Below are 57,671 nucleotides of genomic sequence, written 5' to 3'. Positions count from 1 at the left end.
TGCTATGGTCAATGCGCGCTAAATATTTGATGGGCTGTGTCAGTATTCATCTGCAAGATAATTTGGCTAGAGCGTACTACACGCATCGCCAGATTCAGCAATTATCTGAAAGCAAAACAATTGATATTCGTTCGAAAAAAATCTATGAACCTGAATATCCTGAGTTTAGTTTTCCACAAGATGAGCGTATGCCAAAATTGTTCCAAATGTATTTGAGCATGCAGTCAAAACTATCGAAACAGGCATTTTTTGATGAAGAATTTAACTGTCTAGATTATTTTGTGTTTCTGGAAGTGAATAAAGTGGCGACTTCATTTGTCATGAATAAAATGGGGCAGCGTTAATATATGTCCTATTTTCTAATAGCCAGCACATATTGAGATTTGCAAGCAATTTTACTCTCATGCACAATAGAGCAGATGGGGTAATTAGAAGTAGTTTAAAAGCGATATGTGCCAGCTATTAGGAATGAATTGTGCAACACCAACGGATATTACGTTTTCTTTCCGTGGTTTTTCACAACGTGCGGGAATTACCTCAGATCATAGTGATGGATTTGGCATAGCATTTTTCGAAGATAAAGCCTGCCGACTATTTGTAGATAATCAATCGGCAGTTGAATCTCCAATTGCCGACCTTATTCGTAATTATCCTATTAAATCGCGTAACGTGATCGCGCATATCCGCAAAGCAACTCAAGGTAAAATCACTTTAGAGAACTCTCACCCCTTTATTAGAGAGTTGTGGGGCCGTCATTGGATTTTTGCCCATAATGGTGATTTACATGATTTTAATCCACCGCTAAGTGGGCGTTTTACACCTGTAGGTAATACAGACAGTGAACGTGCATTTTGTTATTTGCTTGATCAACTGGTTGAAGCTTTCGGTTATGAAGAGCCGAGTCTTGATGAGATATTTGAAGTATTAGAAAAAATTTCTCCACAAATTGCTGAATACGGCACATTTAATTATTGTTTGTCGAATGGGAAGGCATTATTTAGTTATGCGATAACTAAATTACATTGGTTGGTTCGAGAATATCCATTTAATCAGGCTCATTTAATTGATTTAGATGTTGAGGTCGATTTTAGTCAAGTCACTACACCTGAAGATCGTGTGGCAGTTATAACGACAGAACCTTTAACACATAATGAAAACTGGACTGCTTATCAACCAGGTGAAATGATTTTATTTCAACATGGTAAGCCGATTAAAAAAGCAATTACTCATGTAGAAAGATTAAAACGTGAGCAGGAAAATCCAGAGCTTAAACGTATTACTCGTGCAGATCAGTATTAATATAAAGTATATTTAAAATGTATGAATAGAAATATTTGTATATATTAAACATTTAATAGTAAAGTATTTTGTTTGAAAAATACTTTATTGTTTTGGTTGGTTAATTTTTATAAAAATAAATAAAAACAGTCACTTGAATTAAATATATTTTTAATATCTTAAAGCCGACAAAATAGCTTTGTTTTTATTTATATCCTTTAAATATATCATGAGGTTTATGCAACAGTCATTGAACATCATTGGGGAGATGTATGAAAATGAAATGGGCTTCAGAATATAATACGGGTATCGAGGTTATTGATGAGCAACATAAACGAATACTTGATTATATTAATGAGATTGATGAAGTAAGAGATGATGAAGATAGACGTCGTATTAAAGATGTTTTAGACAATATTATTGACTATACACAGTCTCATTTTACTTTTGAAGAAAGTTTACAAGAAGAGGCAGATTATAAATATCGAGTTCCACATAAACGTGTTCATGACTTATTTATTAAAAAAATAGAATTATATCGTGAACGTTTTGAAATGGGACATACCATTGAAAAAGAGCTGCAAGAAATTTTAGCAAAATGGTTAATTAACCATATTCAACATGATGATGCTGATTATGTTGGAGCAGTAAAAGAAAATATGATGGGAATTATTAGAGAAAAAGAAAAGAAGAAAGGGAAAAACTGGTTTGCTCGGTTTTTCGCATAATTTAAATAACAAAACTTATAGTTTTAGTTAGCGCAGCAAACTATCGTTTCGGTAGTTTGCTTTTTTTATTGAGCAAACTTTGATTTTCAGGCATGAGACGGGCAAAATATCCATAGTCTTTTTCAAGGAATGCATAATGCAGGACATACCTATGTCACGATGGTTATCGCCCCTGATGGCGTTTTGCTTATCTTTCATCATTATGGCGACATTGGCACCCGCTATGGGAATCCAGATTGATCGTCAAATCGATTTCTGGTTATTGTGGTTAGGCACAATGCTGTTATTGGCTCTGCCAGTTTGTTATTTGGAAATTGCCTTAGCAAAGCGGTCGAAGACTACTGCTTTAAATGCTTTATCAAGTTTAACTCGTGAAGCAGATAGTTCACCAAAATGGCGTTTGGCTGGTTGGCTTGCAGTTATTTTTATTCCATTTTTAGCAGGGAGTGTACTGAGTACAGCTGGCAACTTACTGACAGCACAGCTCAATAATAGTGTTTCTGGGCAAATTGTTTTTGCTGGCCTTGCAGTTGTGGCTTTAATTTTATCTTTTATTCCGCGTCAGATTTTAATCGTGCTAATGACAGTCGGCGTAATCGCTTCTCTTGTTTTAGCTAATACAATGGGAACGACTTTACAGCCTTGGCATTGGACAAATGTTGAGTTTAAAGAATGGGGTAATGCGACCGTACTTGCACTTGTTGCAAGTGGTTTAGGCTTAGGACTTTACTGGCAAAATAGTTTGTCTGTCATTCACTCTCAAGAAGGTGCCACAAAAACTGCACTTCCAATCTGGTTGGCTCAGTTAATTGCTGTCGTCGCGTTTGGTTTCTTTTCTCTTCAAGCACAGCTTCCTGTTTTTACCTGGATTTTTACTGCGGTAATGACAACAGCTTTGTTTATTCAACTTGCCAAAGAACAGCTTGCTCAACGTCAACTGATGTACGTTTTACAATGGGTTGTCATTATTTTGGCAATTGCGGTTTGGGCTGTGCCTGAACTTCATAGCATCTTTACGCTGATTTTGATGCTTTGGGGATTACTCATTTGTTTAATCTATGCCATTTTTGCTGGTTGGATTATGAAAATTAGCCACTTGCGTAAATCGATGAATTTTAGCAATGAATTGTTTTATAACTTGTGGCGTATTGCAGTGCGTATTGTTTTACCGCTTTCAATTGTCATTGCCATGATTGCGGTAGTTGGACAAATCATCTGATGGAAAAAGCTCAGCAAGTTTGGGTTGCTTTTGCAGCCCCAGAGCAACAGTTTTTAGTTGCTATTCCATTTGAAGCTGGTATGACTGCATTACAAGCGGTTGAGGCAAGTGGGTTGCAGACACAGGTAAGTTTGCCTGAGCCATTACAACTTGGCATCTTTGGTGCAAAAGTTGAGGCACATGCGATTTTGCAAGCAGGTGATCGGGTAGAGGTCTATCGACCTTTAACTATTAACCCTAAAGATATACGCCGTAACCGCGCCGAGAAAAATCCTGTGGGGCGATATATTAAAAGTAATCGTTTAAAGTAATAAGTCCCATAAATAAAACCCCTCGAAGTATTTCACTTGAGGGGTTTATTTTTATTAGAAAAAACGATTATAGTGGTGGGGCAGTTAAAATCGCTTCTTTAGAAGCAGGTAAACCTGGTTGCGATTCTGGAATAGTTTCTAAACCTTCAATTTTAGTTACTGTGCCAGTGCCATCAAAGTAAATTTTTAAATGCTGACCATGTGCTGCAGGGATTTTTGCCTTTTTAGCATAAGTTCCCGGGATATAGTTGTAAATGTAGTCCCAACGTTGAGGATTGAGGGGATCAGTCACAGTTGGACTACCAAGCAAAAAACGCACTTGCTGGAAATTCATGCCGACTTGTACTTGAGAGGCCTGAGCTTTGGTCAAAGGAGTCCCTTGAGGAATATCAACCTTATATACACCAAAGATTGAACAACCAGCAAGGAGTGAAGTGACTAATAACGTCAGCACGAGTTTTTGCATTTTGCTACACTATCCCAATAAATTATGATGCATTTGATCAAAGGATAGATCATACTTCATCTAAATTCTATTGCCTATTCCAACTTGAGATTTGTTGAGAGACCTTTTTTCATGCCTATTTCCAATCAAGATTTGCGCAAAGCTGGACTTAAAGTTACCCTTCCACGAATTAAGATTTTGGAATTATTAGAAAATTCAAAGCAACATCATCTTAGTGCTGAAGATATTTACAAGACTTTGTTAGAACAAGGGGAAGATGTCGGTCTTGCGACAGTTTACCGTGTGTTAACACAATTTGAAGCTGCGGGTATCATTCAGCGCCATCATTTCGAAAATAATCATTCTGTTTTCGAAATTATGCAAGAAGATCATCATGATCATTTGGTTTGCTATAATTGCAACAAAGTTATTGAATTTACTAATGATGTTATCGAGAAGGAACAGCATGCTGTAGCAGAACAACATGGGTTTACCTTAACAGGTCACTCATTAAACCTCTACGGTTACTGTAACGAACCTGAGTGTCAGGAAGTGTTGCGCAAGAAATAATCGTTTTCACATAAAGAAAACAAATAAAAAAGGAAGGTTACGTTTAACCTTCCTTTTTTTATGAAGAAATTACTGTCGGTCGAAGGTTAAATGCTGATTTGTGCCTGCAATTTGATCAGGTCCTTCTTCGGCAAGCTTAATGGTCAAACGCAAATCGTTCGGTGAGTCGGCATGTTTTAATGCATCTTTATAGGTAATTTGGCCTGCTTTATAGAGATCAAACAACGCTTGGTCAAAGGTTTGCATACCCAGTTCACGCGAACGTTTCATTAAATCTTTAATTTCATGAATTTCGCCTTTGCGAATGTAGTCTGAAATTAATGGCGAGTTAATCAAAATCTCAATGGCTGCACGACGTGAATTGCCATCTGGTGTTGGAATAAGTTGCTGCGCAATCATGGCCTTTAAGTTAAGTGATAAGTCCATGTAAAGCTGACTGTGGCGGTCACTTTCAAAGAAGTGAATAATACGATCGAGCGCTTGGTTGGCGTTGTTGGCGTGCATCGTGGCCAATACAAGATGGCCTGTTTCAGCAAAGCCAATCGCGTAGTCCATAACTTCACGAGATCGAATCTCACCAATTAAAATGACATCCGGTGCTTGTCGCAAAGTATTCTTTAAGGCAATTTCAAATGAGTCTGTATCAATGCCGACTTCACGTTGGGTAATGATGCAGCCCGCATGTTCATGAATAAACTCGATTGGGTCTTCAATCGTAATAATATGACCTTTAGTATTGTGATTACGATAGCTAATCATTGAAGCCAAAGACGTCGATTTACCTGTACCTGTCGCACCAACAAAAATAATGATGCCGCGTTTGGTCATTGATAAATCTTTAAGAACAGGTGGTAACTGCAAGTCATCAATGGAGGGAATTTTAGTTTCAATTCGACGTAAGACCATGCCTGGCATGTCGCGCTGCTGAAAAGCGCTCACACGAAAGCGGGCCGTTTTATCACGGTTCATAATGGCAAAGTTACATTCACGAGTGTCTGCAAATTCTTTGCGCTGCTTTTCGCTCATGATGGAATGTAAAAGTTGACCAATCACGTCTCCAGAAAGACTATTTTTTGAAATTGGAACAATTTGCCCGTTAATTTTCATAGATGGTGCAACACCATCTGTAATAAAAAGATCGGATGATTTTTTTTCAACCATGAGGTTGAGTAGGTCATTAAAATCCATATTTATTCTCTAATTATTTTTATAGGAATGATTCAGGCTGTTTTGCAGCAGTACGTGCAGTTTGTGGGCTAATCACACCACGAGATACCAAACCTTTTAAGCTTTGGTCGAGTGTTGTCATGCCATGATTTGCACCAGTCTGAATTGATGAATACATTTGTGCGACTTTATTTTCACGAATTAAGTTACGAATGGCAGGAATACCAATCATGATTTCATGTGCTGCGACACGTCCGCCACCATTCTTTTTAAGAAGGGTTTGGGAAATAACAGCCTGTAAAGATTCTGACAACATGGCACGAACCATGTCTTTTTCTTCGGCAGGGAATACGTCAATCACACGGTCAATGGTTTTTGCAGCAGAAGTCGTATGGAGCGTACCAAACACCAAGTGACCAGTTTCAGCAGCGGTAAGTGCTAAACGAATGGTTTCAAGGTCACGCATCTCACCGACCAAAATAATATCGGGGTCTTCACGCAGTGCTGAGCGTAGTGCTTCATTAAAGCCATGCGTATCACGATGCACTTCACGTTGGTTAATCAAACATTTCTTCGACTGGTGTACAAATTCGATTGGGTCTTCAACCGTTAAAATATGGTCATAACGATTTTCATTGATATAGTCCATCATCGCTGCAAGTGTGGTTGATTTACCTGAACCTGTTGGACCTGTAACTAACACAATGCCACGTGGGTAATCACAAATATCTTTAAAGATTTGCCCTAAGCCTAAATCTTCCATGGTGAGTACTTTTGATGGAATGGTACGAAACACTGCGCCCGCACCGCGGTTTTGGTTAAATGCATTGACACGAAAACGCGCAACATTGGGAACTTCAAAAGAAAAGTCTGTTTCGAGCTTTTCTTCATAGTCACGGCGTTGTTTATCATTCATGATGTCATAGACCAGACGGTGAACATCTTTATGATCTAGAGCTGGTAAGTTAATGCGACGGACTTCACCATCAACGCGAATCATTGGTGGCATGCCAGCAGATAAGTGTAAATCGGACGCGCCATTTTTCACAGAGAAAGCGAGTAGCTCTGTAATATCCATAATTTCCCCAAGTAAATCAAAATATGTCATTATTTTGTAGAATAATATACGGCTTTCACTGAGGCTTACCAACACCTCGCTTTAGGTGAAAAGCAAAAAAGTTTTTTGAAAATGAGAACCTTGTCAATGAATTACCTGCAAGATGCGCGACAGCACGTATTACAGCAAATCCAGCGTGCTTGTGAACATGCTCAGCGTGCGCCTGAAACTGTGCAACTTTTAGCCGTATCAAAAACACATCCAAGTGAAAGTTTGCGTGAAATGTATGCAGCAGGGCAAAGAGCATTTGGCGAAAACTATTTACAGGAAGCTTTGGAAAAAATTGAAGCTTTACAAGATTTAGAAATTGAATGGCACTTTATTGGTCATGTTCAGCGAAACAAGACTAAAAATTTGGCTGAAAAGTTTGATTGGGTACACGGTGTAGATCGTTTAATTATTGCCGAACGATTATCTAATCAAAGGCTTCAAGATCAATCTGACTTAAATATTTGTTTGCAAGTGAATATTGACGGGCAAGATAGTAAAGATGGTTGTGCACCAGGTGAGGTTGCCGAGTTAGTTGCTCAAATGAGTCAATTACCAAAAATCAGACTACGCGGTTTGATGGTGATTCCAGCGCCAGACAATACTGCCGCTTTTGCAGATGCTAAGGCCTTGTTTGATTTGGTGAGAGAAAAACATGCTCACCCTCAAGACTGGGATACTTTAAGCATGGGAATGTCAGGTGATTTAGAGGCTGCAATAGCCGCAGGTTCAACCATGGTACGCGTAGGGACAGCTTTATTCGGTGCTAGAGACTATTCGCAAAAGGGTTGATGTACGCTATTTCGTACGTTCATTGCGTCCTTTTGCGGCTATGGCGGGAAGTGGTTTTCACTTATTATGAATTCATCAGGAGACAGGATGTTTCTAAGAATAACAATAAACAGTGATGAATGGATGCATACAGGTACGACAGGAGTTATACCAACGCAGATTCTAAAAAAGCCCCGACAGGATGTCGGGGCTTTTTAGTTTTAACCAATGACCTCGATGGTACTTGCGCCAGCACCAAGTGGTTTCACTTGAATTTGTACAGGAATACGTTCATGCATTTCTTGAATGTGTGAGATGAGAACAACCTGACGACCCTGATTTTGTAATTGATCTAAAGCATTCATCACCATATGCAAAGAAGATGCATCTAAGGTTCCAAAACCTTCATCAATAAACAGAGATTCAATTTTCATTGAACCTGAAGCCATATTGGCAATAGCTAAAGATAAGGCGAGGGCTGTTAAGAAGGATTCACCGCCAGATAAAGACGAAACCGAACGCATTTCTCCGTCCATATCGTGGTCGATAATGGCAAGACTTAAAGATTGGTCAAGGCGTTTTAACGTATAGCGTTGAGAAAGCATCGCCAGTTGCTGGTTGGCATGTTCCACTAAAATATCCAGATGATATTGCTGGGCATAGTCACGGAACTCTTTGCCTTTTGCATCGCCAATCAGACCTGAAATTTTGCTCCAGCGATGTTCTTCTTGCTGAATGTTTTGAATTTGCTGGGCGTATTGTTGCTGTTTCGCAAGGTTTTGCTGGTGTAGCTCTAACTTAAGTTTGAGCTGATCACGAACTTCCAGTTGAGCTTTAAGCTCTGCAATATTGTCTTGAATCAGGTTCAGGAGCTTTTCAAACTCAATATCTGGTTGAGTTTGTAAGTGATCGGACAATTGCTCTTGCATAGTCTTAAGGGCAGATGAAGCTTCACTGAGTAGACGTTCTGCCTGATTAAGGCGGTTACGGATATCTTGTTCTTGTGCTGAATTAATCTGTATGAGTGCCGTAAAGTCCTGCGCCTGAAAATCAGAATGCTCGCTTAACCAGTTTTGAATTTGCGCATTAATCTGTTGTTGATGTTGCTCGGTGTGTTGGTGTTGATGCTTGAGCTGATCTAGCGCCTGTTTTTGTTGCTCGAAGTGCTGTCTGGTCTGTTCAAAACGTTGTTTAGACGCATGATAAGCCGTTTGTTGATGCTGACGTTTGGCATCATGCTCAATTAACCAATCATGAGGCTTAAGGTCAGAAAGGCCTGTCATTTGCTGAATGAGCGATACCGCTCTTTCATTATTTTGTTGCCCCTTGAGCGTAATCTCTTTGAGATTTTGATCGATCTCATTAATTTGTTTGGTCATTTGCTCAAGGTTGGCAGCTAACATTTTTAGTTCTTGTTGTTGCTGTTCAAAACGCTGAGCAAGCTGTTCTTGTTGTTCAAGTTGTTTAGCACGTGCGTCGAGAATTGACCAAGTTTGTTTAGCCGTTTGGCTACTTGACTGCTGCCATGCGTGCTGCTCGGACTCAGATAAGCACTGAACAATATGCTGAACTTGCTGTTGCCATTGCTGTGCCGTATTGAACAAGCTTTCACTACGCTGAACATGTTGAAGCAACTGGTTCTGCTGCTTAATCGCTTGGGTTAAACGCAAGTTTTCTGAGTCAAATGAACTTATTGCAGTTTGAGCGGCTTGTCTAAGCTCGCTAAGAGTTTGTAAGGTTTGTTCTGGAGATTGAGCAAGATCAATTTGTAATTGGTTGAGACTTAATTGCTGAACAAGATCTTGCTGTAAATTTGCTTGTTTTGCTTTAAGTTGAGATAAATATTTTTGAACTTGTTCGAGCTCGGCACGACACTGGGTGAGAGCATGCTGTTGGCTTTGCCACGCGTTAAATTTAGTTTGCTCTAGGGTTAATGCTTGCTGTTCTTGTTGCTGCTGCAAGTCGAATAAGGCCTTGGAAACTGTGCTGTCATCAACACGATAGGGGTGATGCGTGCTGCCACAGACTAAACAAGTTTCGCCTTCTTTAAGATTGGCACGTAACTGCTCAATATTCTCTGTATGTAATAAGCGTTGCTGTTGCAAGATGTGCTGTATTTTTTCACGCTCTGTTTTTGCTGTTTGGTAGTCTTGCTCAGCTAACTGGCAAACGGTTTTAAGCTGCTGTTCTTGAGCGGAGGTTTGAGTATGTTTTTTTGTGAATTGCTGAAGCTCAGCATATAGCTCATGATAAATTTTAATTTTTTGTTGAATGAGGTCTAGCTGAGTAATTTGAGCAAGCTTTTGTTCTTTATCTTTACGCTGTTGCTCAAGTTTTACCTCAATCTGTTCAACTGTCCCCACTGAAGCCGTCAGCTGTTCAAGTTCATTTTTAGCTTCCGATAGCTTTTGACGAGCAAGAGTAGGGTTTCCAAGCTGTTGTTCAATTGCTTCGTAGTTTTGAATAAATTGCCCGAGTTGATGCAAATGCGCTGAAAGGCCTTTATCTAATACAGCATATTGCCCAGTCTGAGTAAGCTGTTGTTGCAGATGGATTTGATTTTGTTGAAGCTGCTCAATCTGTTGTTGAACTGTGTTTTGTTGTTGTTGCAACGGGCTGAGTTTCTGCTCTAGAACATTTCTTTTTTCTTTGCACTTTTTATATTCATCTGCAATAAATGTTCGCTCTTGAATGGACTGCCGAACCTGATTTAAAGCAGATTGATGTTGTTGCTCAAAATCGAGCGTTTGTTTGAGCTCTTGCTCTGCTGATTGATATTGTTTTTGTCCCGCTTCAAAAATTTGAACCAAATCATTAAACTTAATTTGAGCTTGCTGAATTTGCGGCTCAAGTTGTTGTAGGGTTTGTAAATTTTGAGTCTGCTGAAAGACCTGTGGGCGTATTTCAGAGAAAACTTCGAGTCGTTTTAATTGCTCACGTTCACCCGCAAGTTGCTGATGATGGTTTTGCTGGGTTTGAAACTGTTGCTGTTTAGCTTGAACTTCAAGCTCAAGTTTGGCTTTACGTTCAAACCATTGTTGTTGTTTATCCAACACATTTTTTTGTTGTTCTAATTTTTGATAGTTCTCTTGAGCTTGTTGATATTGTGCGGTAAATGCTGCGATTTCTTCATCCGACAAAATCTCAATATGACCTAAAAACTCTTCAAGCTGTTTACGCTGTTTGGCAATATCTGCTGTTTTACGAAAAGCCAGTTCACCGATTTTGGCAAAAATGCTGGAGTTTGTCAGGTACTCAAGTAGTTCACCGCGTTCGCTGTCTCGTGCTTTTAAAAACGCCGTGACTTCTGATTGGGCAAGTAAAACAGCACGGGTAAATTGTTCAAATGAAAGCTGGGTAATTTGTTTAACTTTTTCATCCACTGCTTTGGCTTTGTCGGCAAGCACCACACCATTGGTCAGGCATTTCAAGTGGCGTTGCACACTTTGTAATTTACCATTCGGATTTTCACGCGCACGTTTAATTTCCCAGCGTGCTAAATAGCGTTTTTGATCTTGTGCAATAAAACAAAGTTCAGCAAACCCATGTCCCGTACCGCGGCGTAATACAGTTAAAGGTGAATTGGTGAGTAACTCGGAACCATCAACATCTTTTAATTTGCCATCGCTGTCTTTAAGGCGAGGGACCCGATTAAAAAGGGCGAGGCACATGGCATCTAAAATGGTCGACTTACCTGCACCAGTTTTCCCGACAACGGCAATTAAGCCTGCGTGAGCTAGAGGCGCGCTTTCAAAATCAATAAAGTGCTCGTCAGAAAGAGATGCCAGATTTTTTATACGAATAGATAAAATTTTCATGACATATCCTTAAGGAGTTGCATCGTTTTCAAGATTTTTTTGTGCTTCTTGTACCAGACTCAGAAAATCTTTTAAGACTGCATCATCTGCGCTGTAACCTTGTTTTTCCCAGATATTTTGAAAGAGTTTTTCTGGTGTGGGGGGTTCAAGTGCAATTTGCTGAGTTGTATCGGTGTCCGAAGCATCTTGGCTCACATATTGACGTGAAATACGCACTAAACGATAGCGGTCAGGTGGCAATGCGGCTTCAAACTGTTGGCGTAAATTAGGCTGTGGTGGCGTTAAACTATAATATTCAATATCGACATATTCACGATGGTCAATATTTTCAACAATGCCGTGAGGCAAGGCTTTGAGTTGTTGCAGCACTTCGTTTAACTCACCACGAATGCGATGTAATTGGATACAACGCGGAATTTCAACAGCCTCAAATTGCAAACGGTGATCTGTCTCTTGAGCAGGGTCAATTTTGACTTCAACCACTTGGTGTTTATAGTTAATTTCGCTAAAAGAAAGCGGAATGGGTGAGCCGCTATAACGAATATGCGGTTGACCTACTTTTTGTGGTTTATGTAAGTGCCCTAAAGCGACATAGTCGACAGCATCTTCAAATAAACTCGTTGAAAGTGCCTCTTCATTACCAATAATAATTGGGCGTTCAGAGTCGGATGTTTCCCCACCTTGCATATGCGCATGCGACATCAAAATAAGCGCTTGGTCTGGTGTTTTACGGCGTTTAGCTTCTGCAATAAGTTGCTCATGCAAATAGGCAATCGCGTTTTTGCTATTGGTGGTGTGTTCATTAAAGCCTGTAATTTCTGCTGAGCGCAAAAAAGGCAGGGCAAGGCACCACGCCACAATTTCTTGATTTTGATTATAAATAGGCAAAAGCAGACGATCGAGATCTAGAGTTTTATCTTCGTTCCAACGAACCACGCCCACGGTTTTTGCATTGTATTTTTCTAAAAGTGGTTCGACCTGTTCAATACGGTAGCCTGAGTCATGGTTACCTGCAATCATGAGCGTTTGCATGTGCGGTGCAATGCGATGTGCATCTGCTAAAAATTGGTAGAGTTGTTTTTGTGCTTGTGAACCCGGATTAATTACATCAAAAATATCGCCGGCAATGAGCAGAGCATGAGGTTGTTTTTCTTGAATTTGAGTAAGCAACCAACTTAAAAATTGTTGGTGTTCGTAGTGGCGTGAATGATTATAAAAAAACTGCCCCAAATGCCAGTCAGAAGTATGTAGAAAATGTACGGACATAGAAACAGACATCAAGCCAAAATAAACACAGATACGTTAGCATAAATTGGCAGGAGATTTTATAAAGACATTTTAAAGTGCTCGATATTTAAGCCTACTATAAAATCTGAATTAGTTTTGTCACTTTAAACTTTGCTTTGTTACTATCAATTCAAACAATGAACTTTGAGAACAAAATGACCATTCATAAATACGAAGTGAAAATACAGTGGGAAGGTAATACAGGTACAGGCACTTCATCTTATCGTTCATATAAGCGCGATTTTAGTATTCAACATCCTCAAAAAACCACGATTCAAGGTTCATCAGACCCTGCCTATTTAGGTGATGTCACCAGATGGAATCCAGAAGATTTATTAGTTGCATCAGCTTCAGCTTGTCATAAGCTTTGGTATTTACACCTGTGTGCAGTCAATCATATTCATGTGCTGAGCTATGTCGATCATGCACTTGGATTTATGGAAGATGCAGATCCAGTTAAACGTGGTCACTTTACCCAAATTATTTTAAAACCAGAGATTGTTTTAGAAAAAGGTGCCGACCAAGAGCTTGCGGCAAAATTACATGAAGAAGCGCATCACGAATGTATGATTGCCAACTCAGTTAATTTCCCAATTACATGTGAAGCCACTTTTAGTTTTGCCGAAGAATAAATATGAAATAGCCACCGATAAAAAGGCGGTGGCTATAAATTAGAAAATAAATAAATTTGTTAAATCTGTTCTTTAGGCCGCATTTTCATCGACTTGGAAAATACCAAAAACGTTATGGTCTAAATCGACAAAGTAACCATGCCAAGCACGACCAGGAATTGCGAATTTATCCATAGCCACAATGCCACCTTGCGCTAAAATTTTTGCGGCAATTTCATCAAAGTTTTCGACCTGAACCGAACAGGTAAATGCATTGGTGCCATATTCCATTGGAGGTGTTTGAGCGGGGCGTTTTAAAAGGCCCCCCATGATTGAGGGTGTTTCTATACGGTAATATTCAATTGGTAAGCTTTCATCTAATTTAAATTGCCAGCCGAACACAGCTTGATAAAACTGCGCATCGCGAGCAGGGTTTGAAGACTGGATTTCAAAATAGGCAATATTGTTCATATTATTTAAAACATATTTTTATGGTGTAAAAAGTATACGCATAGCCTTCATGACCACGAAAGAACTATTGTGTATGGTGAGCGTAAAATAAATGAAAGTGCCAGAAAATAAAAACCGACGATTCGAGTGATGAGAGAATCGTCGGTCAAAAACTTCATCAAGGGTTTCGGCTGCTAACAAAACCTAATCTGAAGGAAGAAAAGAGTCGTAATGAAAGGTCACCGATACAATTCTGCGGATGCCGTGCAAAGGAAGTATTCGGTTGCTGCGACCTTATTACCCTATATAACGTCAAGAGATTCAGATTGGTTGACAGAAAAATGAAAAAAAATCGAAAAAAATTTATAATTATTTTTTGAACCCATAAATTAGGCAAAAAGATGACCAAATTACGCTCTTACTTTCTCTGGTTTTTTGCTTTATGCATAGGACTCACCTTAATTGTAGGTGTGGTTGCAGCACTATTACCAGCGAGTGTAGGTGGTATTTTAACAGCCGTTCCATATTTAGGCGCAATGATTTTTGTCCTGTTTAAATTTTTAAAGAAAGAACGCCGTGCACCGACTGTACAAGAAAAAAAGAAATTTACTTTAGGTTTTACCCTGATTTTTTGGGGCTATAACTTGTGTGGTGTTTTATTCGGCCTATTTTTATTTGCAAGAAAAGACCCAGAGATTTTGCAAAACTTTATGCTTTATCTGAAACAGCCTCAGTTTTTAAGCATTATGCTCATTATGCTTTTAATGTTAGCGATCCCGCTTTATTTAATTACCTATTGGTTTTATGGGAAACAGGCACAGCGAATGGCAAGCAAAATGTTTAATGTGCAATAGATCACTACAAAAACGAATACGATTAGACATGAATTATTCTTATAGAATCTAATAAAGCTTGTGTCCTCGGTTTTGGAGGAAATATGAATAAGAATGTATTAATTACGGGTGCCAGTGGGTTTATCGGAACTCATTTAATTAAGTTTCTACTACAAAAAAATTATAACGTAATCGCTGTGACACGGCAGGCTGGGAAGAAATCTGACCATCCTGCCTTGCAGTGGGTACAAAAGTTTGAAGATATTTCGACACGTCAAATTGACTATGTCGTGAATTTGGCAGGCGCAAATATTGGCGAAAAACGCTGGACCGAGTCACGTAAAAAACAACTCATCGAAAGCCGAGTAAACACGACACGAAAGTTATATGCATGGCTAAAGCAATCTGAAATTTTTCCAGAAGTGATTGTGTCCGGTTCGGCCATTGGTTATTACGGGATTGATGCTGAAGAAAAATGGGCAGAAGTGTGCACCGAAGAAAGTTCACCACAGTCTATTTTTATGTCTGAGCTTTGCCAAGAGTGGGAACGAGCAGCTTTATTAGATACTCAGCAAAATACTAAAATTATTCGCTTAGGTGTGGTGTTTGGGCAGGGCGGTGGCATCTTGCCTAAAATGTTACTTCCTATTCGACTCAATTTAGTTGGTCAAATTGGTCATGGTCGTCAGCCTGTAGTTTGGGTACACATTGAAGATGTGTTAAGCGCAATCGAGTTTATATTTAAGCATCCTCAATCTGCTCAGATCCATAATGTAGTGGCGCCAGAAAATGTGACTCAACAAACTTTTGTTGAACAAGCTGCTGTGGTACTCAATAAGAAACCGCTGTTGTCGGCACCAAGTACGGTTTTCCGCTGTTTGTTAGGAGAACAATCGCAATTGATTTTAAATGGTCAGTACGTTAAACCTGCTGCCTTACAAGCTGAAGGATTTGAGTTTACTTATCCTCAGTTAAAAATGGCTTTAGAGAATGTACTCGCGTCAGGCTAAGATTTTATTTTGTAAGCGCTCTGGGGAATATGCTTTTGCATCAACTAAGGTCGGTTGACCCAGCATAAGCTGACGGAGCAATTGTGCTGAGCCTGCACCCATGCATAAACCATTTCTAAAGTGACCAAAGTTTGCCCAGAGGTTATCCATCTCAGGCATTTTGCCAATGTACGGAACACCATTTGGTGAACTTGGTCTGAGTCCTGCCCAGCGCTGTACGATCGGAAAATCTGCCAGTTCAGGCACCATTTCTAAGCAAGCTTCTAAAATATTGTGTTGGGTTGTTTCGTCAGTGGAAGTGTCGAAACCGCGATGCGCCATGCTCGAACCACACACAATATGACCGTCCATACGTGGAATCAAATACATCACGCGATTCATACACATGGTCGGTAGCCAGTGAGCAGGGGTTTTAAATAACAACATTTGACCTTGAACAGGTTCGACTGGAATTTCGAGTTGTAATTGTGAGTTCCAGTAATGACTCCAAGCCCCCGAAGTTATTACAAAATGATCTGCTGTATGTTTGCGACCATCTTCGGTTTGTAAGGCTTGTATAACATCTTCCTGTTGAATCAGTTTTTTAACAGCAGCGTGTTCAAAAAACTCAACATTTGGATGCTGTTTTAAATAACTGATCAGTGACTGTAATACGCGTGGATTGCGAATATTAGACAGTTCAGGGAAATAAATGGCTTGTTGAAACTGATCGGAAATATGCGGATTGACTTGCTCTAGGGCATCTCGCTGTAAATATTCACAGCGTTGCATGGGTTCTTGATGTTGCTCGGCGTAGGAAAGCCCAATGTCAAAATCTTCTTCATCAAAAATTAGCATACCTGTGTCATGAATTTCAAAATCAATCCCTGTAACAGGGGATAGTTTTTGGTTCCATGCTTGATAAGAGGCTTTGCCAAATTGAGCGAGTTGGTTCACTGCATGCACATAACGCCACGGATACATCGGAGAAAGAATCCCTCCGCCAGCCCAAGAGGCTGCTTGTCCCGCTTGTTGTTGATCAAAAATGCTGACGGTACAGCCTTGTTCAACCAACTCTAGCGCAGACATTAATCCACTAATGCCCGCACCAATGATTGCAATATGCATGCAGTGTTATCCTTTCTCTGCGAACTTAGTTCATTTCCTTGAGTTTTTCGGCAGCAGTTTCTGCAAAGTAAGTCCAGATTCCATCTGCACCAGCACGGCGGCAGCACATGAGCGATTCTAAAATCACTGAGTCTGATAACCAGCCATTTTGAATTGCACCTGCTAACATTGCGTATTCGCCACTGACTTGATAAATGAATGTTGGAACACCAAAGGTATCTTTCACTTCACGTACCACATCCAGATATGGCATGCCCGGTTTTACAATCACCATGTCAGCGCCTTCTTGAATATCAAGCGCGATTTCATGTAAAGCTTCGGCACGGTTGGCAAAGTCCATCTGGTAGTTATATTTATTACCACCTTTAAGGTTGGATGCAGAGCCAACAGCATCACGGAACGGGCCATAGAAGCTCGACGCATATTTCGCAGAGTAAGCCATAATGTTGGTATAGATGTGACCATTGGCTTCTAAAGCTTGACGAATTGCGCCAATACGGCCATCCATCATGTCACTTGGTGCAATCACTTCAGCACCTGCTTCAGTGTGACTTAATGCTTGTTTAATCAAGCATTCTACAGTCTCGTCATTCAGCACATAACCAGTGTCATCAATAATGCCGTCTTGACCATGTGTAGTGTATGGGTCGAGTGCACCATCGGTGATTAACACCATTTCTGGTAATTCTTTTTTAAGCAAACGGCAGGTGGTTTGAACTAAACCATCTTCATGCCATGCAGCTTCTGCGGTCAGGCTTTTATCTTCTTGCGGGGTAACTGGAAAAAGAGCCAGTTTTGATACGCCCAATTCCAGAAGTCTTTCAGCTTTTTTCAGTAATAAATCTGCCGACAAACGCTGAATGTTTGGCATACTTGGAATATCTTGGGTCTGATTTTGTCCCGGTAATACAAATACTGGATAAATCAAGTGATTGGTAGTGAGCTGTGTTTCGCTGACCATCGCACGCAACTGGTCATTTTTACGAATACGGCGCATGCGAGTGGCTGGAAATGCAGGACGATTGAACGTATAAGTCATAACAATCTCGATGTTCGGTATTACACTAGGATAGGTTGGCGGATATTCCATTACTGTCAACCGACTGCTGTATTGTAGCCCCATAATGCTGGATTTGTACAAAATTATGGGTGTTTATCATGCTTTTAAATTTAGGCAACGTATGAGTGATGAAAAGAAAAATTGGACTGGGAGCATTCATTTAGGTGCAAAAACTGACCTGAATGTAGTTCTTAAGCAATTATGTAAGGCGTTTAATAGCTCTCCTTTTTTTAAGCATAGTGGAATGATTATGCGTGTGGTGGACGGGCAGATTGAAGGCTATATCGAGATGCAACCCGACCTGATTGGCAATCTGGCATTTCAGATTTTGCATGGTGGCGTTGCTGCAACCTTGCTCGATAGCATTGGCGGTATTGTGGCAATGGAACACCTATATCGCCGTTCAACGCCGGAAACTTTAACCGAGACCATTAAGCAAGTGTCGCGTTTGGCAACTGTCGACATGCGTGTAGATTATTTGGCGCCGGGGCGTGGTAAATACTTTATTGCACGTGCCGAAGTTCTGCGTTTAGGTCGTAAGGGTTGCACCATGCGCATGACCATGGTCAATGATGAAGGTAAAGCAATTGCTGCGGGTATTGCTTCATACGCCTATTAAGTTACCGATTTAAGTCGTTAAAAAGCGCCAAGTGCGCTTTTTTTAGTATTTGAAAAGCAGAAATTTTCACAAAAACTTTGAGATAAACATTAATTTAATTAGAACGAACGCATTAGTTATCATTTTTTATTCTCATATCATGAGGTTTTAGCGTTAAAATTAGCTCCTTTGACAATGCGGTATGTCTTGTTTATAGAAAAATAAAAACTCTATAACAAGGTGTAGTGCGAGATTGATGGCAAAGCCAACCCATCTTTAGGAACATACCATGACTGATGCACAAAGCAATGTACAAGAAACAGTGCCAACAACATCTGCCTCGGATGATAACAATCAAAACAAGCGCAAAAAAATTCTTGGTTTTTTTGCGCTGATTTTATTGATCGCCGCTATTTTATATGCAATCTGGGCATTATTTTTAAATCATTCCGTGAGTACGGATAATGCTTATGTCGGTGCAGAAACCGCGCAAATCACCTCAATGGTAAGCGGGCAGGTCGCTCAGGTTGTGGTAAAAGATACCCAAACAGTACATCGTGGTGACGTGCTGGTTCGTATTGATGATCGTGATGCCAAAATTGCATTAGCACAAGCTGAGGCAGAGCTTGCCAAAGCAAAACGTCAATACAAACAAACTGCAGCAAACAGTAGTTCTTTAAACTCTCAAGTTGTGGTTCGTGCCGACGAAATTACCAGTGCCAAAGCACAAGTTGCTCAAGCACAGGCTGACTACGACAGAGCTGCTTTAGAGCTGAATCGCCGTGCGCAACTTGCCGCTTCTGGTGCAGTGTCTAAAGAAGAACTCACTAAAGCACAAAGTGCTGTAGAAACCGCTAAAGCAGGGCTAGAGCTTGCTAAAGCAGGTTTAGCGCAAGCATCTTCAAGCCGTAAAGCTGCTGAAAGTACTTTAGCTGCGAACGAGGCTTTAATTCAGGGTGTAAATGAAGTTTCAACACCTGATGTACAAGTTGCACAGGCACATGTTGAACAAGCTCAGCTTGATTTAGAACGTACAGTGATTCGTGCGCCAGTTGATGGTGTGGTCACACGTCGTAATATTCAAGTGGGCCAACGCGTTGCACCTGGTACAAGCATGATGATGATTGTGCCGCTCAACGATTTATATGTAGATGCGAACTTTAAAGAAAGTCAGTTGAAAAAAGTCCGTCCGGGTCAAATCGTCACACTTACTTCAGATTTATATGGTGATGATGTTGAATATCACGGCAAAGTGATGGGCTTCTCTGGTGGTACAGGCTCTGCCTTTGCCTTAATTCCGGCTCAAAATGCAACAGGTAACTGGATTAAAGTGGTTCAACGCTTACCAGTTCGTATTGCACTTGACCCGAAAGAACTTGCTGAACACCCACTGCGTGTTGGCTTGTCGATGGAAGCAAAAGTCGACTTATCTGCGAAGTAAACGCTTATGAAAACGCAAACACCTTTTGCCGAGCTGAGCGGTGGCCGTTTATTACTGGCAGCGTTTGTTATTGCCTTGTCGAACTTTATGGTCGTACTCGATACGACCATTGCCAACGTATCTGTACCACACATTACCGGTAACCTTGCTGTTTCAAGTACACAAGGGACGTGGGTCGTTACATCGTATGCAGTTGCAGAAGCGATTTGTGTACCCTTAACGGGTTGGCTTGCGGGCCGCTTTGGAACTGTTCGGGTTTTTATTTTTGGCCTGATTGGTTTTACCATTTTTTCTTTCTTGTGCGGCCTAGCAAATTCCTTAGGCATGCTGGTGTTTTTCCGTATTGGACAAGGTCTATGCGGTGGCCCACTTATGCCACTCAGCCAAACCTTGCTTATGCGTATTTTCCCTAAAGAAAAGCATGCACAGGCGATGGGCCTCTGGGCGATGACTACCGTCGTTGGGCCAATTTTAGGACCAATTTTAGGTGGTCTGATTAGTGACAACCTGTCTTGGCACTGGATTTTCTTTATTAACATTCCAGTTGGCATTATTTGTGTTTTAGCGGCAATCCGTTTGCTCAAACCAGCCGAAACAGAAACGATTTCTTTAAGAATCGACACAGTAGGTTTAGGTCTGTTAATACTCTGGATTGGTGCGCTACAGCTCATGCTCGACTTAGGGCATGAACGCGACTGGTTTAACAGTACGAGCATTGTGGTACTCGCTTTAACTGCCGCGATTGGCTTTGTGGTGTTCCTCATATGGGAGTTGACCGACAAGCACCCCGTCGTGGATGTCAAAGTCTTTAGGCATAGGGGCTTTGCAATTTCGGTACTGGCCTTATCGCTTGGCTTTGGAGCATTCTTTGGCAGTATTGTACTGATACCACAGTGGCTGCAAATGAACCTTTCCTACACCGCCACGTGGGCCGGCTATTTAACCGCAACCATGGGCTTTGGTAGTTTGACCATGTCACCAATTGTGGCAAAGCTTTCGACCAAACATGACCCACGTGCGCTTGCGAGTTTTGGCCTGATTTTGCTGGGTGCGGTGACCTTAATGCGGGCGTTCTGGACTACAGATGCCGACTTTATGGCACTGGCTTGGCCACAAATCCTGCAAGGTTTTGCCGTACCGTTCTTCTTTATTCCACTGTCGAACATTGCACTCGGTTCAGTGTTGCAGCAAGAAATTGCATCTGCTGCGGGCCTAATGAACTTTTTAAGAACCATGGCAGGGGCGATTGGTGCTTCAATTGCAGTCACCGTTTGGGATGACCATGCCAAAGTTGCACGTAGTGAAATGGTGTCAAACCTAAATACTGCCGAAGTTCAAAATAACCTTTTGCAAAATGGTTTTTCGGCTGACTCGACCTTAGGAATCATTTCAAACCTCGTCGATAAAGAAGCCATTACCATGTCAGCAAACCATGTGTTTTTACTATTTGCGATGGTATTTGTCTTTGCGGGGCTGGTCATTTGGCTGTGTCCAAAACCCAAAGGGGACGTTGGCGGAATGCCTTCTCACTAAACATCAAAAGCATCTCTTCGGAGGTGCTTTTTTTAGATCTATTAAAAAATAGAGCGAGTCTATAAATGGCAGATTTTGCCTGTATTTAGCGAAATAAAGCATGCCAGAATCGGGCAAATCAGTTATAAAAGAGTGTGATATCAAGCAAGGAGGCATAAGACAGGGCACAGGATAAAACGCCCTTAAACATTCAATATTATAAAACCTTATTTTTATCAAAGATTAAAAAACTTAATACCTGAAAACAAAGAAGCTTGCATGGCAATTGCATGGATAGGCAGGCGTATATATTGGAGTTATCACGTGAATAAAAGATATACATTTTTGTTCAGTAGTTTATTAGCAGTCGGTTTATTACAAGGATGTGGAGATGACTCCTCGTCAGATCAGCCCAAGGATGATTCAAATACAACCCCGCCCAATTTAATAGTTGATAATGACCCGACCAGTTGTAGCAAACTGGCACAAGACGGTTCAAGCGTGGTGGTTGGTTCAAACCAAAATGGTGACCCAGCGGCGCCAGAAGGGGCATCGGGTTATAGACTCGGTAACACGGTTAAATACGCAGATAAATATATGGTAGTGGCAAACACGCCACTTGCGGTAAAAGCAGGTTGTGATGTTTTAAGAGCAGGTGGTAGTGCAGTCGATGCAGCCGTTGCGGTACAAGCGGTGCTCGGTTTGGTCGAGCCACAATCAAGCACCATTGCGGGTAGTGGTTTTATGATGTATTACGACGCCAAAACCAAAAAAGTCACGGCTTATGATGGACGTGAAACCGCACCAGCCGCAGCCAATGAATATTATTTAATTCGCCAAGATATATATGACCCAAATTCACCTGCACCTGTACCAAGTGCGCGCCGTAGTGGTCGTTCAATTGGTGTGCCGGGTGTGATGCGTTTGCTTGAACAAGCACAACAGGAACATGGCAAGCTTAAGTGGAACCAGCTTTTTGGTGAAGCGATTGGTTTGGCTGACAACGGTTTCCGTATTCCGGGGCGTTTGGCAGATGCAATTGCAAGCAATGCAAACAGCTTAGCGCTTGATGCAAATGCAATGGCAACCTATTTTCATTCGGATGGTTCACCTCGTAAAGTCGGTGAGACCATGACCAATAAAGCCTATGCAAAAACCCTAGAAGCACTTGCCACGCAAGGCGCAAATGCGTTGCACACTGGTCCAATTGCCCAAGCGATTGTGGCAAAAGCAAGCCAAACACTAGGTGATGACCCAGCACGAACTCCAATTACCCCAAGTTTGATGACCTTGCAGGATTTATCGAACTATCAGGTTAAAAAACGCGAGCCGATTTGTACAACGTACCGTGATCGTTACTATGTATGTACCATGCCACCTCCATCTTCGGGAGGGATTGCAGTTGCGCAAACGCTGGGTATTTTAGAAAACTTTGATATGTCGCTCTATCCACCTAAAAACCCTGAAAATGAAGGCGGTGTACCTGATGTAATGGGTGTGCATTTAGTGTCTGAAGCAGAGCGTTTGGCCTACGCCGACCGTGATAAATATGTGGCAGATACTGACTTTGTTGCTTTACCAGCACAGGGCATTGCAAGCTTTATTGATAAAAATTATTTAAAACAACGGGCAGCACTGATTAACCCGAACCAAAGTATGGGCGTTGCACCAGCGGGTAATTTCAATCCAGCTTCAGGTGTGGACACCACTGTTGAACACGGTACAACTCAGTTCACGATTGTAGATGCCTATGGCAATGTGGTTTCAATGACATCGACTGTTGAATCGAGCATGGGTTCATTCCACATGGTGGATGGTTTCTTGCTGTCGAACCAGTTAACTGACTTTAGCGCCAACCCGCTTGATAGCACTGGGGCACTGGTTGCTAACCGTGTGGAAGGAGGCAAACGCCCTCGGAGTACCATGGCGCCGACTTTAGTGTTTAAAGGCACTACGCCAAATGAGTTTTATATGGCAACGGGTTCACCAGGGGGCGGTACCATCATTCAATATGTAGTTAAAACTTTGGTGGGTGCGCTGGACTGGAACTTAAACGCACAGCAAGCCACCTCGCTTGTCAACTTTGGTGCGACCAATAGCAAAAACACCAATGTAGATAGCTCGAATGTGCAGCTTTCTTTGCTTGACTTGATTGAAGGCTTAAAAGCAAAAGGGCATGGCGTTGCCAACACTGCACAAACCAGCGGTATTTCAACGATTATGAAAGTAAACATTAATAATCAAAGCAAATACGCTGGTGGGGTAGACCCACGCCGTGAAGGTATTGTGTTAGGCAATGGTGCTTTATAGACCCAACTTAAAAAAAAGCTGTCATGTTTGGCAGCTTTTTTATGTGACCCTTGAAAAAAACAAAAGACACTCAATTATGTAAATATGTTCATCAGTAGCAGACTGTTGATAAAATGCACAGTATTTTATTTTAGTTATGCTATGATGTTCAGACATTCATGGGGATGTTATTGGCTTCGACGCTGGTGATGAAACTCATAGATGCATGCCGAGAGCGCATTTTCTCTCGTAAATCAAATTTGCATATTTTAGTCGCAAACGACGAAACTTACGCTCTAGCTGCCTAAGGGCAGTTTGTCCGCTTCCTAGAATACTTGTGGTTTAGGAACCCGACCGTAGCGCACGCACACAAGTCCGTATAGAGTCAAGCCTCGGGGCTTTATACCAAACTTAGAGGATCGCAACTTGTACCCTGTTCGTCGGGTCACAAGGTGTTAAAACAATAGACGATATCTAAGCATGTAGTATTCTCGAGCGTAATGCTGGCGGACGCGGGTTCAACTCCCGCCATCTCCACCAAAATTCGTAAAAAGCCCCAAATATTAATTATTTGGGGCTTTTTTATGTCTATATATAATTTGATATCATATTATTTAAGCATATATTTTTACAGAAAATTGAAGCTCTTGCAGTACAAAATTAGATTTTAGATACCTATAAGAGAATTTTATTTCGAAATATAAGTTTAGTATTTTTTATAGTTTTTATCCGTTTTCCTTTAGTTCAGTAAAAATATCTATATTTAGCGTTTGAAAAAAGAAGTGATAAGGAAAGGGAAGCCTATAATGTCTGCATGCTGTTAAGATGATAGGGAAGTGGTCATATTTTATAGCTGATAATTCAGCTATATCTTTATCAAGTTTGCAATTAACTTTAATTTGATTAAAAGTAGAATCAAAATTTTCATAAGTTATTCCAGTCAGACATAAACCATGCAATGCAGAATTTTTATAAAAATGAGTTTCTGAATCTGCATCAGGATGCCAAATCTGTGAAGTGCATTTGGGAGTATATTTTTCTATTATTTCTCTAATTGTTGTATACATTTCCTCATCTTTTAAAATATATGAAAAAAAGGCTAATAGAGGATAAAGAATGGAACCCTTGGTAACACTTTCTCGATAACTATCACTATCATCAATTGGATGATGAACTAGTTCCATATAGTCATTAATAGTTGATGGATATCTCCTATTATAAACAAATGCAGCATTAATAATGTGAGTAATTCCTGATAACCATCCTAATAAATCATTATCATTATTATCTCTTTGTAGTAGATAATAGGCAGTTAAACTTATATCAATTGCTTGATCATCTTTAAAAGGATGAAAAAGCAAGGGATTATTCATTATTAATTTCTTTATTGATACACATATTTCATTATAAGTTTCTAAAGCATTATTTAATAGTTCTTCTGTTGGTGAATGATCTTTCATTCTATTAAAACACCAATTTAACCAAATTCCAAAAAGTGCAATTCGGCCTATCACATCGAATAACTTTATATTTATATCTACATCACAATTTCCACGTATTGCATTTGAAATTGCATGTAGTGAACTCAGGTGTGGAACTAGTTTTTTATAATATGTTTCTGAAATCGAAAGATAAAGTAAAGTTAATGATTTAAATATCTCTTTAATTTTATTTGCATCATTAGACCTTTTTGAAATACTTAATTTGATAATTTCCCAGCTATATAAAATTAATCTTTCAGCAGATAAGTATGCACTTTCTATATTATTTTCAGAATTACACCAGGAGTTAAGAATTCCCAATGCTAAATAACTTTGGCGAATTATCGTTAGTTGATTTTTTATATTTTTATCTTCAAGATTTTCAAAGAGTTTTTTGATTAATACAGAAAAATTTTTAAAAGAAACTTCTGGTTGATCAACCATTGCTAGTGATTTACGTAATAATGACTTTAATTCATCTGTTAAAAATAGTTGCTCATTAAATAAGTAAGATTCCAAATATCCTGCAATACGATCACCGCTCCATCTTGAGAATTTAATATTCTTTGTTTCTTTTTGTTTTTCAAACTGACTTAAAGTAAGTTCTATTTCCTGTTTTAAATCCCCTCCAAATGTTACACAAATTTCTATTGGAAATTCAGATAATTCAGCAGGAATATGAGTTGGAATATATGTATCTAATATTTCATTAAGAGAAGGCCTCACATCCTGGAAGCTGCCATTATCCCAGTCTTGGCGACCTAAATTTCCAGCTTTAATTGTAAACAGATAAACTTTTTCAGGTTCTCCGTTTAATGAACCAAAAGCAGAAATATCTACTCCATATTGACGATTACCAATACTTGGAGAGGAAAGAATTGTTAGCCCCATTTGAGAGAGCAGAGTTGGTATTAAAGCATCTAACTCATTTCTTTCTTTTAAACTCGCAAGGTAATCTTTAATAATTAATTTCATTTGTCAGTACCTTCGACTTTAAAGCTTAATAAAGACTGATGTAACGAGGTTGAGTCCAAAATCTCCATTGATGGAAAATCAATTGTATGGCTAATTGATTGTAATGGCATGGTTTGCCTAACAGAACCTTCCGCAGTCTGAATAATAAAAGCTGTACTTTTACCATATAAAAGAGTGTTTTCAGTAAATAAGCTTGCAAAAAAAGATTCTTTCCTTGATTTCTGATATATGTGATTCATCTTTTGTTGATGATATCTACGGTATTCAAAGTGTTGTGATGGATTTATCGTAATTTCTTTCAAATCCTTAGATAGTTTTAATGCTTGATGATATTTTTCTAAATCTTCAATTAAGTTGTCTATATATTTTTGTTTTTCCTTATTAACTTTATCCTTATTTTTTTGCAAATATTCACCAACTTTTCGAGGATAACTAATCATAAGAGGATTGAATATCACTTCACAAATAGCTTTATTTTGATCAGCTGCACACTCTTTGAAAACGGAAAAAATTAATGAAATAGCAGTGTAGGGGTTCATAAAACACCAACCACAAGCTTTTTTTGCAAGGAATAAATGATCTTTAGAAAATTGATTAATCAGTTGTGTTAAATCGAATTGAAGCTCAACTTCATGGTTGCTTAATAATTCAGAAGCATAATAGTTTAAAGATATTTTCCTTGAAAGAAACCATCTTGTACAAATTGATGAAAGCTGATTTAAATTTTCATTTTTTAATAGATAAGATGAGAAATTATTAAACTTATCAAGATTTATATCATAATTAGTATTGTAAAAAAAATTCTCTAATAATTTTAAAATTTGGATGCTTTTTTGTTTGAAAATTCTTGATAGCAGCATATCTAAATAATGGATGGTGTTGTTTGATTCTATTTTTATGAATGGAATAGTTTCTAATAATACTGTTTTAATACCTGAAGGAAGTTTTTCAAAATGATGAAAAAGTTGAACCATACATACATGTATTATCATTGTACTATGATTTGTGTAACTAATAATATTTTTAATATGGCTCTCTATCTTAATATATGAATTTATTTTATTTTGTGAAATCTGAATGAGTGAGTGTAAAGATGCTGAAAGTAATTTTTCATCAGAAGCTTTATAAGAAACTGAACAAATGATATCAATACTTTGTTCTAGGAGTATCTCATCTAACGTATACTTTATTTGACCTAATCCTAAAACTACTTCAGCAGAAAGATTATCTTTTTTTAATAATATTAGCTCCTCTGCTTTATCAAGACATAAAGCTAAGTTCTGTTTGGCAATAGAAATTAGAGTTTTTGCAGTAAAATTTACTTTATATTCATTTGATTTTAAATGTTCAAGAATATCACATGCAAAATTTAAATTTGTATCTAATAAAGCTTCGAATGAATCGAGCGGTGAATGAGACATTAGATCATCACCAGCTTCAATAATAATTATTTCCAAAGTTTTTAGTAAATTTGAATAATTTTTAATTTTAAGATTTGGTAAAGCATCTGTTAGTAAGTGTCTTATTATAAAAAAATTTACGGTTTTATTGTTTTTTAATTCAGAATATACTTGTATTAGATCTAAGTCATTTTCATTATGCAGTTGAGTGAAAATTTCAACAATATCCTCATTCTTATAATTTCTTTTTATAAATTCATCTATTGTCTCAAAAGGACTGTGATGATCAAGATGTGCTTGGATTTCACTTTTTAAACTCATGATTTTATATATTTTTCTAGCTTAGATATTTCATATATGTATCATAAATATTAATTTTTAAAAAATTATTGTTAGAAATTTTAGCAAGTATTAGTAAATTGATGTTATTTCTAAATAGTGAGTTATGCTAGAGCTTCAACTTGTATGTGAGCTATAGATCGACATCGCTAAACAGTATGCACGGACATACTCTGAAATTTGGGGAAATTTCAAACGATGATTACTCCGCTGGGGAGCGGTTTAAGAAAGGGTAATCATTCATTTTTTTTATAATTTATAAGATTTGGTTAGATCAAATGAACGACTTGATAACGAGATATTTAAATAATCTGGGGCAATGGCATGAAGTTGCGCTGACAATGACTAAAGCGATAGTTGCAATAGGTGTGTTGTGCTTACTTGTGTATCTTTTAACAATTGACTATATCCCGTCGGAAATTAGCTTTGGCGATACACTTATTTTTTTACTGATTTTTGCCGCATTCTCTATTGCTTACGCTGTATTAGGGTTTATGCTTTTTCTCTTTGGCGCATCCTTAGCCCCAGTAACATATCTTGTCTTAAGCTGGGTTGATAAGTATTTACCACCACATATTAGAATTGGGAAAAAACTTCCTTTTCCAAAGATTAATATTATTACGTTATTTGGCTCTCTTTATCTTTTATACGTTGTTCACGGTATATTTTTATTGCACTGGAAAATCAATCTATACATAGGCATTACCGTATTTTTTATTGCCTTTGCATATTATCCTTTTTATATGAATCGGCAGAAGATTAAAGAATTTAATATAAAATTTGAAAATTTAGCAGATATTGTTGATGATCCTGATGCTAGTGAAAATCTTAAAGCATTCGCAAGAAAAAAATTAAAGAGATTAGAAACACATGTTAAAGATAGCTTAGAAATAGCTTTTTTTATTAGCTTGACTCCGCTTGTACCCCTAATTCTCATTGGCGATGTTGGTAAAGTATTTCTTAATACTACAATGCAAAATACTGGGGTAAGAATAGAAAAGGCAACCTTATATATTAAAGAACCTTATGCAAATTTAATTGAATTGCCAAAAACAACAACTAAGGAACTGAGTCAGTATAAAACCTTTATTTTTAAAGATGTTAAAGTGTTATTTCAAGGCATTGGTAAAAGCACTTTAGTTTCTTATAAGGTAAAGGATATGGAAAAGCAGTTAGTAGTTCCTAATGAATATATTACTGTAGAGCGAACTTTGAAGGTCGATAAGTAATATATCTAAGTCATTATCAGTTAGCTTTCCCCAAGGCCCCTGTGCTAAAACAGAACCTTGAATTTCTAATATTTCTCTAATGAACTTTCTGAAAATGCCAGACTTTGAAAATTTGAACTGATATATTTATTGGGTGTTCTAGCAATATGAATAGCTTAGTTTTTACTTTTTAAATTAAGCGGTTATTAAATTTTATAAAAAGGGTGTGAGTTGTGTTTATAGTTGAAATTATAAATGCTGGGGTTAAGAAGAAAGCAAAAATAGACAAAATGTTTTTAGATAAGGGACCTTTCTGTATTTACTATATTCATGACGAACATGGATTTCCCAAGCCTATTGCTCGATGTGACAAAATAGAAGAAGTCGAAGTCATAAGAGACTTAACTACAAAAAAGGCGACAACAAAAGGTTATGAATTTTCAGAAACAACGACCTCCACTTCAGATTTAATAACCCGAACTTTGCTGGGAGGAGCATTGAAGGGCACAACTGGAGAAATCATAGGAGGTGTGACAGCAGCTAAAAAAACTAAAACTGTGCAATTAAGTCAAACTACAGAAGAAATAGATAAGCATTTATTACAGCTAAAAGTTAAATTTTTGGATGGAAATACTTTAATAATTAATACGGATAATCCAGAGGTTATGGAGTTACTATTTTCTTATGTTGGTGTTCAGGATATTGATGAGAGTGAATTACAAGAGCTAAGAAAATTATCTTTACAACAAAGAGATAAAGAAAAGTTAAGAGATTTTAAATTTGCCAACGATCAAGAGTCTTATGAACAGGCAAATCAAATAGCTACTGAAAAGCTTGCTCAATTTAAGCATGCGAGTAAGCAATCTTTACTATGGCAGAGCTTATTTATATCTTTTTTAGTTTCTTTTATCGTCGCTTTTCTACTTAAAAACTTTGTAGGTTTACTAGTCTCTTTTATAGTTTTCCTAATTTTAGGTTTAGTTATTTCAAAGGTTATTTATACCAAACTTAATTTTCATAATGAAAGTAAAAAAGCTAAATACCATGCTTTATTTGAAGAGGAAGTGTTTAAGCAAATTACTTCAATAAGAGAAAAAAGTAGTAGCTAACGAATTTATGTTCACTTGTTTTTGGCTTTTATTGTTCAGGTAAGAATTATCTTCCCCAAGGCCCTTGTTCCACAACAGAACTTTAATTTTTTATAGCGACTTAGAGTAGAATGCCATTACAGCTAGTTTTATTTTATCTTTAAGAAATTGCCATTCCACCAGAATTCTTTATATAAAAAAACCACTTATGATAAGTGGTTTTTTATTCTTAAACTTTTGAAGAACAATAGTAATTAAAAAGTTAATAACAATCTTAAAAAGGTTTTTACTTAGTAGCAACTAGATAGTAAAGCATGCTGCCCATTCCATTTTTTCCTTTACTGATGACTTTAAATTTACCTGTCAAATGACCAGTTTCTGTATTCCATTGTACGTATGGGGCACATTTATCAATAGTCGTCTCTGCATTTGGGTTATTAATCTTGTCGCACTCTATGTAAGCGTCATATTTCACTTTACCAATAGGAGCTATATCAAATGTTGGGCTTACTGAGCGATAACCATAAGTAATAAAATCGAAATCATTTGGGTCTTGTATAACTAATTCTAATTGAACAATTTTGTTGTGATTTTTTTTAAGGAATTTAGCAAAGTTCACATCTTTTTTAGGTATTCCTTTATAGCTGGGAATAGGGCTCGCATAAAGATTAGAACCAACTGACATGAGTATGCTAATAAGAATGAATTTTGTGAGGCTAATAATTTTCATAGATAATTCCTGATGTATTTTTCTTAATAACAGAACTTTATAGGTGAAGTTAGTAAGTACTTGTTCTAATGATATATTGCTTATCATAATAAAGTAAGTAAGAGGTCTGCTGAGCTCTTTTTTATTTAGATATGGGCTCTTGAAGAATTGATCTTTCAATCGCTTCACCTTCTACTAAATATAATTCGTTAAATAAAAGAAACTCTCTAAATATTTGATTCCCCCAAGGCCCCCGTGTCACAACAGAACTTTAATTTTTTGCGCTGATTTAAAGTCATCCACCATTGCGACACAGAGATAAGGGAGCTAAGCCAAACGCTTAGCCCATGTCTTCTTTATCGCACCGCCGCATCACGCTAAAAAAAGTAGGGGCAAAGTCCTGTGGGAGAGCAGGACTTTGCAAACTGACATGTTCTAGACGTTGCATGAGCTTATGCGAATACACTTGTTCAAGCCGTTGGTAAATACAGTCGCAACTGGCTTGGGTGTGCCCACCAGACAGGCAAATTTCTTCAAAATCCTGCTGAGTGTGAATGTCGCAACCAGAAACACCGTAATCGCCTATTAAAAGGCTTAAAGCCAAAATAGGTTTATAAAGTTTCATATTATTCTCGTGATAATTTTCACTACATTATTTATAAAAAATAAGCCGCTTATATTTAAAGTCTTAAAATCATTTTAAAGGCAATAATTAACCCGCCTGAAATATAGGAAAATAAAATGATTAAGTTTTTTAAATTAAAAGTATTTATAAATTTAAAATATTTTAGGTGAGAGAAAGCCTAAATTTTAAATAAATAAAATTACGAGAGAGGATAGGGGATTAATATAAAAAATGGCATGGTCAACTCCTAGAATTTATGGAGCTCTACCACCAAAGATCACCGTCAATTGATTATGGTGGTAGAACGGAAGAGGGTTGACAGACTGGGTATACAAACCAGCACGCGCAAGCGCGTCCCCCTCCCGTCCTACCGCAACGGTAAGGGGGAGGTGCAAGTTGCGCACAAGTCTTATACTCAGGGAGTATTTACCTGATACGCTGTATACTCGGTCTGTCAAAACCGACTGGCAATGTAGGCCAGCGAGACCATAATAATCATAAGTTTTTAACAGGTCAATTCAATTTAAATAAAATATTATAAAAATTTTAAATATAAATTTATATTTTAATTAAACTCAAGAGTTAATCTATTTATAGTCATAAATTAATAAAAATAATAAAGCTAAACTAAACGTTTAGCCTGCTCTTAAAATGTATAGCGGTAATTAATAAATAAACGATGCTGGTCCCAATCTTTACGTGTTAGACCATTTATTTTTTCACCTAAGTTTGCATTTTCAAATTTTGACTCATAATGCAAAAATGAATAACGCACATCTAAGTTTTTCACCCACGGCAACGCATAACTCACCGTAAAGTCAAAATAACGCTCTTTACCTTCAATATCACTGCTGATGTTACTTTGGTGAGCGCCAAAGCCATAAATATACTTCGCATCGGTTTTTAAACCTTTCACGTAGTCTTTCCAGTTATATTTCAGGCGAAGGGCAACGGCAGTTTCATCGTTATTGGTAAAGTCAGGGCCAATAGTCGACGAGGTTGGAAATGGGTTGGTGCCGTGGTCTTGCGTTAAAACCGAGTTGCGGGCAGAGTGCACGGCAAAGTTATCTTCAATCCAAAAACCATCAAACTTTGAAACGGCAATGCCACCTTCGATATTATTTTTGGCCACATTTACATCGACAAAATAACCATTCCCACGGTTGTTAATGTCTTGGCCTTTGACACAGTCCAGCTCGGTTTCGGCACCGCATTTAAACAGCTTGCCATCATCACGCGAGAAAAAAGCACCTGTGTTAAATGTCCACACTAAGCCATGAAAGGGCAATTTATATTGAGCAATCGCTCCGTACTTTTTTAAATAATCTTTGCTATTTAAATATTCGGCATTCAAGCTCCAGTTTTTGTACTGATACTTGGCACCGAGTAAACCGACATAATCAATGCGTTCGTCATTTTCAGTGACCAATTTTTCAAAAGAATCCATGCTGCGAGGTTTCCAGCGGTCATAGTAGGCTATGTAAGTCTGTAGCTGATCATTGAGTTGAAACTGACCACTCGCACCCGAAAAAGTGTCGGGCACAGCTCGGTTATTGGTGCTTTTAAGTAACAGTGAGTCTTGCAACTGACGGCCTAATTTAATTTCGCCTTTATCGCCGAGTTTTGCTTTGATATAGAGCTGCCCTAAAGTCGCAAAGTTCTGATCGAGCTTGCCGTTATTTTCGACCTCTAAAAGCTGGGCGCTAGGTTTGCCAGAGTCAAATAACTTGGTGACTGCATAGAGTGAGCCATCTACTCCCAGCCAGTCCCACATGTACGGTGACTGATAATTTAACTCAAGCCCTAACGCACTTTGTTCATATTCACTCGACGAAGGCGAAGGGTTGGCAAGCGTGGGGTGGGCGGTGCCTTCATCATTCCAGTAACGGGTGTTGAGTTTTAATTCTAACTTGCCAAATTCTTGAGGAAGCTCTGCATACGCATTGCTCACACTGCCTAAACCAATACAGCCCCATAGCAAATATTTATTCATTTTAAATTCCTTTTTTAAGCATGAATAAGCCCTTTGCCTAACGGTGAGGTTAGGCAAGCTTTTTATGAAATGGATGAATTAAGGAGAGAGTTTTTCGAGTACTTGGCCTTTGGTTTCAATGGCAAAGAAGAAGGTCACAAGGCCACCAATGAGCGCCACAACCGCCAGCACACTAAACACATATTGAATGCCGTAGCCACCAACGACCAGACCGACCATCACAGGTCCAATTGCAGAGCCAGCACGTAACCAAGCGGTACTAAACCCGATGCCCATCGCACGTAGGCGAGTTGGGTAAAGTTCGGCAGCGTAAAGGTATAAAGAGAATGAAATGGTCTGCAAAATGGCATAGCTCAGCGTTGCTAAAATCACAACTTCCATCGCCGATTTAGCACCTAAAATCGAGAGGCTCATGAGTGGAATGATTGCCAAGAAAAACGCTGCACTGTACCAAGGACGGCGGCCGACTTTATCAATCATTAACGCACAGATAATAGAGGCAATCACACCCACACCCGACGTAATCCAGCCATAACCCAAACTGGTTTGAAGCGATAGACCAAAATGTTGTTTGTAGAGAGATGGCAGCCAAGTCACCATGGCATTGTTAATCATATAGACGCAGAACCACATGCCCCACAGGGTAAAGGTACGTTTGCGGTAGATCCCTTGAAACAGCTCACGCCAGTCGGTTTTTGCCATGGCTTGCGGGTTAATGTCTTTAACCACAGGTTCAGGCAAAGTTTTACCACTTTTAATGGCACCGTCTTCAAAGCTTTTGACAACTTTATCAGCTTCTTTAAAACGGCCTTTTGAAGCAAGCCAGCGTGGTGATTCAGGTAAGAAAAACCGTAAAGGAATCACCAGTAAAGAGGGAACTAGACCCACAATAAACATGACTTTCCAGCCGTAAATTGGCATCAGGAAAAACGCCGCCATACCCGCAAACATAAGGCCGAGTGGGAATAAAACTTCATAGAGCAAGAAAAACTTACCGCGCTTTTCTGCACCAATAAACTCGTTAATATAGGCACTCGCAACAGGTACTTCGCCACCTGTTCCAATGCCTTGTAAGAAACGGAAAATTAACAGCGACATTCCGCTCCACGCAAACAGACAAGAAATGTCCATTGCCACAAACAGTAAAATGGTAAAAGACAGGACTTTTAAGCGACCGACTTTTTCGGCAAGTGAACCAAAAAAGATGGCACCAACCAGTTGCCCGACATAGCCCGCGGCAATGATCGCACCGACATAGGCAGGGGTAAGATGCCATTCGGTAATGAGTTGGGGTAAAGCAAAGGCAATCGCAAGAACAGTATAAGCGTCAAAAAAGGTCGCTATACCAATGGTAATTCGCATAAATTGCAAACGTCCGGTCACAGGAAGCCGTTCGAGTCTTGCAATAATTTCCGCATTTTTTTGATGATGACTAATTGGTTCTACATCCGCTAGATTTGTCATCTCTATCTCCTTATCACTACATTCCTCGTAGTTTTGTTGTTCTATTTCGCACTACCTGTTCACCACAGTTTGCATGCTTTTTATTATTATTTTTAAGTGACATGCCCGATGTTTGGCCTCAGGCAGCGTACAGTAAAAAAAGGCTAGCGTACATGCTAGCCCGAATAGAATTTAAGCAACGGCTTGGGTTAAATCGACCTTGCCAATTCCGGCTTGACGCATCGCATCATGAATTTCTTGCTCAGCACCATCTGCCAGTGGAAGCAATGGCGAACGCACAGTGGCATGGTCCAAAATTCCGCGAGCAACCAGTGCATGTTTAAGCGCGACCGTGCCTTCCATGTGTGAACCGCGGTGATAGACATTGCGAGTCACTGGTAAAAGCTGGTCGTGAAGTGCACGTGCTTTTGCGTAATCTTTAGCTTTACCTGCCTTAATCATTTCAATTAACAGTTCAGGGGCAATGTTGCCATAACCAACCAAAGCACCGTCTACATCAAACATGGTGTGAAGCAAATATTCATCGTGGCACGTCAAAATTTGTAAGTCTGGACGTTCACGGCGAATAATCGGAATTTCGACATCCCAGCGACGCATGTTACGCACACCATTTTTCATGGCAAATACGCCTGGTTGTGCAGAAATATCGAGTAGAGTGTCTAGGTCATAAGTGGCCTTAGTGGCATCTGGATATTGAAATAAAATAGATGGCAAACCACTTTCTTCATAAATCGCTTTATAGCGGTCTTGTGGTGCGCCTTTTTGATAGCCAAAACGCAACCAGCCGTGTGAAGGGTAAATTAAGCCTGCCGAAGCACCAGCGCTGACTGCACGTTTTGCTTCTTCTGCTGCAACCGAAGTACCTTCGAGCGTAATACCTGCGATTACCGGAATTTTGTCATCTACCGATTTAACAAAGCTTTCGATGACCTGCATTTGTTCTTTTTGCGACAAGAATGTTCCTTCACCTGCATGCCCAAGAACAACCAAGCCTTTCACACCATCAATACTACCTAACCATGAACCTAAACGTTGAATTGCATCATGGTCTACTTGTCCGTCACGGGTAAAAGGAGTCACAGGTGCTGGGGTTAATCCACGTAAATCTAAACTCATAATCGTACTTCCTATACAGTGTAATTAAATATTCTCTGGTTCTTAATCTGATTTAAATCGTGTTGTAGAGAACATGATTGAAGTATAGAAATAGGCGAGCTATGTAGGAATTACCAATTCTTGAATTTCAGTTATACTGAAAATGTATAGCTCAAAAGTGCTAGTTTGCGATTTAGGAAGAATCGATGAATTATGATTTATGGAAAATATTTTTAGACGCGGTGGAACTTGGTAGCTTAAGTAAAGTCGCGATGCTGCATAACACCAATCAACCACAAATTAGTCGACAAATGAACGAGCTTGAGGCCCAATGTGGTGGTCGTTTGTTTAACCGAACTGGGCGCGGCGTCGAACTCACTGATTTAGGCCAGCATTTACTTCCTAAAATTCGTTCATGGCTGAACGTGACCGACCAACTCAATAATGAAATTTTGCACTCGACCGATACACCGATTGGTACGGTTCGTATTGCCAGTTTGCCGTCTACTGCACATCCGTTGTTATCGACCCTGTACAAAGTACTTCAAGAGAAATATCCCTTAATTAAGCTGTCGGTGCGTGAAGGGCAAGGGGTGCATTTAGAAAAATGGCTGGAAGATGGCAGCGTCGATTTAGCGATACTCTATCGGTTTAACCCGACGCCTAAACAGGGCGATGTTTACCTTACCGAAGCCGATACTTACTTGATCGGTTGTGAAGGAGATGTGCTCACTCAGGCAAATGAAGTCGAATTTAAAGCAATAAATCAGTTACCGCTGGTCACGTTTTGCAGGCCAAGTAATTGGCGTAATTTTTTAGACCACATGGCTTATGAAAATGGGGTAGAGCTGAATATTGTGTTTGAAGCTGACTCGATTAGTTTACAAACGCATTTGGTTGCCGAATCTGGCATTTACACCATGCTTGGGCCGCAGGCTCTAAAAAAGGCCAGCCAATACACCTCAATTCAAGCGGCAAAAATTATAAGTCCCGAGCTAAAGCGCTATATTTCCTTGTCTATCTCTAAACATGGCTATTTAACGCCTGCTTGTAAGGCGGTAATGGAAGAAATTAGAAATCTGGCTCATTTGCTTTAAGGGAAGTGCAACAAAGTAAGGCGGCAATTAATTCAATTTATTAAACAGTGATTTAAGTTTTACTTGAATTATTGCTTGACTTATTTAAATGATAATTATTATCATTTGTGAGTTCCTTGTTTTGAGTCCAATTGCTGTGAACAAAACTTCTTTGCTTGTAGATCAGTTATATAGAAGTCACCAAAGCTGGCTTCACCAATGGTTGAGACAAAAATTAGGTAATACTGATCAGGCCGCAGATCTGGTTCAGGACACATTTATTAAACTGCTACAAACGCGAGACGAGCTATTTGGCATTAAGGAACCGCGTGCCTATTTAACGTCGATTGCTAAAAACCTGCTCATTGACCAAGTGCGCCGTAAACGCATTGAACAGGCCTATTTAGATGGCTTGAGTCAAATGGAATATATGCTTGAAGCGGTGGCTTCACCCGAAGACCAAATGCAAATTATTCAAGCAATTAACCAGCTTTGTAAAGCACTCGAAGGGGTTTCTGAAAAAGCACAGCAAGCTTTTATTTTGCATTACCTCGAAGGCTATACCCATAAAGAAATTGCGGCACAATTAAATGTGTCGACCAAAATGATTCAAAAATATTTGGCGAGCTGTTTAATTCAGTGCTACCAAAACCGACAAGACATGGACGCTTGCATTTAAATGGCCATGGATAAAAGCAAACATCACCAGCTGGTTGAAGAAGCCGCGCACTGGATTGTTCAACTGAGTTCGGATGATGAAAGCTCACGAAAAACCGCCAAACAAAAATTTGAAGAGTGGAAAAAAACCAGTGAGCAACATCGCCAAGTGGCTGCCGATATTGAGCAATGTATCGGTTCAATTCAAAAACTTTCCCAAACCAGCGGACATAAAAAAGTCACTAAGGTTGCACTTAAAGCTGGCCTAAGCTCAGGTAAAGCCTATAAACATTTGCGGGCAGGAACAGCTTTTGCTGTCGTGTTTGTTGCCATGAGTGGGGCATTATTTTATTTAACCGATACTACAGTGGCCTATGTTACGGCCGATATTCAAGGACAATCGGGGCAGTGGACCACGCAAACCTTGCCAGACGGTTCACGTTTAATTTTACGTGGTAAAAGCGCAGTCAATCTTGATTTTAAAACCAACCAGCGAGTGGTCGAGTTGGTGCAAGGTCAAATTTATGTCGATGTTGCCAAAGATAAGACCAAACCCTTTTTGGTCAAAACCAGTCATGGACAAATTCAGGCACTCGGCACAGCTTTTAGCGTTAGTTATGACCCTTCGGCAACCGAACTCAACATGTTGCACTCAATGGTAAAAGTAGAAGCGACGCAGGTTAAAACGACCCAATTGCACGCCACTCGTCAGGCCATTGTTGAAGCAGGGCAAGCCATTAAAATGGACCAAAACGGCGTGCAAAAACTGCCTGCACTGAATGTTTATAACGAACAACAAAAATGGCAAAAACATCAACTCATGGTCGAAAACCTGCCGCTGAATCAGGTGTTACAAGAACTAGACCGTAACTACAAAGGCAAAATTATTTTTAATGATGCGGCACTGCAACATGTGCGGGTCAATGCTGTATTACCTTTAGACCAAACCACAGAATCGCTTAAGCTTTTGGCTACGGTTTTTCCAAACCTGAAAATTAAGCAAATCACGCCGTTTGTGGTCATGGTTTCTTTAAAATAATAAAAAATTAAATTTATTTTCAATTTTAGGTTCCACTTTTTTGAAAGTCGTTCGTCATAGTAAGTAGAAGCAATAAATATGGATCATTTTAATCAGTTGTACTGAATGATTCTTATTACGATTTACTGGGGCGGGGCAAATGAAAAAAGTGGGAACCGGGCAAAAGCGGAATCGATCGATTTTTCGATTTTCAACACTGGCGTTTGCCATACATGCTGTGTCGATGGGTGGGCTTGTTACGCTGCCTATGCAACAGGCCTATGCACAAACAGCCGGAGTTAAAAGCTATAACATTCCTGCGGGCCGTCTTGCTAACGTATTGAATCAGTTTGCCGAACAATCGGGTACTTCAATTGCAATGGATGCCCAGCAACTTCAAGGATTACATAGCCTAGGCTTAAAAGGTAACTTTGCCGTCGAGCAAGGTTTTGAGCAGCTTTTAAAAGCAACCGAATTTAATGCCGTAAAAGTTGGGCAGGGCTACACACTCACCAAAAAATCTACGCCTCGGGTCACTTCATCTAAAGTTCAGGCCGCTAGCCTGCCGCCAAGTAGTGCCGTAATTGAAGAAGATGCATCGGTACGACTCACGCCAATTGTGGTGTATGGCAAAGAAGACCGTGACACAGAAGGCTATAACAAAGTTTATGACGCAAACCGTTCTTCCGTCTATGCGGGCAAAGACTATGTCGAGCGCTTTAAAGGAACCAACCCTGCCGATGTTTTACAAGGCATGGTGGGAGTCTATAGCGGTGATGCTCGTAACAGTGGGGCACTCGACCCAAGTGTACGTGGTGTGCAAGGCGTTGGCCGTGTGCCTTTAACCATTGATGGTACTGAACAGTCGATTGCCGTGTGGCGTGGCTACAATGGGGTAAACAACCGCAACTATATCGACCCCAATCTCATTGCGGGCATTGAAGTCATTAAAGGCCCATCTTTAGAGCGCAATACCACGACTTCTGTTGGCGGTGGTGTGGTGGTTAAAACACTAGAGGCTGATGATATTGTTCGTCCGGGTAATTCTTTTGGTGCCGAGTTAAAGGTAGAAGGCTCAACCAATTCAATCGATCCGTCTTTGCCAGACATGAGTAAAGTGGGCCAAAACTACGATAACACAACGCCTTGGATCGACATGAATGGGGCGAAATACGACCCTGATATTTATAAAAAGAACAGAACCAGAAGTGATAATTCTAATTTTTCAGGCGACGACTTGGCGGGCCGACTGGCGATTGCCACCAAGCAAGATAAATTCGATTTACTGGCAGTCTATGCAGTACGTGAACGCGGTAACTATTTTTCGGGGACACATGGCGCGGGCTACTATAAACGAGCGACGCCAGACAGTAGCCTCGACTTTATTCCTTACTTTGCCTATGCCTATCAACCGGGTGATGAAGTTCCCAACACCTCAAGTCACATGGAGTCGTGGTTATTAAAAGGGACCTATCGTCCAACAGATAACCAGACCCTTAAACTAACTTATCGAGATACCAAAAATATTTTTGGTGAAATTATGCCATCTCGTATTGTTTGGGGTATTACACCTGACTTAGGTGTTCCGCAGTGGCCTTTAAGCAATATTCACTCTAAAGCTTATAGCCTCGAATATAAGTTTAAGCCTGAGAATAATCGCTGGATTGATTTCTATACCAACATTTGGCAAACCGACACCGAAAGCCAGACATATACACGTGGTGGGTGGCCAACCACAATCGATTTCCGAGATAATACCATTATTAACACGGCGCTAAGCCATTCTGACAATACGCGTAAAGGCATTACGGTGAGTAATAAAACCCGTTTGTTAGACCAGCTTGATTTGACGCTCGGTGGAAGTTTCTTAAAAGAAAAGCTGACGTCCGACGATGTATACGGCGAATTTGGCCCAAGTTATTCGCTCTATCAGGCACTGCCACGAGCAGGGCGCCGTGAGGAAAAAACGTTCGACTTTAACTTTAATTATAGACCGCTGTCTTGGTTAAGTTTTGATGCGGGCATGCGTTATCGCTCGTATTGGGCTGTTGATGACTTTTTAAATAAATCTTTGCAGAGTGAGATTGACCCGAATTTAAATCCGCTATTTACCAAAAAAAGTAGGCTTAAAGAATATACCTTTGAATATCAGACCATGCCCGAGAGTTACACCTCAACTCAGCAGCGTTTAATCAATGTTTTAAAACAGCGCTATGCCACAAAAAATCCTGAATGGGATGGGCAGCTCGATACCGTGCCTGCATCAGAGAGCACGTTGTATAACATGATCTGGTCACAGAAAAATACGCTGAGCTGGAAAGCTGATGCCAACGGGAAATTGTCGCTTGCCGATAATCCTTTAAACCAGCTCAATGCCTCTGGACAAAAGTACGTCGTAACTGGCGGGAACTTTATGTCAGTGGTCGACCAAGTTCCGGTTGAGTCTGCCGACAAAGTTAAAGATAGCGGCTGGGCACCGCAGTTAGGTGCCTCAATTCACCTCACGCCAAACAGCAGAATCTATGCACGCTATGCAGAGGAATATCGCTTACCAAGTTTGTTTGAAAGCACTGTCGGTTTTTCTGCAATGTTGCCATACCAAGCAATTAAGCCTGAACACGCTTTTAACTACGAAGTGGGTTATGTCTATGACATGCGTGACTGGTTCAGCACAGCGCGTAATGCCGACATTAAACTCGCCTATTACTACAACACAACCAAAAATGTGATTGAGCGTGATCAGAACCTTATTTTTACCAATATGGATGAGCAGAAACTATCAGGTCTAGAGCTACAAAGCCGTTTTGATAATGGCGGTTTCTTCACAGACTTGAGCGTGGCCTATAACTTAAAAAATGAAGTGTGTGACACCAATAGTGCCATTAACAAAATGATTTTAGGCGGCACGGTTCAAACCGGGCAGGGTCTTGAGTTCCGTGAACCGTATCAGCGTTGTGTCGATGATGGTTTCCCAAATGGTTATTTAGTGACCATGGCCACACCTGAACTGAGTTTGCACGGCTTGCTTGGCGCACGCTTTTTAGATGAAAAGTTAGAGCTCGGTGCACGTGCAACATTCTATAAAGCTTATGAAAGTCCGCTACGCAAAAACAATGATGCTAGCGTCAATAAAGGCTATTACCTCAATGTGCCTTTGGCGTGGGACGACACATGGATTTTTGATGCCTATGCACGTTATCAGGTCGATGACTACAACACGGTTGAGTTTGTCGGCAGTAATCTTTCTAACCAGTTTTATATCGATCCTTTAACCCGTAGCGCCATGGCCGCACCCGGCCGAACGATGAAAATTAGTTGGACCACCAAATTTTAAACAGAATTTGATTCCCTCACACATACATAAAAGGGGAGTCAGGTAACAGTAAATAATAATGATGAATGATTATTATTTACAAAAAAGTCCGAGTAGGTTTGCAACTGAGCCTACTCAATAAACTAAAAAATAGCGAAATCGTTATTTTAAATTAAACAATAACTTAGTTCTAAAAAGATGGAGTAACAACAAATGAAAATCTCTCAATTGTTCTTGGGTCTCGTTGCTTGTTCAACTGCATTTGCTTATGCAGGGATTGATGGTATTTCGAGTAATGAAAGTAACATCAAAATCGGTGCTGCTGCCAATGCAAGCCATCCGGGTGGTGTAGCAGCGGTGTCGGTTCAAGCTGCGGGTGCGCCATATAACGCTTTTACCGGTTTTAGTTCGTTAAAAGGTTTGGCTCAGGCTTTTGCCGCTCAGGGAACGAGTAACACCAATGTAACGGTTGGCAGCAAAACCTTTAATATTTCGCATATTCCAGTGTCTGCAATGCCACCTTCACACAGTGCATTAGGTAATTTTAACTTTGGTCAGGTCGGTACGCAGGAAGTCTATTTTGGTGAATGGTGGAAAGCGGGCGACACGCCGGCAAGCGCGAGCCATACCGTTTACTATGCGGGAGATAACACCAATACCACTGTTCCAACTGCGGGTACTGCAACCTATACCGTTGCAGGCATTAACGGCTCTGCAAGTAATCTGTTAAGTGGTACGTTCACCGCGAACTATGGCGCGGGCACACTTGAAGGGACACTTAACGGAACAGGTACGGCTGTTTCATCATTAAGCCTAGATGGTGTGGCATTTAACCCGGGTACTGCTGCATTTGCAGGTTTGGCAACGGCTAACGGTACGGCTGGTGTCGACAACTCTGGTGTGGTGCAAGGTCAATTCTTCGGTGCAAATGCTTCGGCTTTAGCGGGTATTGCCCAGTTTGATAACGTGTCTTACAACACTGCATTTGGCGGTGCTAAAAATTAATGAATGCAAAAGGAATCTACACACGTAGGTTCCTTTTGTTTTTTGGGCTTTTGCTTGGTTGCTTCAGGTTTATTGTTTTATGAAACGAACGTTTTTGTGTTGTCTGACATTGTTGAGTTGTCCATTTTTATATGCCGACGAAGACACACAGCTTCGTCTTAATCAAAGTTTGGACCAAACGCTTTTACAAGAACAGCGCCAGTTTCACGAACAGGGAACCATTCGTAGTACCGAGCAATTACCAAAACTTCAAATTAATGGACAAGAATATAGTGTTGAACAAAACCAGAATGATCTTGCCAAGGCGTTATATTTGGCAGTCATGCAAAAACAGTGGCTCAAAGCCACGGTCTATTTAGAACATTATAAGAAATATGTTGGCTACGATCGGGCTTTAACCGACTTTGCCGAAGGGGCAGTTGCACGTTCTCAGGGTCAACTGAAATTGGCTGAACAAAAATTTCAAAGCAGCCTAAAACAACAACCTCATAATTTAATTTGTGAACTTGAGTTAGCGCGCGTGCTGTTTGAACAACAGAAGAATAAGGAAGCAGCACGCCTTTTTATTTCCATTCAAGACAAACTTAAACAAAGTGACCCTGCGGTAATCCCGTCTGGAGTTTTAACAACAGTAAATACTTTTGTTCAGGCACTTAAAAAACGAGACTCTTGGCAAGGCTCGGTTTCAGCTGGTTACACCTATGTTAGTAATTTAAATAGTTCGTCTGAACAGAGCAAAACATGGACGCTTTATGGCAAAGATAGTAACGGTAATATTATTCCAATTGAGCAAGTCACCCGTGGAACTCCAAAAGCCGAATCGGCAACGGGTTTAGATTATGAAGCCAGTCTGATTAAACGCTATGCGATTGAGGGTCATCATGGTGTGGCTTTACGTGCGTTGGCTTTTGGACAGTCCTATAACGACCACGCGGCATTTAATGAATCTACTATTAACATTAATGCAGGCTACAGCTACTTTGACTTAAAAAATCAAATTGGGGTGAGCCCGCTTTTTGAACATAAACGTTATGGCAATGATGGTCTTTACAATGCGTGGGGTGCACGTGCTGAATGGATGCATTTTATCTCGGCAGATAAAGCCTTTAAGCTTGAAGCTGAAAGTAAAGATTTAAATTATCAGAAATATAAAACTCTAGATGGCGTAGAAAGTTCAGCTTTTGCTACTTTCTGGAAGATTTTTCCAGACCAGTGGACTTTTTTTGGTGGTTTAGATGTGCTCGACCATTCGACCCAAGAAAAATATATGGCTGCCTACCAGCAGCAAGGTGTGCGGTTGGGCTTAAGCAAATCTTGGAGCACAGGATTTAACACCACTTTATTGAGCTCTTACCGTTGGCGTCTGTTTGATAAATACGCAGAAACTTTCTTAGCTCGTCGTCATGATTTTGAACAGAATTATACCTTTGTTATGCAAATTCCGCGCTTTGAGTTTTATGGCATGACGCCTAATTTAACCTATCGCTATAACCATAATAAAAGCAATGTCGATTGGCTGTATTCCTACGATAAACACAACATTAGCCTCAAGCTTGAGCATCGTTTTTAGGGAATAATCCATGAAATCAAAATCTTTATTCCCTACACATGAGCCAATGGGCAAACTGCCTTTCACACAAGGGCCGAAGCATTTTTATAAGTGCTTAACCGTAGCTGTTGTGATTGGTCTGCATGTGTTTGTTGTCTGGATGCTGAGCCATTTAATTGAACCCTATACTTTTGCGACATCACCAAAAGTAGATGCTTTAAAAGTAAGTTTTGTGTCATTGGCACATGCTAAAAAGCCATCACCTGACCAGACTGAAAGTAAGCCTATCGAAAAAAGTTTAGCGCCGGAATCTACGTTAAATAGTTCGGTATCCTCTATACCTGAAGAATCAAAAAACTCGCCTAAAAATGTTCAAACATTAGCGTCAAAAACTGCTTCTAAAGAGGTGGTGCAAAATAATTTAAGTGATAAACAGCAAGTACAACCAAAAACGAGTTTAAACAATTCAACTTCACTCCAACCAGTGCAGCCTATAGAAAGGCGAGCGGCCCATACTGATAAAAAACTGAGTTCAACCGCTCTTGAACAAACGCAAACTGAGCATTTGCTACAAAGCAGCAATAGCGAAACCAAAAGTGGCGGTGTCAAAACACCCGCAACGCAGCAAGAATATTCCAAAGCACCTAGCACTCAAGTTGAACACGATGACGTTGTTCAGGTGAGTAGTGTGGACGTGCTGAGTTTTGGCGGGCTTGACTATGATGACCGCGAGTTAAAACAACAAAATCGTTTGGTTGAGCTTCGTATTCGCATTAATGACAAAGGGCAGCCGATTGACATTCAATTACGTCAAAGTTCGGGCATTGCCAGCCTTGATGAACGGGTGATGCAAGCTACACGTAAATCCAGATTTAAACCCCACAAAATTAACGGTCGAGCCGTGACCATTGTTGTGGATTTTCCAGTCCAACTCAAACTCAATCGGGGCCGTTAACCGATGAGCGATATCCATTTGCAGGAGAAAGATGATGAACTCATCTACAGAACAAATCATGAGTAACAGCTTGTCTTTACGTCTGAAACAAGAAACTGCTACCGAACATGAACGTATGCATCAATTAATGTCACAAGCAAAGGTGTTTTCAAGTAAAGAAAAATACGCACAATTTACGTTGTCTCAATATTACTTCCAGCGCGAAATTGAACATCTTTTTGAAACAGAGGGTGTAGCAGAACTGATTCCGGACCTTGATATTCGTGGCCGCTCAAAACAAGCACTTGCCGATTTAAATGATTTAGGTATTCAACCTAACGGACAGCAATTACACAGTGAAAATGTACAGCTACCCGAAGCTTTAGGCTGGATTTACGTGTCTGAAGGTTCAACCTTAGGGGCTGCATTTTTATTTAAAGAGGCTCAAAAGCATTTGGGTTTTTCTGAAACGTTTGCTGCGCGTAATTTAGCTGCCTATCCCGAAGGGCGCGCTAAAGTCTGGAAACGTTTTGTGCAAGCACTCGACGAAACAAGTTTCGACCAGACCCAACAAGATCGTGTGGTACAAGGTGCTTTAGATGCATTTGGATATTTTGGTCAGGCGCTTGATCAGCTTGATGAATTGAAATAATAAAAAGTGGATAAGGCTACCCGGTATGGACAAACTCAATCAAGTAGATGTGATCGTAAAGCATAAGCAGTCGTTAGTACCAGCTCAACCAGTCAGTAAACTTGCCCGTTCTGTTTGGGCGCGCTGGGTGTTTATTGGTTTGGCTTGGTTATGTATTGCGCTTGGCATATTGGGTATTTTTATTCCGGGTTTACCCACCGTCGATTTTATAATTTTGGCTGTTTTCTTTGCTGCCCGTGGTTCTGAAAAACTTCATCAATGGTTTCGAAATCATCGTTATATTGGTCCACTCATTCGCGAGTGGCAAGAACATCGCCGCATTCCTAAAAAGGCAAAATACATCTCGACAATTAGTATGAGTTTGGCGGCTATTTTTATGATTTGGACTATTCCACATCCTTGGTTTGTCTATCCGGCAATTTTATGTATGGCTGGGGTATTAATTTGGATGTGGTTAAAAAAGTGAAGATTTATGATTGACACTGTTGCATAGTACGCTTCATGGTTTTCACAAAATCACGTGGTACTTCGGGGCTTTGTAAACTTAAGCTTCCAAGTTTAAGCATCAGTTTAGGGGAATATTGACGTTCTAAGCGATGATAAATACATGTACAACTTGCACGGCTATGACCTGCTGCCATACATTTTAAATAGAAATCACGTTGAGCATTATTTTTCTGACCTGCAAAGGCAATAGATGCAAATAATAATCCGCCTAGAAAAACTGAATAATTATAAAATGACATATATCTACTCGTGATTGTTTTTTTCATTATCCATATTTTGGCATAACTTTTTCAGGTTCAAAATCAGTTGATATCAACTTGCGGGTTCATCATAGTTAGAACTGTTTTAGAGGTCAAATTGATTTGAATATGATCACTGTTTTATTGTCCTTAAAATAGACAATTTTGATTGTTGCTATTTTAAAGACAGTGTTACGACATTACACACCCTATTTTTTTACATCATTTTTTGCTTTCATAAACATATAAGCATTATTCATTTTTAAATCATTTATATACAACTTAATTGCTTTAAGATTTTAATTTAACAGGATATTTTTTATGGCAGACACCCCAATTAAAAAAGAGACAGAAAGTACATGGGCAATATGTCGAGATCCTGTTTTACTAACTATGGTTGGTGGGGCGATTGATACCATTGGCTTCATTGCGTTGTTTGGCTTTTTTACTGCTCATGTTACGGGAAACTTAGTGTTGGCAGGGGCGGCATGGGTTAAAGGAGGCGCGGGAATATGGATTAAGCTTGCAGCTATTCCGCTATTTATTTTGACTGTAGTGATTACCAAGCTTTTGATTGACCGTAGTCAGGTGAAGCATAAAACGCTGTCTTATTTATTTTTGTTTGAAGCTCTCTTTCTATGTGCTTTTATGGTGGCAGGACTTTATTTCGAGCCATTTACAAATCCAGATGCAATTACGGTTGCAGTGACAGGTGGGCTGGGTTTAATTGCCTTAGCTATTCGTAATACCTCAAGCAAAACGCTCATTAAAAATATTAGCCCAAGCACCATGATGACAGGCAACACCACACAACTTGGTATTGATATTGCCAATTTGCTTAAAAACAATAATGCAGCCAATCGGGCAAGTTTACTCAAAAGTGCCAGTATTGTTGTGGGGTTTGTGATTGGTGCTTTCTTGGGTGCAATTTTGTATGTCTATTTTGATTTTTGGAGTGTGGCGCCGTTTATTTTACCGATTTTTTATTTTTCTTATTTAGCTTCACAGCAAAAGTTTAATCAAGCTTGATTGAACTCACCAATAATAGGCCTGAATGAAATGTGATTCAGGCTTTTTTTCGTAATAAAGGAAAACGGAAGCTGAGCTAAAATTGTTCGTTCATCGCTTTACAGGCATAATGACCTGATGGGGAATACATTCGATTAAGGAATGCAGAATGACAAAGTCTTACCATTATTCAGTGATAACAATAATGGCTTTGCTCAGTGGCTGTCAGGTCATTAATTTAAAAGAAAGTAATTTAAGCAATGCTTTAAAAAGTAAGAATGAAAGTATTCTGACCGACGGCACCTTAAGCCATCAAACCCAAAACTTACTGTATTTGGTCAAAAAAGATGAAAAATCTTGTCTGCAAAATTTTGATGATTGTTTAAATAAAATTCAAAGCCTCTCCGAAAATACGAGCCGTGAAGAACGCTATGCTGCGCTCAGTGAAATTTATTTAGCAAAAGCTTTAGACGTGGGGCGTAGCAGCCAGTGTAATGTCATCAATAAAAGTAAAAATTGCGTTGATCAAGAGTTAGCTTTATTCGATAAAAGCTTGCGCTATAGCTATGTCTATTTATTTGACTCTGAAGAGTCGCCGTTCGATCGGGTATTTGACCATCGCCAAAATCAGGTCCGTATTTTTTATAACGTGGCTTTGTCGAAGCTCATGACCACGTATTTTAATCATTTAAATACACATCGCTTTCCACCGCTGCTTAAAGCAGATGGGCATGAGTACCACGTCAATTTTGACCATGCTGTAGATGTGCAAAAAATTGAAGTCGATACTTTTCGTTCAAGCTATAACATGAACTTTTCTGGCTTTAATACCGTTAACCGTAAAGATGGCTTAGGGGCAGAGTTTATTGTCGGGCGTAAAGAAAATGATGTAAATCATGGTTTCATTTTAGACCCCGATGCTTTTTATGCTCATCAAACCAATCCTAATATTCATTTACCACGCTTCTTTCCCGTTACAGCCATTGCTTACCCTAAACAAAAGGCCACAGCCGATCAGGTGATTGCAGGGGCAGAGTTAGAAATTGCGATGTTCGATCCATATCGACAAAGCCGTGTAAAAGTTGAAGGTGTGGACTATCCGCTTACTGCAAATTATTCGGCGCCTTATGGACTTTGGCTGTCGAAATATAATTTAGGTGCAGCAGGGTATTGGTCTTTAATTAATAAAGAATCCAATTTAATCATGCCGCATTTATATATGCTGGAACCTTTTAACCCAAATAAGAAAATCATTGTGTTTGTTCATGGCTTGGCGAGTAGCCCAGAGGCTTGGGTGAGCCTAACCAATGACATTATGGGCGATGCTGAATTAAGACAAAACTATCAAGTCTGGCAGGTGTTTTATTCAACCAATATGCCGATTTTTGAAAGCCGTTTTCAGATTTATTCATTGCTGAATCAGGCTTTCCAAAACATTGCCAAAGACAGCTATGCTGCGCACGATGCAGTGTTGGTTGGGCATAGTATGGGCGGAGTCATTAGCCGCCTCTTGGTAAGCGATGCTGATGTTTCAGGGCAAGCCATGCAAAAAATGAATGAAGCACAGTTAAATCGTTTAAAAGAAAACCCAGTGATTCAAGAGCGCTTTCAGTTCAAAGCGCTTCCATATTTTAAACGAGTTGTTTTTGTTTCGGCGCCACATCATGGCACAGACTACGCTGACCGATGGTTTACCCAAATTGCCCGCCGTGTTATTCGTTTACCTGCTGACTTTTTTATTGCAGTCGAAATGAGAGATGAGAAAAATACGAAACTAAGAAAAGGCCTAATTGAAAATGGAGCGAGTAATTTAAGTCGTTCTTCCAACTTTATGCAGCTTACGCAAGCCATTCAACCATCGTCTAACGTGGTCTATCACTCGATTATGGGCAATATTAATGGTACGGCAGATAAGTTAAAAAGCAGTGATGGGATTGTGCCTTATCAAAGTTCACATTTAGGTGGTGAACAGTCGGAACTGATTATTAAAGGTGGGCATTCGATTCAAACAACGCCAGAGGCAATTTTAGAATTACGTCGTATTTTAAGATTGCATTTGAAGCAGTCACAGCCTTCAAAATAGAAATTTTATTTAAAAAAACCACTGCTGAAATGGGCCAACAGTGGTTGAAATGATTAATTTAGCTGGTTTTGTTTAAGCGATTTTTTATGCTCAAAATAGCTGATTGAAAAAATAACCAAGCCGACTAAATACAAGACCACAGACAGCAGCAATAAATCTAATCCTGCTGCATAGAGTAACCAGAGCGCGTAAATTGAAGCGACGCTTGCAATGGCAATATGTGGTGTGCGTTTGTGACGAATCGATTCTTTAAGATAAAAAGCTGACACCAGAAAATAAGGCAGTAAAATCATTACCGATGAAATCAATAAAAGCTGGGTATAGTTTTTATTGAAAAAATACACGGCAATCAATGCGCCTTGCACGACTAGAGTGGTAAGCCAAAGCGATGAAATCGGCACATTATTCTGATTATTCTTTAAAAATAATTTCGGGAATGCGCCATTTTTTGCAGCCAAATATGGAATTTCAGTGGCGAATAAAGTCCAGCTTAAATAAGACGAAGCAACAGAAATAATAAGGCCGATGGTAATAACGATAGTACCCGGCAAACCGATGAGCTGCTGTAAAATGGTTGCCATTGATGGGTTATGCATGCCTGCAAGCGCTTCACGACTCACTACGCCATAGGCCAAAACTGTGACCATCACATAAAAACTTAACGCCAGTAACACACCTAAAATAGTGGCTTTACCAATGTCATAACGGTTTTTTGCACGTGATGATAAAACCACAGCACCTTCAATACCAGTAAATACCCAAAGGGTAATTAGCATAAGGTCTTTCACTTGCTGCCAAAGTGGAACTTTTAAAGAGAAGTCATTTAAGTTGAGTTTGAATAAATCAAACTTAAAGGCAATAAAGGTAAAGAAGATGAAAACCACCATTGGAATGATTTTGGCAATGGTCGCCAGTAAATTCACAATTGCCGCTTCTTTAATGCCTCGACTCACTAACCAGTGTACCAGCCATACAAAAATGCTTGAGCCAATGAGAGAGTAGAGCGTATTGCCTTCACCAAAAATAATATGGTCTTTGCTGTCGGTAAACATGCCAACGCCCGAAAAGGCAATCACGACATAACCGACAATACCAATGGTGGTACATAACCAATAGCCCCAAGCGGAGCAAAACCCAATCAGGTCACCAAAACCTTCACGCGCATAGTTATAAATACCACCGTCTAGATCTGGTCGTTGGCGAGTTAAATGTAAGAGCGTGAGTGCCAAGAAAATAATGCCGACTCCGGTAATGAGCCATGCAACAAGAAGGGCAGAGCCGTTGGCAACCTGAGCCATATTTTGGGGTAGGCTAAATACGCCTGACCCCACCATAGAACTAAAGACCAGCGCTGTAAGAGACAACAATCCAATTTTGGCAGCAGACATGGTATTTATTCTTTAAAAAATTGAGAAAGTTCAGCAATGTGTTCTGGACCAATACCACAGCAACCGCCCACTAAACTTGCACCTGCTTGCTGCCACTGTTTGGCAAAGCCAAGATAAGCAGGAGCATCTAAGTCTTTACGAACTTCATCAAGCCCATCGTTGGCAGTTGCGCTGCTATCTTGAGGCGGGAAAGCATTGGCATAGGCACCAATTTGTATAGACTCTGGAATAAGTCCTTTAATTTCATTAATGGCTTGCAAGATTACTTCAGGCTGGCAGCAGTTAAACAAAACCGCTTTTGCATTTGACTGTTTTATAAAATCAGCCACTTGTTGCATGTTTTCGCCTGAGCGGAGTAAGGCTTGTTCTTGTTTAATTTCGTCTTGCAGGGTAAACGATACCCAATAGTCCTTACCATCTTTTGGTAATAAGGCATGAACCGTTTCGACTTCTTTTAAGCACGATTGAGTTTCTGCTAACCAGAAATCCACCTCTGGTGCCAAAGTGCTAATGATTGGTTCAGCAAGGTCTTTAGCCTGCTCAGCTTGAAACAGGTCTGCACGGTAAGAACCAAATAATGGCGGTAAACAACCTGCAATTTTTACATTCTTGCCGCTTTCTTTAACTGCATTTTTTGCTTGTTCGATCGCAACTTGAATTAAACGCACGCCGTCAGTTTCAAAGCGTTCTTGTCCAATGTGAAAAGGTACAACAGCGTAGTTATTGGTGGTAATAACTTCTGAACCAGCGTTGATAAAATCGAGATGCACTTCTTTTACTGTTTCAGGTGCTTCAATGAGTGCGAGCGCAGACCACTCTGGTTGACGAAATGGAGCGCCACGACGAGCCAATTCACGGCCTAAACCGCCATCTAAAATTTTCATAAATTACAACATAAAGGGAGAAAAAATATTTAGGTAATCTAGCGTGTAGAGGGGGCGTATTCAATCGCTAATATGCTCGTTATATTTCTAAATAAATTAGATTGTTATGAATATTTTTTCTTAAAAGGAATTCTGTATATGATGTTCAATTTTACTGATGAACTTCATGTGAAAAAGAAGACTTATTTATATACAGCTATAGATTAAAAAACAAGCTTAAAGTGCGCCATATTGTTGCCAACTTTCCCCAGTATGCTGAGTTTTATAATACGCTTTAAGTTGCTTAAGTTGACTAAAATGTATGCCTGACCAAATCAATAAGCTGATTAATATTAAAGCTTTATATAGGCTTCGAATTTTTTTGACGTGAGTGAACGCTAATGACACAAAAAATAGAGCAGGTAAAAATATAAAGAATTGAACAGAAGAGAAAAATAAATGGGCTGTACTAAAATATAACGCGACAGCACTGATTAGTAGATTTAAAATTGAAAACAGTTTTTGATATTTGCCGAGCTTAAATGCATAAGCATTGATGGCAAGTAACAAGGCTGAGCTGACGTAAATTGCTGTACCGCCAATCATCCACATATAAAAACCGCTTAACAAAAGATAAGCCAGTAGCACAACAAGCACGAGCTTAAAACAAAATGAAAAGAGGCGGGATGATGAGTTTAAAGGCGTCATAGCTAATCTAAATATCTCAACTGAGGTCTCAAAAAACAAAAGGACGAATCGAAATTCATCCTTTTGGAATTTTACTTATACATCATCAAACTTAGTTTGCTTTTGCAACAGGGGCAGCAGCAGTTTCATCGTTTGCAGCTTTGAACGGAGATGTATAGTTCAAGCCAAGTGTAGAACTTGTGTACTGACGAACTTTGTCGAGCAATACAGGGTCTTTGCTTAAGTCTTGTTTATACGAAACAACAATTTCATGAAGCTTCTGATTCCATTTACCTTCAGTTTGCTCAGGGAAAGCTTTTTCAAGCAAGTTAAGCATGATGTATGGAGAAGTCGAAGCACCCGGAGATGCACCTAACAATGCAGTTACAGCACCATCTTTAGACGCAAAGATTTCTGTACCGAATTGAAGGGTAGCTGGTTTACCCGGTTCTTTTTTGATGATCTGAACACGTTGACCACCTTGGCTTAAACGCCAGTCTTCAGCTTTCGCATCTGGGTAGTACTTACGAAGTTCATTTAGACGGTCTTCATCTGACATCATGACTTGGCTAACCAAGTATTTAACAAGATCAAGGTTTTCCAAGCCAACAGTAGTCATTGGTAAAACGTTGTTTTTGTTAGTAGATGCAAGTAAATCAAGCTGAGAACCGTTTTTCAGGAACTTGTTTGAATACGTAGCAAATGGTCCAAACAATACATATTTTTTACCGTCGATATAACGCGTATCAATATGTGGCACAGACATTGGAGGCGCACCTAATTCAGCACGGCCATAAACTTTTGCTGTGTGTTCTGCAGTAATTTTTGGGTTGTCAGTAATTAAGAACTCACCGCCGACAGGGAAGCCAGCATATTGTTTCGCTTCTGGTAAACCAGTAAGTTGCAATAATTTAACTGCTGCACCACCTGCACCAATAAATACAAAACGTGTTTTAATGTGATCTACTTTACCAGTTTTCAAATTTTTGAAAGACACAGTCCAAGTTTTGTCATCATTTTGGCTGATGCCAGTCACTTCGGTTGAAGTCTGTAGTTTGAAATTAGGGTTTTGATCTAAACGATTCACTAATTGTTTAGTGATAGAACCATAGTTTACGTCAGAGCCAACATCCATACGGGTCGCTGCAACTTTTTGGCTAGGGTCACGATCGTTCATCACTAAAGGTGCCCATTGTTTAATAACAGCTGGGTCTTCAGTAAATTTCATACCTTTGAACAACGGGCTTTGAATCATTGCAGCATAACGTTTTTCTAAGAATTGAACGTTATCGCCCCAAACGAAAGCAATGTGCGGAACTGGGTTAATGAATGATTTAGGTTCAGCTAAAACGCCTTGTTTTACCTGATATGACCAAAACTGCTTAGCAACTTCAAATTGAGAAGCAACTTTTTCAGCTTTGACAATTTCCATCTTACCGTTTTTCTCTTCGGTATAGTTCATTTCCATAAAGCCAGAGTGGCCTGTTCCGGCATTGTTAAAGCCGTTTGAACTTTCTTGAGCAACTTGGTCAAGACGTTCATACATACGAATTTGCCAGTTTGGTTCAAGCTCAGTGAAATAAGTACCGAGAGTGGCACTCATGATGCCGCCGCCAACAAGAACAGCATCAACAACTGGCTCATCTTTTGCAGTTTCTACTTGTTTTGACGTTGTCGGTCTAAACAAGAAAACGATACCTGCAATTAAAATAAGAATGATTAATACCAGAAGGTATTTCAAAAACTTTTTCATGTAAGGGGGACCTTAAAATAAGTTATTTGAGTCACTTAAGGTGTGAGGAAACCTAGACAGCGTATCCAGACAAAATGGATATAAATGCGAAGTACATTCTCAAAATCAGAGAACTTATAAAAAAATAAAATTACTTGGGATTATCGCAAACACTCTATATTTTAGACTAATTTTGCATTGACAAGACAATTTTTATAATAAATGGGGTTCATCAAAATCATAAATATGATTTATATTTGATCAATTTGAGCTTTAATAAGATAATTTTCAATAATTATTTTTAATTAACTGCTTGAAATATAATTAATAAATTTCATTTTATTAAAGTTAAATCATTTGAAGAATATACGTATATAAAGATAGATGATTTTTTGTTTCATGCCATATTGATGTAAAACAGCTTTTTTTGAAGAGCTTATTTTCTGTCATACATCGTTCTTATTAATGCTTGGACTATAAATATTAAATTAAGGGTATATTTCTGCATAAGAAATATACCCTTTAAGATTTTATGAGGCTACATAGAATGGTGCAGTTGAACGTGGTAATGCTTCACGTCCACGAATTTGGTCTGCAATTTTCTCGGCAATCATAATGGTGGTTGCATTTAAGTTACCGGTAATAATAAGCGGCATGATTGAGGCATCAACCACACGTAAGCTTTGCATACCATGGACTCGGCCTTGACCATCCACGACAGCCATTTCATCTTCACCCATTTTACAGCTACAAGACGGATGATAGGCCGTTTCTGCATGGTTACGAACAAAGTCATCAAGCTCTGCATCTGTTTGCAAATGTTTGCCCGGACTAATTTCTTCACCACGATATGGATCAAGCGCTGGTTGTTGCATGATTTCTCGGGTGATACGAATCGCATCACGGAACTCACGCCAGTCTTGTTCACTCGACATATAGTTGAACAAGATACTTGGATGCTCAAACGGATCTTTTGATTTAAGTCTAATGCGGCCACGTGAGGGTGAGCGCATTGAACCTACGTGTGCCTGAAAACCATGCTCTTTCACGGCATTACTACCGTTGTAGTTAATAGCAACTGGCAAGAAATGGTACTGAATGTTTGGCCATTTAAACTCATCTGAACTACGGATAAATCCGCCTGCTTCAAACTGGTTACTTGCACCAATACCTGTACCGTTAAATAACCACTCTGCACCAATGGCAGGTTGGTTATACCATTTCAAGGCAGGGTATAAAGAAACAGGTTGCTTACATTTATATTGCAAGTACATTTCCAAGTGGTCTTGCAGGTTTTCACCTACACCCGGCAAATCATGAACGACATCAATGTCCATTGATTTTAAGAAGGTACTTTGACCCACACCAGAGCGCTGTAAAATTTGTGGAGAAGCAATTGCACCCGCACACAGTAAGACTTCGCGTTTAACCAACGCACGTTGTAAGTTGTTTTGGTCAGCCCCGATAATATATTCAACACCCACGGCTTGTTTTTGATTAAACAAGATTTTATTGGTGGTTGCATGAGTCAAAATGGTGAGGTTAGGACGGCCTTTTGCCATATCCAGATAACCACGTGCGGTACTTGAACGGCGACCTTTAGGTGTTACCGTGCGGTCCATGGGGCCGAAGCCTTCTTGCTGGTAACCATTTAAGTCATCGGTACGCGGGTAACCTGCTTGTACACCAGCTTCAACCATGGCATGAAACAAGACATTATTACCATTTTTAGGTGTAGCAACTGACACAGGGCCATTGCCACCATGGTAGTCATTTTCACCAATATCACGAGTTTCGGCTTTTTTGTAGTAAGGCAAACAGTCCGCATAAGACCAGTTTTCTAGGCCTTTATGGGTTGCCCATTGTTCTAAATCCATTGCATTACCGCGGATATAGCACATACCATTAATTAAAGATGAGCCACCTAAACCTTTACCACGACCACACTCCATACGACGGTTGTTCATATGTGGTTCAGGGTCGGTTAAATAAGCCCAGTTATAACGGCGGCCTTGAAGAGGGTAGGCCAAAGCTGCCGGCATTTGAGTACGAAAATCCAAACGATAATCTGGGCCACCAGCTTCTAACAATAAAACAGTGGTATCTTTGTCTTCAGTAAGACGTGCAGCAAGTACATTTCCGGCAGATCCTGCGCCAATGATAATGTAATCATATTCTTTAATATTCATAACTATCCTTTTTTACTAACAGTTTGCCTGAGCAATCAATAAAGATTGCTCTGCATATGTGATTTAGGTTGACGTGTTTAAGGCAATTGATGCATTAAAAAATGCTTTGATAATCGCCAAGTTCAACTTGAATAGATTTGATACGGGTATAGTGCCCAAGCGTGGTTAGACCATTTTCACGGCCTACACCAGATTGTTTGTAGCCACCCACTGGCATCTCGGCAGGCGATTCGCCCCAAGTGTTAATCCAGCAAATACCAGCTTCAATTTGGTGAATAATGCGATGAGCGCGGCTAATGTCTTGAGTGACAACGCCAGCAGCTAGACCAAAGGTTGTATCGTTAGCACGACGAATCACTTCTTCTTCAGTCTCATAGCTTAAGATGCTCATGACTGGTCCAAAAATTTCTTCTTGAACAATTGCCATCTGGTCATTACAGTCGCTAAATACCGTCGGTAGTACATAAGCGCCTTTAGCAAGATCACCTTCTGTTGCACGTCCACCACCAATTAAGACTTTAGCACCTTGTTGTTTACCTGACTCAATGAAAGACAGAACTTTTTCCATGTGAGGGAAGCTGGTGAGTGGCCCGAAGTTGGTTTCTTCAGCCATTGGGTCACCAATGCGAATACGTTTTACACGTTCTACAACGGCTTTTTCAAAATCGGCTAAAAGAGATTTTGGAACAAATACACGAGTACCGTTGGTACAAACTTGGCCCGAACTAAAGAAGTTCGCCATTACAGCAATATCTGCTGCGCGATTAAGGTCGGCATCTTCACA

Annotated in this window: 49 protein-coding genes and 1 other RNA gene (2 of these 50 running past the window's edge); 28 read left to right on the top strand and 22 right to left on the bottom strand. The window is 39.8% G+C overall.

What is annotated here, in order from left to right; genetic code table 11:
* The 5 genes from BMW38_RS10500 to BMW38_RS10475 form a co-directional block, all read left to right on the top strand.
* A protein-coding gene (locus tag BMW38_RS10500; RefSeq protein WP_004641657.1) for a GNAT family N-acetyltransferase crosses the window boundary here: on the top strand, nucleotides 1–344 show its final stretch. 439 nt of this gene lie to the left of the window's left edge; the window shows 344 of its 783 coding nt (coding positions 440–783); its start codon lies beyond the left edge, outside the window; its stop codon occupies nucleotides 342–344.
* Nucleotides 345–450: 106 nt separating this feature from the next.
* Nucleotides 451–1,299 carry a class II glutamine amidotransferase gene (locus BMW38_RS10495; RefSeq protein WP_003653249.1) on the top strand — a complete coding sequence of 283 codons (849 nt, stop codon included), beginning with the start codon at nucleotides 451–453 and terminating at the stop codon, nucleotides 1,297–1,299.
* Nucleotides 1,300–1,550: 251 nt separating this feature from the next.
* A complete protein-coding gene (locus tag BMW38_RS10490; protein ID WP_092707714.1) occupies nucleotides 1,551–2,006 on the top strand; it encodes a bacteriohemerythrin in 456 nt (151 codons plus the stop codon).
* Between the two features lie 151 nt (nucleotides 2,007–2,157).
* A complete protein-coding gene (locus BMW38_RS10480; protein WP_092707771.1) occupies nucleotides 2,158–3,225 on the top strand; it encodes a hypothetical protein in 1,068 nt (355 codons plus the stop codon).
* Nucleotides 3,225–3,536, top strand: coding sequence for an RnfH family protein (locus BMW38_RS10475; protein WP_005048580.1), 312 nt, complete (start codon nucleotides 3,225–3,227; stop codon nucleotides 3,534–3,536). The genes BMW38_RS10480 and BMW38_RS10475 overlap by 1 nt, the downstream gene beginning before the upstream one ends.
* A gap of 67 nt (nucleotides 3,537–3,603) precedes the next feature.
* Here the strand turns inward: BMW38_RS10475 and bamE are convergent, their stop codons facing one another.
* Nucleotides 3,604–4,002: an outer membrane protein assembly factor BamE gene (bamE, locus tag BMW38_RS10470; protein WP_003653245.1), complete on the bottom strand. Its 399-nt coding sequence runs from the start codon at nucleotides 4,000–4,002 to the stop codon at nucleotides 3,604–3,606.
* A gap of 111 nt (nucleotides 4,003–4,113) precedes the next feature.
* Here bamE and fur point away from each other — a divergent pair, with 111 nt between their 5' ends.
* Nucleotides 4,114–4,551 carry a ferric iron uptake transcriptional regulator gene (fur, locus tag BMW38_RS10465; protein ID WP_003653242.1) on the top strand — a complete coding sequence of 146 codons (438 nt, stop codon included), beginning with the start codon at nucleotides 4,114–4,116 and terminating at the stop codon, nucleotides 4,549–4,551.
* 69 nt (nucleotides 4,552–4,620) lie between these two features.
* Here fur and BMW38_RS10460 read toward each other — a convergent pair whose 3' ends face one another.
* Together BMW38_RS10460 and BMW38_RS10455 are read right to left on the bottom strand one after the other, a co-directional pair.
* Nucleotides 4,621–5,739: a PilT/PilU family type 4a pilus ATPase gene (locus BMW38_RS10460; protein WP_004641663.1), complete on the bottom strand. Its 1,119-nt coding sequence runs from the start codon at nucleotides 5,737–5,739 to the stop codon at nucleotides 4,621–4,623.
* Between the two features lie 19 nt (nucleotides 5,740–5,758).
* Nucleotides 5,759–6,796: a type IV pilus twitching motility protein PilT gene (locus tag BMW38_RS10455; RefSeq protein ID WP_003653239.1), complete on the bottom strand. Its 1,038-nt coding sequence runs from the start codon at nucleotides 6,794–6,796 to the stop codon at nucleotides 5,759–5,761.
* Nucleotides 6,797–6,922: 126 nt separating this feature from the next.
* Here BMW38_RS10455 and BMW38_RS10450 point away from each other — a divergent pair, with 126 nt between their 5' ends.
* The gene (locus BMW38_RS10450; protein ID WP_092707712.1) at nucleotides 6,923–7,615 is read left to right on the top strand and encodes a YggS family pyridoxal phosphate-dependent enzyme; all 693 of its coding nucleotides are present in this window, start codon (nucleotides 6,923–6,925) and stop codon (nucleotides 7,613–7,615) included.
* 200 nt (nucleotides 7,616–7,815) lie between these two features.
* Here BMW38_RS10450 and BMW38_RS10445 read toward each other — a convergent pair whose 3' ends face one another.
* Both BMW38_RS10445 and BMW38_RS10440 read right to left on the bottom strand, forming a co-directional pair.
* The gene (locus BMW38_RS10445; RefSeq protein WP_092707710.1) at nucleotides 7,816–11,412 is read right to left on the bottom strand and encodes an SbcC/MukB-like Walker B domain-containing protein; all 3,597 of its coding nucleotides are present in this window, start codon (nucleotides 11,410–11,412) and stop codon (nucleotides 7,816–7,818) included.
* A 9-nt stretch (nucleotides 11,413–11,421) separates the two neighbouring features.
* On the bottom strand, nucleotides 11,422–12,690 hold the full coding sequence (locus BMW38_RS10440; protein ID WP_092707708.1) for an exonuclease SbcCD subunit D: 1,269 nt from the start codon (nucleotides 12,688–12,690) through the stop codon (nucleotides 11,422–11,424).
* Nucleotides 12,691–12,854: 164 nt separating this feature from the next.
* On the opposite strand from BMW38_RS10440, the gene BMW38_RS10435 reads away from it, so the two are divergent.
* Entirely contained in the window at nucleotides 12,855–13,331 is a 477-nt protein-coding gene (locus tag BMW38_RS10435) for an OsmC family protein (protein ID WP_213031142.1), read from the top strand.
* A 72-nt stretch (nucleotides 13,332–13,403) separates the two neighbouring features.
* On the opposite strand, the gene BMW38_RS10430 is transcribed toward BMW38_RS10435, so the two are convergent.
* Nucleotides 13,404–13,781 carry a VOC family protein gene (locus tag BMW38_RS10430; RefSeq protein WP_004641669.1) on the bottom strand — a complete coding sequence of 126 codons (378 nt, stop codon included), beginning with the start codon at nucleotides 13,779–13,781 and terminating at the stop codon, nucleotides 13,404–13,406.
* Nucleotides 13,782–14,161: 380 nt separating this feature from the next.
* Between BMW38_RS10430 and BMW38_RS10425 the strand changes: the two genes are divergently transcribed.
* On the top strand, nucleotides 14,162–14,614 hold the full coding sequence (locus BMW38_RS10425) for an ABZJ_00895 family protein (RefSeq protein ID WP_003653232.1): 453 nt from the start codon (nucleotides 14,162–14,164) through the stop codon (nucleotides 14,612–14,614).
* 83 nt (nucleotides 14,615–14,697) lie between these two features.
* The gene (locus BMW38_RS10420) at nucleotides 14,698–15,603 is read left to right on the top strand and encodes a TIGR01777 family oxidoreductase (RefSeq protein WP_092707703.1); all 906 of its coding nucleotides are present in this window, start codon (nucleotides 14,698–14,700) and stop codon (nucleotides 15,601–15,603) included.
* Here BMW38_RS10420 and BMW38_RS10415 read toward each other — a convergent pair.
* Both BMW38_RS10415 and hemB read right to left on the bottom strand, forming a co-directional pair.
* Nucleotides 15,595–16,710, bottom strand: a complete 1,116-nt coding sequence (locus BMW38_RS10415) for an NAD(P)/FAD-dependent oxidoreductase (protein WP_092707701.1) — start codon at nucleotides 16,708–16,710, stop codon at nucleotides 15,595–15,597. The genes BMW38_RS10420 and BMW38_RS10415 overlap by 9 nt on opposite strands.
* Nucleotides 16,711–16,735: 25 nt before the next feature.
* The gene (hemB, locus tag BMW38_RS10410; RefSeq protein WP_092707769.1) at nucleotides 16,736–17,749 is read right to left on the bottom strand and encodes a porphobilinogen synthase; all 1,014 of its coding nucleotides are present in this window, start codon (nucleotides 17,747–17,749) and stop codon (nucleotides 16,736–16,738) included.
* Between the two features lie 142 nt (nucleotides 17,750–17,891).
* On the opposite strand from hemB, the gene BMW38_RS10405 reads away from it, so the two are divergent.
* The 5 genes from BMW38_RS10405 to ssrA all read left to right on the top strand — a co-directional run bounded on the left by BMW38_RS10405 (nucleotide 17,892) and on the right by ssrA (nucleotide 24,150).
* Nucleotides 17,892–18,389 carry a thioesterase family protein gene (locus BMW38_RS10405; protein WP_004641674.1) on the top strand — a complete coding sequence of 166 codons (498 nt, stop codon included), beginning with the start codon at nucleotides 17,892–17,894 and terminating at the stop codon, nucleotides 18,387–18,389.
* A 268-nt stretch (nucleotides 18,390–18,657) separates the two neighbouring features.
* Entirely contained in the window at nucleotides 18,658–19,809 is a 1,152-nt protein-coding gene (locus tag BMW38_RS10400; RefSeq protein ID WP_092707699.1) for an EmrA/EmrK family multidrug efflux transporter periplasmic adaptor subunit, read from the top strand.
* Between the two features lie 6 nt (nucleotides 19,810–19,815).
* Nucleotides 19,816–21,342 (top strand): DHA2 family efflux MFS transporter permease subunit, encoded by a 1,527-nt coding sequence (locus tag BMW38_RS10395; RefSeq protein WP_092707697.1) that lies wholly within the window; start codon nucleotides 19,816–19,818, stop codon nucleotides 21,340–21,342.
* A gap of 303 nt (nucleotides 21,343–21,645) precedes the next feature.
* A complete protein-coding gene (gene ggt / locus BMW38_RS10390) occupies nucleotides 21,646–23,631 on the top strand; it encodes a gamma-glutamyltransferase (protein ID WP_092707695.1) in 1,986 nt (661 codons plus the stop codon).
* Between the two features lie 160 nt (nucleotides 23,632–23,791).
* Nucleotides 23,792–24,150: a transfer-messenger RNA gene (gene ssrA, locus BMW38_RS10385) on the top strand.
* A gap of 185 nt (nucleotides 24,151–24,335) precedes the next feature.
* Here the strand turns inward: ssrA and BMW38_RS10380 are convergent.
* Both BMW38_RS10380 and BMW38_RS10375 read right to left on the bottom strand, forming a co-directional pair.
* Complete coding sequence (locus BMW38_RS10380; protein ID WP_092707693.1) at nucleotides 24,336–26,066, bottom strand: hypothetical protein; 1,731 nt, start codon at nucleotides 26,064–26,066, stop codon at nucleotides 24,336–24,338.
* Entirely contained in the window at nucleotides 26,063–27,787 is a 1,725-nt protein-coding gene (locus BMW38_RS10375; RefSeq protein ID WP_092707691.1) for a hypothetical protein, read from the bottom strand. The genes BMW38_RS10380 and BMW38_RS10375 overlap by 4 nt, the downstream gene beginning before the upstream one ends.
* A gap of 296 nt (nucleotides 27,788–28,083) precedes the next feature.
* Here BMW38_RS10375 and BMW38_RS10370 point away from each other — a divergent pair, with 296 nt between their 5' ends.
* Nucleotides 28,084–29,034 (top strand): hypothetical protein, encoded by a 951-nt coding sequence (locus BMW38_RS10370; protein WP_092707689.1) that lies wholly within the window; start codon nucleotides 28,084–28,086, stop codon nucleotides 29,032–29,034.
* A 212-nt stretch (nucleotides 29,035–29,246) separates the two neighbouring features.
* Complete coding sequence (locus BMW38_RS10365; RefSeq protein WP_092707687.1) at nucleotides 29,247–30,122, top strand: hypothetical protein; 876 nt, start codon at nucleotides 29,247–29,249, stop codon at nucleotides 30,120–30,122.
* Nucleotides 30,123–30,387: 265 nt separating this feature from the next.
* Here the strand turns inward: BMW38_RS10365 and BMW38_RS10360 are convergent, their stop codons facing one another.
* The 5 genes from BMW38_RS10360 to BMW38_RS10335 all read right to left on the bottom strand — a co-directional run bounded on the left by BMW38_RS10360 (nucleotide 30,388) and on the right by BMW38_RS10335 (nucleotide 36,008).
* Nucleotides 30,388–30,915: a hypothetical protein gene (locus BMW38_RS10360; protein ID WP_092707767.1), complete on the bottom strand. Its 528-nt coding sequence runs from the start codon at nucleotides 30,913–30,915 to the stop codon at nucleotides 30,388–30,390.
* 235 nt (nucleotides 30,916–31,150) lie between these two features.
* Nucleotides 31,151–31,435, bottom strand: coding sequence for a hypothetical protein (locus BMW38_RS10355; protein WP_004794079.1), 285 nt, complete (start codon nucleotides 31,433–31,435; stop codon nucleotides 31,151–31,153).
* Nucleotides 31,436–32,081: 646 nt separating this feature from the next.
* Nucleotides 32,082–33,428, bottom strand: a complete 1,347-nt coding sequence (locus BMW38_RS10345; protein WP_092707682.1) for an OprD family outer membrane porin — start codon at nucleotides 33,426–33,428, stop codon at nucleotides 32,082–32,084.
* Between the two features lie 78 nt (nucleotides 33,429–33,506).
* Nucleotides 33,507–34,892, bottom strand: coding sequence for an MFS transporter (locus BMW38_RS10340; RefSeq protein ID WP_092707679.1), 1,386 nt, complete (start codon nucleotides 34,890–34,892; stop codon nucleotides 33,507–33,509).
* Between the two features lie 171 nt (nucleotides 34,893–35,063).
* On the bottom strand, nucleotides 35,064–36,008 hold the full coding sequence (locus BMW38_RS10335) for a dihydrodipicolinate synthase family protein (protein ID WP_005042407.1): 945 nt from the start codon (nucleotides 36,006–36,008) through the stop codon (nucleotides 35,064–35,066).
* 185 nt (nucleotides 36,009–36,193) lie between these two features.
* Here BMW38_RS10335 and BMW38_RS10330 point away from each other — a divergent pair, with 185 nt between their 5' ends.
* The 9 genes from BMW38_RS10330 to BMW38_RS10290 all read left to right on the top strand — a co-directional run bounded on the left by BMW38_RS10330 (nucleotide 36,194) and on the right by BMW38_RS10290 (nucleotide 46,657).
* Nucleotides 36,194–37,084, top strand: a complete 891-nt coding sequence (locus BMW38_RS10330; RefSeq protein ID WP_092707677.1) for a LysR family transcriptional regulator — start codon at nucleotides 36,194–36,196, stop codon at nucleotides 37,082–37,084.
* Between the two features lie 136 nt (nucleotides 37,085–37,220).
* Nucleotides 37,221–37,742: a sigma-70 family RNA polymerase sigma factor gene (locus tag BMW38_RS10325; RefSeq protein ID WP_092707765.1), complete on the top strand. Its 522-nt coding sequence runs from the start codon at nucleotides 37,221–37,223 to the stop codon at nucleotides 37,740–37,742.
* A complete protein-coding gene (locus tag BMW38_RS10320) occupies nucleotides 37,743–38,759 on the top strand; it encodes a FecR family protein (protein WP_092707675.1) in 1,017 nt (338 codons plus the stop codon).
* Nucleotides 38,760–38,898: 139 nt separating this feature from the next.
* Nucleotides 38,899–42,072, top strand: coding sequence for a TonB-dependent receptor domain-containing protein (locus BMW38_RS10315; RefSeq protein WP_280138506.1), 3,174 nt, complete (start codon nucleotides 38,899–38,901; stop codon nucleotides 42,070–42,072).
* A 192-nt stretch (nucleotides 42,073–42,264) separates the two neighbouring features.
* Nucleotides 42,265–43,056: a Slam-dependent surface lipoprotein gene (locus BMW38_RS10310; RefSeq protein WP_092707673.1), complete on the top strand. Its 792-nt coding sequence runs from the start codon at nucleotides 42,265–42,267 to the stop codon at nucleotides 43,054–43,056.
* 103 nt (nucleotides 43,057–43,159) lie between these two features.
* Entirely contained in the window at nucleotides 43,160–44,626 is a 1,467-nt protein-coding gene (locus BMW38_RS10305; RefSeq protein WP_092707761.1) for a porin family protein, read from the top strand.
* 10 nt (nucleotides 44,627–44,636) lie between these two features.
* Complete coding sequence (locus tag BMW38_RS10300) at nucleotides 44,637–45,560, top strand: energy transducer TonB (RefSeq protein WP_092707671.1); 924 nt, start codon at nucleotides 44,637–44,639, stop codon at nucleotides 45,558–45,560.
* Between the two features lie 31 nt (nucleotides 45,561–45,591).
* Nucleotides 45,592–46,191, top strand: coding sequence for a biliverdin-producing heme oxygenase (locus BMW38_RS10295; protein ID WP_092707669.1), 600 nt, complete (start codon nucleotides 45,592–45,594; stop codon nucleotides 46,189–46,191).
* 25 nt (nucleotides 46,192–46,216) lie between these two features.
* Nucleotides 46,217–46,657, top strand: a complete 441-nt coding sequence (locus BMW38_RS10290) for a YbaN family protein (RefSeq protein WP_092707667.1) — start codon at nucleotides 46,217–46,219, stop codon at nucleotides 46,655–46,657.
* Nucleotides 46,658–46,661: 4 nt separating this feature from the next.
* Here BMW38_RS10290 and BMW38_RS10285 read toward each other — a convergent pair whose 3' ends face one another.
* Complete coding sequence (locus tag BMW38_RS10285; RefSeq protein WP_017391749.1) at nucleotides 46,662–46,937, bottom strand: hypothetical protein; 276 nt, start codon at nucleotides 46,935–46,937, stop codon at nucleotides 46,662–46,664.
* 321 nt (nucleotides 46,938–47,258) lie between these two features.
* Between BMW38_RS10285 and BMW38_RS10280 the strand changes: the two genes are divergently transcribed.
* Together BMW38_RS10280 and BMW38_RS10275 are read left to right on the top strand one after the other, a co-directional pair.
* Entirely contained in the window at nucleotides 47,259–47,966 is a 708-nt protein-coding gene (locus BMW38_RS10280; protein WP_092707665.1) for a YoaK family protein, read from the top strand.
* Between the two features lie 148 nt (nucleotides 47,967–48,114).
* Complete coding sequence (locus BMW38_RS10275; protein WP_213031141.1) at nucleotides 48,115–50,028, top strand: alpha/beta fold hydrolase; 1,914 nt, start codon at nucleotides 48,115–48,117, stop codon at nucleotides 50,026–50,028.
* A 53-nt stretch (nucleotides 50,029–50,081) separates the two neighbouring features.
* Here the strand turns inward: BMW38_RS10275 and BMW38_RS10270 are convergent, their stop codons facing one another.
* From BMW38_RS10270 to betB, 6 genes are all read right to left on the bottom strand, one after another.
* Nucleotides 50,082–51,416 carry a basic amino acid/polyamine antiporter gene (locus tag BMW38_RS10270; protein WP_005303228.1) on the bottom strand — a complete coding sequence of 445 codons (1,335 nt, stop codon included), beginning with the start codon at nucleotides 51,414–51,416 and terminating at the stop codon, nucleotides 50,082–50,084.
* Nucleotides 51,417–51,421: 5 nt separating this feature from the next.
* A complete protein-coding gene (locus BMW38_RS10265; RefSeq protein ID WP_092707661.1) occupies nucleotides 51,422–52,300 on the bottom strand; it encodes a homocysteine S-methyltransferase family protein in 879 nt (292 codons plus the stop codon).
* Nucleotides 52,301–52,516: 216 nt separating this feature from the next.
* Entirely contained in the window at nucleotides 52,517–52,987 is a 471-nt protein-coding gene (locus BMW38_RS10260) for a hypothetical protein (RefSeq protein ID WP_092707659.1), read from the bottom strand.
* Between the two features lie 91 nt (nucleotides 52,988–53,078).
* Nucleotides 53,079–54,719, bottom strand: coding sequence for a malate dehydrogenase (quinone) (gene mqo, locus BMW38_RS10255; protein WP_092707657.1), 1,641 nt, complete (start codon nucleotides 54,717–54,719; stop codon nucleotides 53,079–53,081).
* A gap of 509 nt (nucleotides 54,720–55,228) precedes the next feature.
* Nucleotides 55,229–56,887: a choline dehydrogenase gene (gene betA / locus BMW38_RS10250; protein WP_092707655.1), complete on the bottom strand. Its 1,659-nt coding sequence runs from the start codon at nucleotides 56,885–56,887 to the stop codon at nucleotides 55,229–55,231.
* A 94-nt stretch (nucleotides 56,888–56,981) separates the two neighbouring features.
* Nucleotides 56,982–57,671: the final stretch of a betaine-aldehyde dehydrogenase gene (gene betB / locus BMW38_RS10245; RefSeq protein ID WP_004641706.1), read on the bottom strand. The gene runs 783 nt beyond the window's last position; only the last 690 of its 1,473 coding nucleotides appear in the window; its start codon lies beyond the right edge, outside the window; its stop codon occupies nucleotides 56,982–56,984.

Origin of the sequence: Acinetobacter sp. yr461 (assembly GCF_900110445.1) — a bacterium.
GTDB lineage: Bacteria > Pseudomonadota > Gammaproteobacteria > Pseudomonadales > Moraxellaceae > Acinetobacter > Acinetobacter calcoaceticus.
The sequence above is the reverse complement of the archived record's forward strand: the minus strand, read 5'-3'. Positions and strand labels throughout refer to the sequence as shown.

What these genes read in the sequence shown, in the direction of transcription:
- BMW38_RS10495 (WP_003653249.1), top strand. Translation starts at nt 451, where the DNA reads ATGTGCCAGCTATTAGGAATGAATTGTGCAACACCAACGGATATTACG.
- BMW38_RS10490 (WP_092707714.1), top strand. Translation starts at nt 1,551, where the DNA reads ATGAAAATGAAATGGGCTTCAGAATATAATACGGGTATCGAGGTTATT.
- BMW38_RS10480 (WP_092707771.1), top strand. Translation starts at nt 2,158, where the DNA reads ATGTCACGATGGTTATCGCCCCTGATGGCGTTTTGCTTATCTTTCATC.
- BMW38_RS10475 (WP_005048580.1), top strand. Translation starts at nt 3,225, where the DNA reads ATGGAAAAAGCTCAGCAAGTTTGGGTTGCTTTTGCAGCCCCAGAGCAA.
- bamE (WP_003653245.1), bottom strand. Translation starts at nt 4,002, where the DNA reads ATGCAAAAACTCGTGCTGACGTTATTAGTCACTTCACTCCTTGCTGGT.
- fur (WP_003653242.1), top strand. Translation starts at nt 4,114, where the DNA reads ATGCCTATTTCCAATCAAGATTTGCGCAAAGCTGGACTTAAAGTTACC.
- BMW38_RS10460 (WP_004641663.1), bottom strand. Translation starts at nt 5,739, where the DNA reads ATGGATTTTAATGACCTACTCAACCTCATGGTTGAAAAAAAATCATCC.
- BMW38_RS10455 (WP_003653239.1), bottom strand. Translation starts at nt 6,796, where the DNA reads ATGGATATTACAGAGCTACTCGCTTTCTCTGTGAAAAATGGCGCGTCC.
- BMW38_RS10450 (WP_092707712.1), top strand. Translation starts at nt 6,923, where the DNA reads ATGAATTACCTGCAAGATGCGCGACAGCACGTATTACAGCAAATCCAG.
- BMW38_RS10445 (WP_092707710.1), bottom strand. Translation starts at nt 11,412, where the DNA reads ATGAAAATTTTATCTATTCGTATAAAAAATCTGGCATCTCTTTCTGAC.
- BMW38_RS10440 (WP_092707708.1), bottom strand. Translation starts at nt 12,690, where the DNA reads ATGTCTGTTTCTATGTCCGTACATTTTCTACATACTTCTGACTGGCAT.
- BMW38_RS10435 (WP_213031142.1), top strand. Translation starts at nt 12,855, where the DNA reads ATGACCATTCATAAATACGAAGTGAAAATACAGTGGGAAGGTAATACA.
- BMW38_RS10430 (WP_004641669.1), bottom strand. Translation starts at nt 13,781, where the DNA reads ATGAACAATATTGCCTATTTTGAAATCCAGTCTTCAAACCCTGCTCGC.
- BMW38_RS10425 (WP_003653232.1), top strand. Translation starts at nt 14,162, where the DNA reads ATGACCAAATTACGCTCTTACTTTCTCTGGTTTTTTGCTTTATGCATA.
- BMW38_RS10420 (WP_092707703.1), top strand. Translation starts at nt 14,698, where the DNA reads ATGAATAAGAATGTATTAATTACGGGTGCCAGTGGGTTTATCGGAACT.
- BMW38_RS10415 (WP_092707701.1), bottom strand. Translation starts at nt 16,710, where the DNA reads ATGCATATTGCAATCATTGGTGCGGGCATTAGTGGATTAATGTCTGCG.
- hemB (WP_092707769.1), bottom strand. Translation starts at nt 17,749, where the DNA reads ATGACTTATACGTTCAATCGTCCTGCATTTCCAGCCACTCGCATGCGC.
- BMW38_RS10405 (WP_004641674.1), top strand. Translation starts at nt 17,892, where the DNA reads ATGAGTGATGAAAAGAAAAATTGGACTGGGAGCATTCATTTAGGTGCA.
- BMW38_RS10400 (WP_092707699.1), top strand. Translation starts at nt 18,658, where the DNA reads ATGACTGATGCACAAAGCAATGTACAAGAAACAGTGCCAACAACATCT.
- BMW38_RS10395 (WP_092707697.1), top strand. Translation starts at nt 19,816, where the DNA reads ATGAAAACGCAAACACCTTTTGCCGAGCTGAGCGGTGGCCGTTTATTA.
- BMW38_RS10380 (WP_092707693.1), bottom strand. Translation starts at nt 26,066, where the DNA reads ATGAAATTAATTATTAAAGATTACCTTGCGAGTTTAAAAGAAAGAAAT.
- BMW38_RS10375 (WP_092707691.1), bottom strand. Translation starts at nt 27,787, where the DNA reads ATGAGTTTAAAAAGTGAAATCCAAGCACATCTTGATCATCACAGTCCT.
- BMW38_RS10370 (WP_092707689.1), top strand. Translation starts at nt 28,084, where the DNA reads ATGAACGACTTGATAACGAGATATTTAAATAATCTGGGGCAATGGCAT.
- BMW38_RS10355 (WP_004794079.1), bottom strand. Translation starts at nt 31,435, where the DNA reads ATGAAACTTTATAAACCTATTTTGGCTTTAAGCCTTTTAATAGGCGAT.
- BMW38_RS10345 (WP_092707682.1), bottom strand. Translation starts at nt 33,428, where the DNA reads ATGAATAAATATTTGCTATGGGGCTGTATTGGTTTAGGCAGTGTGAGC.
- BMW38_RS10340 (WP_092707679.1), bottom strand. Translation starts at nt 34,892, where the DNA reads ATGACAAATCTAGCGGATGTAGAACCAATTAGTCATCATCAAAAAAAT.
- BMW38_RS10335 (WP_005042407.1), bottom strand. Translation starts at nt 36,008, where the DNA reads ATGAGTTTAGATTTACGTGGATTAACCCCAGCACCTGTGACTCCTTTT.
- BMW38_RS10330 (WP_092707677.1), top strand. Translation starts at nt 36,194, where the DNA reads ATGAATTATGATTTATGGAAAATATTTTTAGACGCGGTGGAACTTGGT.
- BMW38_RS10320 (WP_092707675.1), top strand. Translation starts at nt 37,743, where the DNA reads ATGGCCATGGATAAAAGCAAACATCACCAGCTGGTTGAAGAAGCCGCG.
- BMW38_RS10315 (WP_280138506.1), top strand. Translation starts at nt 38,899, where the DNA reads ATGAAAAAAGTGGGAACCGGGCAAAAGCGGAATCGATCGATTTTTCGA.
- BMW38_RS10310 (WP_092707673.1), top strand. Translation starts at nt 42,265, where the DNA reads ATGAAAATCTCTCAATTGTTCTTGGGTCTCGTTGCTTGTTCAACTGCA.
- BMW38_RS10300 (WP_092707671.1), top strand. Translation starts at nt 44,637, where the DNA reads ATGAAATCAAAATCTTTATTCCCTACACATGAGCCAATGGGCAAACTG.
- BMW38_RS10295 (WP_092707669.1), top strand. Translation starts at nt 45,592, where the DNA reads ATGATGAACTCATCTACAGAACAAATCATGAGTAACAGCTTGTCTTTA.
- BMW38_RS10290 (WP_092707667.1), top strand. Translation starts at nt 46,217, where the DNA reads ATGGACAAACTCAATCAAGTAGATGTGATCGTAAAGCATAAGCAGTCG.
- BMW38_RS10285 (WP_017391749.1), bottom strand. Translation starts at nt 46,937, where the DNA reads ATGTCATTTTATAATTATTCAGTTTTTCTAGGCGGATTATTATTTGCA.
- BMW38_RS10280 (WP_092707665.1), top strand. Translation starts at nt 47,259, where the DNA reads ATGGCAGACACCCCAATTAAAAAAGAGACAGAAAGTACATGGGCAATA.
- BMW38_RS10275 (WP_213031141.1), top strand. Translation starts at nt 48,115, where the DNA reads ATGACAAAGTCTTACCATTATTCAGTGATAACAATAATGGCTTTGCTC.
- BMW38_RS10270 (WP_005303228.1), bottom strand. Translation starts at nt 51,416, where the DNA reads ATGTCTGCTGCCAAAATTGGATTGTTGTCTCTTACAGCGCTGGTCTTT.
- BMW38_RS10265 (WP_092707661.1), bottom strand. Translation starts at nt 52,300, where the DNA reads ATGAAAATTTTAGATGGCGGTTTAGGCCGTGAATTGGCTCGTCGTGGC.
- BMW38_RS10260 (WP_092707659.1), bottom strand. Translation starts at nt 52,987, where the DNA reads ATGACGCCTTTAAACTCATCATCCCGCCTCTTTTCATTTTGTTTTAAG.
- mqo (WP_092707657.1), bottom strand. Translation starts at nt 54,719, where the DNA reads ATGAAAAAGTTTTTGAAATACCTTCTGGTATTAATCATTCTTATTTTA.
- betA (WP_092707655.1), bottom strand. Translation starts at nt 56,887, where the DNA reads ATGAATATTAAAGAATATGATTACATTATCATTGGCGCAGGATCTGCC.